Below are 55,212 nucleotides of genomic sequence, written 5' to 3'. Positions count from 1 at the left end.
ACACCGAATACGAGTTCGCGCCCGACGCCGACATCACCCTCAACTTCGCCAAGAGTTTCGAAGGGGGCGTGCGCTTCGACAGCGCGGATTACCTGTGGGACAAACAGGGCAGCATCTTCGACCGCGCCGTGCCCGGACTCGCGTTCTCCAAGAGCGACCCCAAGGTCGGGCGGCACGCCAAGTTCGTCGAGGAGTCCCGCGCCAACCCCGGCGCCACCTGGCCCGCGAAGGCGGACAAGAAACTACTCGGCGGCTCCCCCGCCCATGCCGACTCCCTGCACCGCGTGGCTCGCGCCAAGGGCCATGACATCGTGCTCGACCGCAACCGAGACACTTCGGAAGCCGCCTGCAAGGCCGCGGGGATGCCAGCACCGCTGCCCGACGAACCGTCACCAGTCGACTGCGACGAATACGCCTACGCCTCCACCTACGAAGGGGCCGGGGACTGGCTGGACCCGGGCAAGCACACGAACGACTTCGCGGTCCGATGGGTCAACCACGACCACAACACCGAAGCTGGCAGACGACTGTACTCCTGGTATCAGACGCATCGGATCCTGGACGTGGAACTGCTGGTTCCCGAGCGCCACGACGCCCTGGACCCGCACGACCAGGAACGTTTCTTCATCCCGATTACTCCGTAGAGCGGCTGAGCGGTCCTGAGGACCGGATAGCCTGCGGGTGCGCCCGGCGAACACACCGGACGCACCCGCCTTTCGCCCATCAACCAGATGCCTGGCGCACGCAGGAGGCTGGCCCGAGTGACCGAACCGGTGACACAAGCGTGGCAGCGGATCACCGCGGTGCTGCGAGAACATGCACCAGCCACCGCGCACGCGATCCACCCCGCAGGCCCGGCCGACAACATCCGGGAGCTTGAACGCATTGTGGGCCGCCGCCTGCCCGCCGACCTGCTGACGTGGTGGAGCGTCACGGACGGTGTCGACGACCGGCGCGACTATCGTGCCGGGTCGCTGATACCGACCCATTTCATGCCGCTCTCGGTGACACGCGCCCGAGAGGAATACGCGGGCAATGCGGAGTACCCAGACCCCGGCTGCTGCACCGCGTACGGCGAACATCGCAAACCAGCAGGCGAGCCCGCATTCCCTTACTGCACCGCCCTCGTCCCGGTCTGCCGCTCCATCGACGGCGGCCTGCTTTGCGTCGACCTCCGCCCCGGCCAGGACCACGGCTGCGTCATGACCTGGTACGCCAGCGAAGGGGCCTACGCTGTCGAATGGGACGACGTCACAGCCATGCTCGCCTACGTCGCCGAACGCCTCGACGACCACGCAGCCGGACGCGTGCCCGACCGACCCGAAAGCCGCGTCGTCATCGACAACGACGGGGCACTGAACTGGGGCATGGCCGCGAACTAGCGCGACGGAACACAGAACTCGCCCTGCCGCGGGACTTGTCCGCGGGCCGGACGAGCCGCCGAGTGCCGCAGCACCGCGCAGATGCGCCTGACGTTCCAGTTTGCGGCGGCGGCAATGGTCCGGTGAATGAGTTCGGGCAGAAGCTGCACTGGCCCGGCCCGCGTTGAGCAGCAAGGGGCCATGTCACCCGAAACAGAGAACAAGAGGCCCATACGCGCGGCGGTTGCTGCCGACGCCGTGTGCTTTTCCATATCCGGCTCGCCGACCCGGTCGCACCATCCGGCGTCGAGGGCTCGAAGCGCGGCCGGATCGGTACCGCTGGAGCCAGCCGAGCCCGAGGACACCGAACGGAGGGAACCCCGAGTTTCGCTGAACCCCGTCAGCTCCAGCCCGCCGGGTTCGAACCCGTCTCGTAGTCGACAGGGCTGACGTGCTCCCATTCTTTTCCTGTCGAACTCTCGTAGGCGTGTTGCGCGACGTAGAGCAGGAATTCCGCCTCAGGCCCGCCGACCCCGGTGTACGAACGGAATTTCTCCGGGTCTTCGAGAACGGACCGGTAGGCCTGCTCCCCCGCCAGCACCACCGCTCCCCGGTAGTACAGGAAGGAATCGCTGGAGAGAGGCAAACCGGTGGCGGCGGACGGCACCGCGGCAAGCTCTGACCGGTCCAGGTCGTAGAGACGCTGGGCGAGGATGTCCTCGAACTGCTTGATCTCCGCTTCCCCGCGCCTGCCGAGTTCCGCTTCCAGGGGAGCGAAAGCGGCCTGATCCGTCGCCGGAGGGTCCCGCCGCACCAAGGAGACGAGTGCCCAGAACTCGTGGTCGTTCATCAGGGCCTGTTCCTTCCGGGTGAGTCGATGGTGTCGCCGAGACAACCGATACCGCCCAGTTCTTCGATCGATGCGGCTTCGGCTCGCGCACGGCCCTTCCGGCGGGAAAGCCGCGCGCGCCAACGGGTTCCTCGGCAACGGCCAGTCCGACCGGGTCGGGAAGTCGGGGCAGAGACCCGGGGCTCCAGACCAGGTCACTGGCAGACACCCGCCTCGCCGAATGCCCGCTCGTCCATGACATTCCTTCCGCCTGAGGATCTGCATGCGACTGCCGCCTCCGGGAACCCCTGAATTCGATCAATACTGGATCTCGTCCAGCCATTCAAAACCACCAGAGCTGGCACGCAGTTGCGTGAGCCCTTGCTTCAGGCAGCCGTCGAGACTGGCTGCCTCGGCACGGATGAATCCCTGCCCGTCGAGCCCCGGGCCCGACATCACCAACGTCCACGGCTTACCACCCTCCGCCATCCTCTCGTCGTCCACTTTGAGGATTGCGGTGATGCCTGAGCGGCCCAGCTTCTCCATAAGCTGCTCGATATTCGTCACATTCACTCCCGTCGACAGTCTTTCCAGGCTGCCGATTTATCGTTGATGGCATACCGCTTATTTCTTAACACCGAGCACTACGACGACTTCAGCTGGTTCCGCGGGATCGTCGCCGTAGACGGACACCGTGTTCAAGTCGCGTTCCACGGGCAATTCCAGACGGATCACGCCGCGGTGCAACAGTTCGAGCCCCTGCGGAATGGCGGGCTCTTCGACGCACGCGACAGCAACCGGTCCGCTGGCCGACTGACGAACGGACACGTGCAACGAATCCTTGCCGGCATGCACATTCTCGCGAGCTGGATCCCAGCCCGCGTGGTCGTCGACGCTGTCCGGGGAAGAAACCACCAGCAGGCCGAAGGAAAACCGGGCCGCTCCGCCTCCGTAGTAGAGGTCACCGTGGCTGTCGAAGTCCGAAAAGCCCGCCACTGTCAGTACTACTCCCGGCCTGGTCCTGGACACGGCTGCTCTGGTGGGGAGAGCAGGCTCAGGCATGAGGATAGCGTCCCGGGGAATTTTCGCCATTAGTTCACGACGTCCACCGGCGTCGTTTTTCGTTACCCCTTTGTGCGCACCGACACAAATCGTCCTGCCGGTCACCGGAGCTCGCGGAGGTGTCTTACGCTCCTTTCCGCTGATCAAGAATCAAGGAGGACACGGGTGCGCTCCCGTATTCAGGCCGCACGCCGTGGGGGCGTCGCCGGTCTTGTCGTCGCGATCGTCGCGATGCTCATGGCAATAGTCTCTCCCGCACAGGCGTCCATTCTCTGCGACCGGCATCCGGAGCTGGCGGCGTGCAAGGCCGCCGATCGGGCCAAAGCGGCGCTCGTGGCGGGCAAGGCGGTCGCCCGCACCCAGCTCGGCGCTCTGGTGTTCGGGCACGTGCGCCAGGGCATCGCAGAGGTCGCCGGTCACGCGCTCAAGGAAGCCGCCCGGACCTTGGACGAGGTCGGGGAAGCGATCGACGCCGGAGACGTCTCCCGGGCGAACCAGGCGCTCGACCGGTTCCGCGAGGACTCGCTGCAGCCCTTGCGCGACACCGTCGTCGCGACGTCGGTCGTGGTGAAGTCTCTGCCCGAACTGGCTGCGATCGCCAAGTCGGCCATAGCGCAGTTCAACGCGCTCCCGGATCTGGACATCCACATCGACGTCGCCGCGCTGGAAGCCAACAACCGCGGGCTGGCGGCCACCGCGGCCGGCATCGCGCAGGCGGCGGCCCAGCTGGACGACAGCGCCGCCCGGATCCGCGTCGCCATGGCGCAGGCCGACCGGGATTTCGCCGGGGCCAAACGCGATCTGACCGCGGCGAACACGATCCTCGCCGAGGCCAACCGGACCCTGGACAAGTTCACGGCCACCCCGTGGATGCCGGTGGGCGGGTTGTCGCTGAAGGGCATCACCTTCGATTTCGACGAGGCCTTCGGCCACCCGACCCATTCGGGCTCGCTCAATCCGGACGTCAAGGCGGTCCTGTCGGCCGTGACGGACTTCCTTCCCGGGATCGGCAGCGTCAAGAGCGCGGTCGAGGCGATCGTCGGGAAGGACGCGTTCACCCAGCAGGAACTCGACGGTTTCGAACGCGCCCTCTACGGCATGGCCGCGGTCCCGGTCGGCGGCGGCGCCCTCAAGAAGCTCCTCGCCGTCGAACGAGCGGCGAAGGTTTCCCGCGCGATCGAGCTCGCGGCGAAGAACGGGGCCAAAAACTGGCGCGTTTCGTTCGACGCACTGCCCCAGGGCAAGAACAGCGGCGTGAAAATCGTGTCGAACGCCACCGAGCTGCGGACGCTGTTCGACCATTGGACCGCGGGCGCACGGAGGCTCCCCTCACGCGGAGACAAGATCCCCGACGTGTACGACCTCGGCGAAGGCGTCACTATTCAGTGGCGGAACATGTCCAGATCAGGCGGCGAAACCATCGACTTCGACACGCCGCTCAAAGAAAAGCTCAAGGTGCACGTTGATGGATGAGTCAGGTTCGCCAGCGCCGAACGATGTCGAGCGGGTCGTCGCCGAGACCATCGCGGACGGTCTCGACGACTGGGTTCCGCTGGATTGGCTGATCACCAACGCCGCACAGGTGGTTCCCGAAGACAGCGACCGCTTCACCGGATTCTTCGCCTCCGTGCTCGACTGCCTGCTCCGCGAAGAACTGATGGTCGTGGGCGAGATCGGCAACACCGGATTCGAACCATGGCCCCCCGCCGCCGTCGAAGACACCGTGGACCGCGTCGTCCGCGACTGCCAAGCAGTCGGCTGGCGACCCCGGCTGGGCCTGTACTGGCTCGCCAACACGCCGGAAGGGGACCGCCGGGCGCGGTGAACCTCGGCGCTAACTCCGGCGGAGCCGGGCCAGGGTGTGTTCGACGTTGCGGCGCGTCGCCTGTACGGCGGCGTCCGGATCGCCGGCTTCGATGGCGGCTACCAGGTCGTGGTGCGCGTGGTTCGGGTCCCCTTCGGTGTCCAGGGTGGTGACGCTGGTGGCCACGGCGCGCATGGCGTCGAGGAAAGAGTCGAATACGTCGAGCAGCACCGGATTGTGTGCCGCGGCGACGACCGCGCGGTGGAGGGCGATGTCGGCGTCCAGCAGTTCGGGCAGCGAGCCGGCGCGGTCGCGGGCGGCCAGTGCTGTGCGGAGCGCCTTGAGGTCGGCGGCGGTGCGGCGGGTCGCGGCCAGGCCGCCCGCCTCGACCTCCAGTGCGACGCGGACCTCGTATACGTCGATCACCTCGGCCCTGCGCAGCCTGCGGTCCAAATCGGACAGTGGGGTCGCGGAGGCGACGTAGGTGCCCGAGCCTTGCTGCGAGTACAGCTGGCCTGCGGAGATCAGGGCGCGGACGGCCTCTCTCGCGGTGGACCGTCCGACCCCGAGCAGGCGGCTCAGTTCGATCTCGTTGGGCAGCTTGGCCCCGACCGGCCACTCGCCCTCGCCGATCAGCCGGCGCAGTTCCGTCGTCGCCGCGTCGACCAGTGACGTTCGGTGTACTGCCCGGACCGTCATGTCGTGTTCCTCTCCCTGCCGGGCAATCCGGCCCGTCGCGCGGCGAGGCCCGGGTGATCCGCCGATCACCCGGGCAACATATCAGGTCACCAGCTCCTCAGAAGACTTTTCGCATGGCTGAACAGGCAGGACGCGGTCGCGCAAGCGGGTGCCGAACAGCACGGCGACGCCGTAGACCACGAGCACCGCGCCGAGCGTGAACCGCAGGCCCTCGGCGTCGGCCAGCCAGCCGAACAGCGGCGAACTCAGCCCGCCGACCGACATCGCCAGGCCGAGGGTCAGCCCGCTGGCGGTGCCGGGACGAGTGGGCAGGTAGTCCTGAGCGAGCGTCACCTGGTTGGCGAACGGCAGGAACATGGCCAGGCCGAACAGCACGGCGCTGAGTTCCAGGACGAGCCGGCCCGGGCTGAGCACGATGCCCGCCAGCGCCGGAATGCCCAGCAGGTAGCCGGTTCTGATCGGCATCAGGCGGCCCATCCGGTCGCCCAGCCAGCCGCCGAGCAAGGTGCCCGCGGCGCCGGCGAGCGTGAACGAGGTCAGGGTGACCGCGGCAGCCGCGGTCGAGGCGTGCAGTTCGCGAATCGCGTACAGCGAAAGCATCGAACTCACTGTCACGTAAGGGATCGACCAGCCGACAGTCGCCGCGACAAGTCTGCCGAAGGCTCGCCAGTCGTCCGGAACGTCTGCGGTGTGCTCGGTGGCCGCGCTTCCGCTGCTGACCAAAACAGGGGCATTGCGGCGGTTAAGCAACCACAGCAACGCCATGACCAAGGCAGGGACTGCCAGCAGGTAGGTCCCGGAAAGGCCGAGCGAGCCGACTACCGCGGTGACGAGCGCGGGGGCGAGCGAACTGCCCAAGGTGCCGCCCACCGAGAACAGGCTCATCGCCTGCTGCGACCTGCCACCGGCCGCGCGGGCTTGATTGGTGGCGGGCGGATGGTAGGCGGCGACGCCGATTCCCGCTACGGCAACGCAGATCCACGTGAGAAGGTAGCTGTCCGCGAAGCCCGCGGCGGCAAGGCCGGCGGCGGCCACGAGGAAACCCATGGGTGCCAGCCAGTTGCGGTGGGACCGGTCGACGATCATGCCGAACACCGGCTGTACGACACTGGACAAACCCGTTGCGGCCAAGGCGATTCCGGACACCGCCGCGTAACTGTAGTGCCGCTCGCTCATCATGAACGGCAGCAACGCGGGCACCGCGCCCTGGTACAGATCGTTGACGACATGGGTCCCGGTCAGGAATCCCAGTTGAGCTTTTCTCATCGCTGCGCCCGCTCCAGTTGTGCCGCAACGGAAATGAGCGTCGTCTCAGCGCCGTAGCGTCCGGTGAGCAGCACGCCCGCGGGCAGCCCGCCGGGTGTCCGGAGCGCCGGGACGGTCAGCGACGGCTGGCCGGTGATGTTCGCCAGCGGGGTGAGCGGATGAAACTCCAGCATGTTCTCGAAGGTCCGCTCGGGATCCGCGTCGGCAAGGCCGCCCACCAGCGGTGGCAGGGCGGCCGTGGCGGAGCTGAGGACCACGTCGAACCGGTCGTAGCGGGTGGCGATCCGCCGGGCGGCGGCCTGCATCGACACCAGCGCGGACATGAAGGTCACGGCGTCATAGCCACGGGCTTTTTCCCGCAGCCAGCGGGTCAGCGGCAGCAGGTCCTGCTCCCGCTCGGCGGGAACCGGCACCGAGGCGGCGAGCAGCGACCACACGACGGCGAACTCCTCGCGGTAGTCGTCCGGACCGGTCGGTGCGGCGTCCGCCACGTCGTGCCCCAGATCCGCGAGCAGCGCGGCGGTGTCTTCGCACGCCCGCCGGCACCACGGGTCGTCGCTCGCCGGTCCGCGAAGCACGCCGATCCGCAGCCGGCCGGGGTCGCGCTCGGCGCTGTTCGCGAAGTGTCCGTCGGGCACCGGAGGCAACTGGTGAGTGTCGCCGGGGCGCGCGGCGCTCATGGCGTCCAGCAGCAGTGCCGCGTCAGCGACCGTGCGGGCGATCGGACCCGCGGTGGCCAGCCCGGCCGAGTCCGGGCCGGGAGCGGGACTCACCCGGCCCCTGGTCGGTTTGATCCCCACCAGTCCGCAGCACGCGGCGGGGATCCGCACCGAGCCGCCGCCGTCGCTGCCGTGCGCCGCGGGGGCCAGTCCCGCCGCGACCGAAGCGGCGGCCCCGCCGCTGGACCCGCCCGCGGTGCGCGCGAGGTCGTGCGGATTGCGGGCCGCGCCGAACACTGTCTCGGTGCAGGAAGAGCACCCGAACTCGGCCGCGTTGGTCTTGCCCAGCACCACCATGCCCGCCTGGCGCAACTGCGTCACGACCGCCGCGTCCACCTCGGCCACCCGATCCGCGAAGACCTTCGAACCCGCGGTGTAGCGCAGCCCCTTCACCGGCCACGTGTCCTTCACCGAGACCGGCACCCCGCACAGCGCGGGCAGATCGCGCGTGCCGGACAAGACCAGCGCCTCGGCCTCGCGTGCGGCCGCGAGCGCCCCTTCGCGGTCCACCGCGAGGTAGGCGCCCACTTTTTCGTTGTCGCGATCGATCCGGCCCAGGTACTCCTCGGCGAGCTCCACCGGGGAAACGTCGCGGGCCCGCACCGCTGCCGCCAGCTCGGCCAGCGTCAGATCCGTCATCTCAACTCCTCATGTCATCTGAGGACTTGCACGGTAGCCGAGCGCTCGAAGTTAGGCAATCCTTACTTCTGTGGCGCGACCGATTAAGTTCTCGGGGCTCGCCCGTCTGTACGAGTGCGATCGACGCACAGGAGGCTGGCATGACCCGGAAACTGATCTACGGCATGAACCTGACGCTCGACGGCCGCATCGCCGCGGCCAGGGACGACATCGGCTGGAGCGGGCCGCCGAGCGAGGAGCTGTTCCGGTGGTGGCTCGATCAGGAGCTCGCGAACAGCATGTCGCTCTACGGGCGCAAGCTGTGGGAAGCGATGAGTTCCTACTGGCCGACCGGCGACCAGCAGCCGGGCGCCACGCCTGCGGAGGTCGAGTTCGCGCGGAACTGGCGGGATACCCCGAAGGTGGTGTTCTCGTCGACGATCGACAAGGTCGGCTGGAACACCCGGCTGTACGCCGGTGACGCGGTCGCCGAGATCGCCCGGTTCAAGGACGAGGACGGCGGGCCGCTGAGCATCGGCGGCGCGACGCTCGCCGGGGCGGCCGTGCGGGCCGGGTTGGTCGACGAGTACGCGGTGGTCACCCATCCGGTCCTGGTGGGCGGGGGTACGCCGTTCTTCAGCGCGCTGGACAGCTGGGTGAACCTGAATCTGGTGGAGACCCGGACGTTTCCCGGCGGCGTGGTGCTGGCCCGATACGAGACCAGGCGGTGAGCACGGCGGTTCACAGTGCCGCGGGCAGCCCCAGCCATGGTTTGCCGGCGACCTCGAACCCGGTGAGCTCGGCGATCTTCCCGCCGGCGATGTGCAGGACTGCGAGGTTCAGCAGCCGGTACGCCGGGTCCCCGGGAGTGCGGAGGTAGAGCGCGGCGGCGGGCATGCGGTTGACCGTCGTGGCGATGCAGCGCCAGTCGTCGCAGCCGGGTTGGAAGAGGCCGCCGGAGACCCAGCCGTCGACCGAGTCCTTGGCCGTCGTGATCACGGTGCCGGGGTCGGGCAGCATCGCGAAGCGCAGGTCGTCGCGGAGGAGGGACGTCAGCCGGTCGAGGTCGTTGCGTTCGTGGGCGTCGATGTACGACTTCACCACGTCACGCTCGACTTGCGACAGTTCGTGGGTGGCGGGGCTGCGCCAGTCGAGGCGGCGGTCGGGCAGCTGTTCGCGCATCGTCACGCGTGCCCGTTGCAGCGCGCTGGTCACCGAGGCGACGGTCAGCTCAAGGGCGTCAGCGGCCTTTGCCGCCGGCCAGCCGAGGACGTCGCGCAGGACGAGCACTGCTCGTTGCCGCGGCGGCAGGTGCTGGACGGCGACAATGAACGCCAGTTCGATCGTCTCCCTCGCGACCGCCGATTCCTGCGGGTCCTCGGGGAGCATCCGATCGGGGTAGGGCTGCAGATACGGCAGCTCAGCGGCGGGAAGCTCGGACGGCACGGGGGTGCGGTCGTTGCGCTTGTCCAGGAAGTCGAGGCAGGCGTTGGTCGCGATGCGGTAGAGCCAGGTTCGCGGCGCGGCGTGGCCTTTGAACGACTCCCGTTTGCGCCACGCGCGCAGGAACGTCTCCTGCGTCAGATCCTGGGCGTCTTCGTAGTTCGCGAGCATTCGGTAGCAGTGGACCTGCAGCTCACGCCGATGGCGCTCGGTGACGAGCGCGAACTGCGCCGGGTCCCCTGCCCGGACTGCCTCGGCGAACGCGGCTTCGTCGGCGTCCGGCGGTCCAGCGTCGGTCATGGTCGTCGATCCTCCCATCGGCGGCGGGGGTGCTGCCGGAATTGACGACCGGCGGAGGATTTCTGATCGGTCCGTGAAGGGCCCCTTGAGGGACTTGGCTTCCCGCAAGGGGCCCTGCACAGCCGATGCGCGGGATCAGTCGGTGGCGAGAGCCTTGGTGGCCGGGCCGATCCCCGCCCAGCCGCCGGACTGGGCGCTCCAGCGGTAGATGCCGCCGCCGTTGACCCCGTAGACGCCGTCGGCGTTGGCCGCGAACGAGTCGCCCGAACCGCCGATCCGGGACCAGCCGTTGGCGGTCAGCAGGTTGACGTCCTTGGTGGACGGTTCGATGCCGAGCAGTGTGTGCGCGCCCGCGTACAGCGCGCTCTGCGCCTTGCCGACGCTCGCCCAAGCGCTGCCGGTGCCGGTCCAGTGGTAGACACCGCCGCCGTTGGCCCCGTAGATGCCGTCGTCGTTGATCGCGAAACCGTCGCCGGAGGAGCCGATCTTGACCCAGGTCCCGGGTGCGGTCATCAGGTAGAGGTCGCCGGTGCCGGGCACGGTCCGGGCGAGCAGGTGGCCCGCGGCGTAGAACCTGGTCCCGGCGGGTCCGACCGTTTCCCAGCCGGTGCCGGTGCCGGTCCAGCGCAGGACGCCGCCGCCGTTGTAGCCGTAGACGCCGTCGGCGTTGACCACGAACCCGTCGCCGGGGCCGCCGATCTTCGTCCACTGGCCGGGGGTCCCGGTGTAGCGGTAGACGTCGTGGGTGTCGGCGCGAGTCGCGACCAGCGCGCTTTCGCCTGCGTAGACCCGATCGAACCCGGTGCCCAGCGTCGTCCAGGCGCTGCCGGTGCCGGAGTAGCCCAGAACGGCGCCGTTGGCGTCGATCCGGTACAGGCCGTGGTGTCCCGCGACGGTGTGCGCCGTGACCCAATCGCCGAGGTCGTCCACCCGGGCGGCGCTCACCGCGGGGTTGGTGGCGGTCTCGCCGAGGCAGTTGCGCTGATACGAACCGGTGACCACGCCGGTGATCCGGCCGTCGGCAGTGAACACCGGCCCTCCGGCGTCACCGCGGCACACGCCGCTCGTGCCGGTCGCTTCGAGGGCCAGCCCGTGGTCCGGCGCGCCGGCCGCGATGCTCAGCGAAGCCGACTGCGGGGTGTCCGGGATCCACTCGGTCGCCGTGCGGCCGAACCCGGCCACCGTCACCTGCCCGCTCGACGGCGGCGGCGTGGCAGCGAGATTCCCCAATGCGGCCCCGAGAACCGGCGCGACCAGCCGCAGCAGCACGACGTCGCGGTCGGTCCGCGGCGCCACCCGGTCCACGGCGATCTGGCGGGCCGGCTTCCCGGTCTCGGTCACCGCGGCGGTTACGGCGACGGCCGGCGGCGCGCCGTCGACCAGCCCGTCTCCGGCGTGCGCCCCGGTCTTGCCGGTCAGGCACGACGCGGTCGTCAACACCCATTGCGAGGAAACCAGCGTTCCCGTGCAGGCGTGGCCGCCGCTGGTCGAGTCGCCCCCGATCGCGAGCCGGACCAGCGCGGACGCCGCCGCCCCCGTCACCGGCGCGCCCCCGGCCACCGCGCTCGCCGGCGACGCGGCGGCCAGCAGCCCCGCGGCGGTCACCCCGGCGACACAGCCGGCCAAGCGCGTGGCTTTCCGGTTGAATCCCATGAAGAAACCCTTTCGTTCAGTACGCCCAAGCCGTCCTGACTGGCAGGCTCAACGGGGTTGACGATGAATTCAGCGGGCGTGGTCCGGAGATATCCGTCGAATGGGCCGCCGCCGTGCTCGCCCGCATTTCCGCGGTCCCGGTCATCGGGACAGCGAATGCCTCGGCCGGCGCCCGTCGAATTCGACGAGTCCACGACGATGAATCCACGGCGGCACGAGAACCCGTCCCCCCTTTTGCCGCATGCCCCTCCCCCGTTTGCCGACGCACCCGATCCGCTGAGCGCGCCGCAAATACCATCGCGCCCACCGGGCCGTCATTACCGCGGCATGCGGTGACGTACACCACATTCCACCGGCTCCGCGCATCCGGTTAAGATGCGCCGCTCCGCCGCCGCCCAGGCAGCCAAGAATTGCCAGTTATTTCGCTGCGGTTTTTCCCGGGTTTCGCATTTCCGCGCGAAGGCGGCCTCAAGCGGCGCCGTTCTCCGAACCTCCGCCGAACTTGGCCCACACCTTGCTCGCGGTATCCGCGACCGTCTCCCCGACCTCGGTGAAGACCTTCGTCAGCGGATCGGCCGAGGCCGTCCAGGAATCCTTGTACGACTTCGCCGCGGACTTCAGGTCGTCCTTCCAGTCCGTGGCCGGCGCGTCGTCGTCGCGGCGCGGGTAATCGCCGGTGAGGATTGCCCGGTATTCCTCCGACGCTGCCCATTTCTGCAGTTGCGTCGCCCGGACCACGGCGAACGGGTGGGTTTCCGTCTCGACGTACTTCAGCTTCAGCAGGCTGTCGCGGATGTCTTCGCCCGATTCGTATTCCGCGCCCTGCTCGAGGAAGGACGGGATGTCGATGCGGGACGGGTCGACGCCGCCGGCGAGCTGGATCTGCGCCCGCAGCGCGGCGGTCGGATCCTGGCCGCAGAGCAGACCCGCGCGGTCGCAGGACAGTTCGGCCTTGCGGTACCACTCGCTCAGCGCCGCGATGATCGCCCGGATGCCGAGCGCGCTGACCGGGGTCCAGGACATCGACATCTGGAGGGTGATCAGGCGCATCATGATCGTGCGGTAGACCGCGTGCCCGGACAGCACGTGCCCCATTTCGTGGCCGATGGCGAAGCGCAGCGATTCGTGGCTCATCTGGTCGACGAGCGCGGTGCTGATCCGGATGAACGGCTCGTCCATGCCGAGCGCGGACGCTTGCAGCCGCGGATCCTGGTAGACGAACAGGTTCGGCACGGCGGGAAGATCGAGCGTCTCGGCGCATTCGTGGCGCAGCCGGTCGAGTTCCGGATACTGCCGCGGTCCGACGCGGATTGACGACGCCAGCGCCATGAGCCGTTCGCCGCGCTCGTTGTAGAAGCCGGAAACGGCCTTGATCACCTGGGCGAATCCGGGCACCGCGCGCAGAGTGGCGAGCGCGCCGCGGTCCACCGGATGTTCGTAGGCCCTCGGGCTGATTCCCGGAAAACGCACGGCGGCCCGGCGCGCAGGTTCGATTTCTTCAGTCATCTCTCCCCCAATAGAAGTCGGTGGCAGCAGCCTACTCAAGGACGATCACCGGACGGTTCCGCGGGACTGGGTCCACCGGTTTTGTTGCCCATTAACGGAATCGCGGCGGATCAAGCAAGCGAAAACCCTGTTGTCCAGACCACTACGCGAGTACGGCGCGCACCACGGCACGGGGTGGGCGGATCGGCCGATCGGAGCATGCATTCGCCGAGGTTTTCGCGCGCGGGGAGTTCCGGGCATTGCTCGCCGTTTCCGCGGCCGGAGTGACGTTCGCGCCGCATCCGGTCAGCGGGCCGTTGCGGCCGGGGCACGCGGAACGGCATCCGCGCCGAGCGGCGATGATCGCGGCCGACGTCGTGCGATCGGCACGGCCGCCTCGCGGGCGACGCCGTTCTGAAATCGGTCGCTGGCGCCATCGGCGGCCGCCCCCGAGTTCAGTCCGCTGCCGCTCACCATTGACGACGCTCTCCACCGGGCGAAAACGGCGGCCGCGACCGCACCGTCCGGGCAGCGGCGCTCGACCCCGGCGAGATCCGGCAGCGCGCTGCCCGTCCGGCGGGATCGGCTGGATTGGATACGATTGGCCACGACTGCGGGGGAGGCAGCGTGGCGCACGGACCTGAAGAGCCCATCCCGGGCGTGGACCTCGACCGGCCCAGCGTGGCGCGGGTTTACGACTGGTATCTCGGCGGCACGGCCAACTGGGCGATCGACCGCGAGTTCGGCAAGATGGTCCTGTCCGCCTTCCCGGCCGGGATGTACTGCGCTCGAGCCAACCGCGCGTTCCTGCACCGCGCGGTGCGGCACCTCGTGCGACTGGGCGTGCGCCAGTTCGTCGACATCGGTTCCGGCGTCCCCACGATGGGCAACGTGCACCAGATCGCCGACGAGGTCGCGCCGGATTCCCGCGTCGTCTACATCGACCGCGAACCCGTCGCGGTCGCGCATTCCCGCATCCTGCTGGAGCGCCACGGGGATCCCGGACGCCACGCGGTGATCCAGGGCGATCTTCGCGAACCGGACGAACTGTGGCAGGCCGTCGCGGACACCGGCGTCATCGATCTCGACCAGCCGCTGGCCCTGCTGGTCACCGCGGTCCTGCACATCCAGCAGCCCGGCCCGGACGGGCGCGACCTCGGGCCGGAGGCCATCGCGCGGTACCGGGAGATGCTGCCCTCGGGCTCGTATCTGGTGCTGTCGCAGATCACCCACGAAGGGCTGCCAGAGGACATCGCCCGGCAACTGCACACGGTGATCCAGTTGTACGACACCAATGTCAGCAAGCACGTGCTGCGCTCGAACGCGGAAATCCGCGCGCTGTTCGGCGATTTCGAGTTGCTGGACCCGGGCGTCACGTGGACCGCCGCCTGGCATCCCGAGGAAAGCGGACTCACCACACCAGTTGTCGACTTCGCGGATCCGAGCGAGGCAGCGATGCTGGCCGGGGTCGCACGCAAGCCGTGAACGAAGAAGCTGTTGTGGTGCAACGGGAATGTGATCACCGGCCTTCCCAGCTCGAGCACACGCGGCCTTGGCCGGATACCCGGCCGTCTCGGGGCTACACGTCCTCGGCGCGAGAAATTCTGTAGCCTGGGCCACCGGAGCGCGATTATCCACAGTGGACGATTGTCCTCGACGTCGCTCACAAGGGTGACCTCCTCGGTGATTCCCCGGGAAGCACGTCGGCGCGCTCGTCCTTGCGCACCACCGGATTTGATCTCGGCGGCGTGCGCGGCCGACCTGCCGAAGTGTTCGTCCTACGAGGACACAGTCGAGCGCATCGAGTGACCGATTCCTTGCCCGCTAACGAATCCGAGGGTGGTTGCCTACCCCTGAGTCGCGGTGTACACACGGCCAGGTGTCGGGATTACCAAGGTCGGCGCCGGTCACCGCGGCGCCCTGCCGGTGCGGCTGATTCCTGTGCCGCATCGGCCCGCGTGGGCTACTGCTGGTTCCGTCCCGAAGAGCACTCCGCAGCACCGGTGGGTCGTGCGGCTGCTCGTCGCGATCGGGCTGCTGGCGGGGAGCTGGCTGATCGGCGCCCTCGTCGGCGGAGACACCGCGGCGGCCGATCCGCTGGGCGGGCAGTGTCCGGCATCCGTGCCGCGGGCGGGCGGGCTCTGCCGGCTGGCTGCTGCCGCCTCGCCGGAGCACCTGACGACCAGCGTTCGCCAGGCTGCCAAGGGGGCCGACGCAGGGCGTCCGGCGAGCAAGAAGGACAGTGCTGCTCCGACCGGCCCGATGCCGGACGTCGTGCGTGCTGGCAAGCGGGCGTTGGACACGGTGACCCAGACAAAGCCGATCCACCGGACGATCCACGCGGTGACCACCCGCAGAACGCCCGTGCAATCGATCACGGCGCCGCTCACGAGCACCGCGCGGCGGGTGACCGACGAACTGCCTGGTCTCCTTGGCGCCGCACAGTCGATCAGCAACGAGGTGCTCCCCGTTCCCCTCGCGACCACCGATCGGCCTCTCGGCGCGGACACCGCGCGATCAGTCACCGCTCCCCCGATCAGCAGGAGCCACCATCCGCCCCCGAAGGTCGCTCCGACCCGCGCTGATCGGCCCATCGAGGCCCGCTGCGGCAAAGCGGTCGCCGCGCCAGTACCGGCACCCCGCCCGCACAAGTCCGGTGCAACCAACTGGACCACCGACGCGCCCCAAGAGCTTCCCTCGCCGGCCACGGCGTCCTCGTGCACCCCGTTGGCTCCGGTCGGCGACGGCACGTTGAGCCAGGCTGGCGCCGGCGCGGTCATCGCGTTGGCCGTGTACGCCGGACGCGTGGTGCCCCGTACTTCCGGCGGACCGCCGCGTGCGCGGTGGTGGCGGAGCCAGCGATCGATGGCGGACCTGCCGACTGTTTTCCCTGACTGACCAGGACCGAATCCCCTCGCGCGCCGCGACCGGGCGGTGCGCGGCACCCCTTGGCTCACCGTGTCCTCCCCGAGCGGCGCGGAGCCTCCGACCGACGAGGAAAGGTCCTGTCCCCATGGAGTGGAACTTGCGGCTGGCCGCGGCCCGACGCGGCATCTGGACCGCCACCGACCTGCGCACCCGCCTGGCCGCGCACGGACTGGCCGTGTCCGCCGGGAAGATGTCCAAGTGGTGGTCCGGGCGACCGGCCAGCGTCAAACTCGGCGACCTGGACGCGCTGTGCGCGGTGCTGGGCTGTCCGGTCGACGAACTGCTGATTCCCGAGCAAACGAGCCGTCCGCGGCTGACGCCGGTGCCCGCGCCCGCGCGGCGCGCCCGCTGACGGCCTCGTTTTTCATGAATCGTGAAACGCCGCGCTAGAGACCTTTTCAGGAATCCCGAAACCTGGTCCGGCGCACTGAAAAACACCACCGCATTCCCCCAGATTTTCCTTACCTGGCAAGACAATCTGGTGTTTGCTTCCCCGGCGCGAAGGATGTTACAAAGGAGTCGCCGCATTCGCGGGATCCGGGAAAAACACAACCGAGCGTCTTCGTGCGACGGAGAGCTCTTTTCCGGGATTGATCGAAAGAAGGATCGAGAACGAAAAAGGAGCATCATGGATTCGGTGAAGTTTGAGGAACTGGACGCGCTGGCCGCCGAGGTGCTGCCGGAGCGCGCGGTGCTGGGCATCGTGTCCACTCCGTTCAACAACGCCGGCGGCGGCGCGAACGGCTCCGCCTCCAGCAGCTCGGCGGCCGCGTCGGGCGGCAACACGGTCGTCTACGACGGCGGCAACCACGGCGCGACGGCGCTGTCGGCCTGCCAGTCCTCGCACTCCGAGGGCACTCCCGGCCTGACCGGGACGCTCGGGCTGGGCTCCAACAACCCCGGCGAGACGATGAGCTGCACCCCGGCGGCCGTCTCCAGCTACTGAGCGCGGTGACCGCACCCGCCCGGGCGGGTGCAGGGACGCCGACGGGGCGGGGCCTGCCGTTTTCCGGCCCTGCCCCGTGCGGCGGAAACCCCAGACGACAGCGGAGAGAAGGCGACTACCGTGCACCAAGCCAAGCCCACCGCGGGTTCCGCTCCGGCGGACGCGCGTTACGCGGAGCTGGACGAGCTGGCCGGGGAGGTGCTGCCGGCCCGCACCGCGCTCTCCGCGGTCACCGGCAGCCCCGCCGCTCCGACGGCCGGCCCGGGCCGCTACGCCGTGCCCGACGGACACGGCGGAACCGTCTACTACGCCTGCCAGACCACCCACAGCGAGGGCAGCGGCGGAGTGGTCGGCGCGCTGGGACTCGGCCAGCCGCCGTCGACGACCACCACCTGCATGCCCGCCGCGGTCGAGAGCCACTGATCCGGCCGGACGCGGTGATGCCGGGGGCCGCGATCCGGCTCTGCCGCGGCTCGGGTGTCTTTCCGCGGCTGCCGAAGTGCGCTGACCGCCGGATTCCGGTCACACCGTGAGCAGTGGCCTGGTCCGGATCTACCGCCGCAGCACCAAACAGCGGGGGCACCGCCGATTGACTCGGGCCCGGGCGGCCATCCACGACCGCCGAACGACTCGGACCCCACCCGCGATCGCCGACCGCCACCGACGAGACCGCCGCCTTCCGGACGACACCGGCCCGCGGCGTGCCAGGGCCCCCGTCGAAGAAACCGCCGCCGGGGCGCGCCCGGCCGTACTCAGCCCCGGAGAGGACCAGCATGTGCCCGCATCCCGGACTTCCCGCCGCCACCGCGGACAACGTCGACGCGCCTGCCGCGCCGGGCGGCGAAAGCGGGGCGGTCGCGAGGATCGGGGAAGCCGGGCCGGTCGGGTTGCTGCCGGACACCGAGCCCGTCGGGGAATTCCGCGGCAGCGGGTACCGCGAACCGCCGCTTCTCGTCGCGCGCACCGACGGGCAGCTCGTCCGGCTGCCCGCGCTGCTGTACCTGATCGTCCGGCTGCTGGTCGCCCAAGAAGCTTTCGTTCCCGAGGAACAAGAAGAGACCGAAAACCGCGACGACGCCGCGACGTTGGCGAAGGTCGCGGCGGCCGCGAGCGAGGAGTCCGGGCTGCGGCTGGAAGCCGAGCACGTCGCGTACCTGCTGGACCGCAAGCTCGCCCCGCTCGGACTGACCACCTGCGCCGACGGCACCGTGCCGGAATTGGCCCGGCACAACCCTTTCCTGGCCTTGCGGGTGCGCGTCCAGGTGCTCGCCCCGGCGGCCACGTGGGTCGTCGGCGGGATGCTGGGGTGGTTGTTCTTCCCGGTCGTGATCGCGCTCCTGCTGGCCGCCGCTGGCGTCGCGGAGTGGTGGCTGCTCGCCGGGCACAGCGTGTCCGATGCGATGAGCAGCACCCTCGCCGACCCGGTCGGCGTGCTGACAGTGCTCGGGCTCGCGGTCGCGTCGACCGGGTTCCACGAATGCGGGCACGCCGCCGCCTGCCGTTATTCCGGTGCCGTCCCGGGCGGGATGGGCGCCGGGATTTACCTGGTGTGGCCCGCTTTCTACACCGACATCACCGACACGTACCGGCTCAACCGCGCCGGGCGGCTGCGCACCGATCTGGGCGGCGTGTACTTCAACGCGATCTTCGCGCTCGCCCTCGCCGCCGCCTACTTCAGCACGGGCTGGGCGCCGCTGCTCGTGGCGGTGCTGTCGGTGAACCTGGAGATCGTGCAGCAACTCCTGCCGACGCTGCGCTTCGACGGCTACTACCTCATGGCGGACCTCGTCGGCGTGCCGGACCTGTACCGCTACATCGGCCCGATCCTCTCCCATTACCTCCTGCGCCGCCCGCGCGACGCGCGTCTGGACGCGTTGAAGCGCTGGCCGCAGACCGCTGTCACGACGTGGGTGCTGCTGATCGTGCCCGCTCTCGCGCTGGAGCTGGGCTATGTCGCCTGGCAGGTCCCGGGGCTGGTGCGCACGGACGTCCAGGCGGTGTCCGGCCTGATTTCGCACGCCGCGGCCGATCCGCATCCCGTGCTGGGCGCGATCTCGGCGGCCGTGCAGATCTTGCTGCTGGCGCTGCCGATCGCCGGGATCGCCGCGATCGCCTGGCAACTCGGCCGTGCTCTGTGGCGACTCGCCCGGCTGCGCCTTCCCGGCCTGGTCCGCAAGATCACCGACGGACCGGAACCGGCCCGGGCCCGGCGGCGCCGGCTGGCTTTCGGCGCTCTTGCCGCGGCGTTGGCGATTCCCGTCGGCGGAGGGGTCGGCTGGGCGTTGGGCGTTCTGCCCGGCAGCCGGCCCGCGGAACCGGCGGCCGCCAGCCCGGCGCCCGCGCAACCGGAACAGCGCCCGAGCACCTCCTCGTCCGCACTGTCGCCTTCTTCCCCTTCCCCGGCGCCCGCTCCGTCGGACGCGGTGGCAGCGCAGGAAACCGCCCAGGAACCGACGCCGCGGGCCGAAACCCGCCGCCCGGCCAGGCACAGCACCCCGCGGTCCCGCACGCAGCGTCCGGCCGGACCGACTGGACCGGCCGGATCGACCGGGCATCGCGACACCGGCGCGCCCGCACCGCGGCCCGGACCGAACGGCGGCGGCCCGCCGGCCGGGCAACCGCCCGCCGAGAGCGGACCGCCGCCGTTGTCCCCGACCCAGAGCCCGTCCTGCCCGCTGCTGGGCGTCTCGATGAATTGCTGAGGAGTTGGTTGCCATGCCCGTACCGCGCACGATCCGCCGGACCTCGATCACCGTCGCGACAGCCCTCGCCGGCGGGGTGCTGGCCGCGGGGACCGCCAATGCGGACCCGTCGCTGTCGAATCCGCTGAACCGCTCTGCTTCCGCGACGGCCACGAGTTCCGACGGAGCCGCCCACGCGGTGGCGCGCTGCCCGTCCGGCTACCACGTCTCCTCGGGCGGCTACGCGGTTTCCAGCTACGGACCGGCCGTCTACACGAACCGGCCCGCCGACGACGGCGCGGGCTGGGAGGTATACGCGAGCGGACACACCGAGAAACCGTTCCAGCTCAAGGCTTACGCACGCTGCACGCTGGTCTGATCCCCATCCGTCGAATGAAGGTGAGTTGTCATGTCCGATGCCGTCCGCTGGTGCCGAATCGCGACGGTCGCCGCCGGTGCGGCGCTGGCCTTCGCCGCCATGACCGCGACAGCCAGCGCGACGCAGGTGTGTCCGATGTCCGTCCCGGCCGATCAGGGAATCCACGGCTGCGGCCCGATCCACCGCGACCCGCCGGCCCCGGCCCAGCCTGGTTCGCCGGAACAGCTGGCCCAGCTCCTGCCGACGGTGAGCGTGCCCGCCCAGCCCGCGGACGGCACGCGGGCCGAGCCGGGGCCAGGCGGTCCGGCGCGGTGATCCCTCCGCGCTTTACGGATGCAGTTCCGCCCGCAGCAGCATGGCGTTGCGCAGAATCCCGTCCGGCGGGGCGGTCGTGCCGCCGTCCGTGGTCACGTAGAAGGCTCGGCCTTCCTGGCCGGGAACCCAGGCGGCACTGGACGGCCCGACCAGGCGTTCGTCGAACGGCTCGCCCGCGACGTGCCGGACTTCGCTGCCGTGCCGCGGAATGAGCGGCACTCGGTCGAGCGTGTTGGCGCGATGCCTTGTCACGTAAGCGAACCCGGCCTCGTCGTCGAGGGCGAAGTCGTCGGCGTTGTCGATCGCGGCGACGAATTCCGCGGCACCGGCCGGGTCGAGCGTCTCGGGATCGACCGGCACGCGCATGAAGACTTTCTGCGCGGTGGACGTGTAGTAGAGGTATCCGGTCCGCGCGCTGTACCGGACGCCGTTGACGCCTGGCTGCCGCGGCGGGGCGATCTCGGCGTCCGGGTCGTCGGCCATGGTGTCGTGGGCCAGCCAGATCCGGGCCCGCGCACCGCGGGCGTCGGCGTCGAGGTCGACGCGCCAGATCAGCCCGGCGAAGCAGTCGGCGACGGCCAGTACTCCGCGGCCGAGCAGGCAGCTGCCGTTGAGTGCGCGCACGCGGTCGTCGAAGGTGAAGATGATCTCCGGGGCGACCGGTTCGCCCGGCGTCCAGCCGGTGAGGTCCAGCCGGGCCAGATGCGATTCGTGCGTCGTGTACCCCTCGGTCAGGCTGAGCACGAAGACGTCCGGCCGGACCTCGGCGATCCCCGTCACGGGATGGTCGAAGCGGTGCACGAGAACGGGGCGCCGCGGCTCCGGCACGATCCACAGCTCCTGTTGCAGGAGGACGGTGACCAGCACCGACCCGTCGGAGCGGACGGCGAGGTTTTCCGGGAAGTACTTCTCCGGGAAGGCCGCGACCGGGGTCAGCGTGAGGTCCGGGACGGGGGTCATCGGCATGGCGGGTTCTCCTGACACTAAAAGAGGACGGACATCCGCTTTTCTTTTACGCTAGGCTTCCCTCCCGACGGGTGTCAAGGCGAGGAGCGGACGTTGCCGAGGGTGAGCCAGCAGTACAAGGACGACCAGCGGGGCGAAATCCTGGCGGCCGCGCGCCGCTGTTTCCTCCGCGACGGCTTCCACCGCACGTCGATGCAGGACGTCTTCACCGAGGCGGGCAAGTCCGCGGGCGCGGTCTACCGGTACTTCCCGAAGAAGGACGACATGATCGTCGCGGTCGCCGCGCAGAACCTCGACGACGTCACCGGCGTGCTGCGCACAGCCCTCGCTCGCGGCAGCGGCGAGCACGGCGTCGGCGAGGTGATGGCGGAACTGCTGGAGGCCGTCACCGACCTGCACCGCGACCGGGAACTGGCGAGCATGGCCGTGCTGGTCTGGTCGGAAGCCCAGCGCAACCCGGACCTCGCCGAACGCCTCACCGCCGCATCGGCCGAGATGAGCGCCGAGGTGGCCGGCCTCGTGCGCAGCCGCCAGGAGGCCGGGACCTGGACCGGCGCACCTGCCGAGGCTCTCGCGCAGGCGATTGTGGCGCTCCTGCCCGGGTTTCTCTTCAACCTGGCGCTGTCCGGGCCGGACGGCGTGACCGGGTTCCCCGACGCGGTCCGCACGCTTTTGCCGCGGTGAACCCCGCTTAACACCCGGCGCACCGGGTATCCCCTCCGGACTGAACTGGGGACAGACTGGGGAGACCGTGCGACAACGCGCCATTACGGCCAGGCTGCTCACCGCGCACGGCATCACCGGCCTCGGCGACGGTTTGTGGTTCACCGTGTGGGCTGTCTACCTCACCCGGATCAGGGGCTTCCCGGCCGCGGAAATGGGCGTCGGCATGGGATTGGGCAGCGGGATCGGGCTGCTCGCCGTCCTGCCGATGGGTGTTCTCGCCGACCGGGCCGGGCCGCGGATCCTGCTCGTCGCGCTGTCCGCCGCGCGAGCGACCGCGGTCGTGGGGTTCGTCTGGGTGGACAGCCTGTGGTCGCTGATCCTCGCGTCGGCTGTTTCCGCTGGTGCGCAGAGCGCCGCCGGCGGAGTCCGGGTAACCCTTGTCTGCAAACTGACAGCGCAGGAATCGCGGCTGCGGGTTCTCGCGCAGTCGAGAGTCGTCCAGCACATCTCCTACGCGCTCGGCGGCCTCGCGGGTGGCGCGGTGCTGACGGTCGGCACTGCGACGCCGTTCTTCGCTGCGTTGCTGGTGACTGCGGCCGCGTACTTGGCCGCGGCCGGTTTGACGTCTCGGGTTCCGCACGTTCCGCCGGTCCCGCAGGCGCGTCAGCACGTCGCCACCCGGGCGGTGCGCGACTGGCCGTTCCTCGCCGTCATGCTCGCCACCGCGCCCCTGACGTTGTGCTGGGCGATGCTCTCGACCGGGCTTCCGGTGTGGGTTTTCCAGGCGACGGCCGCCCCTCCGTGGACTTCGGCGTTCGCCGTCGTGGTCAGTTCGCTTGCGATCGCATTGTTGCAGGTGCGCTTCACTGAGGGTGCGAAGCGGGTGGTCAACGCGGTGCGCGCGGCGCGCTGGGCGGGGATTTTCCTGGCACTCGCGTGCTTGCTGTACGCGACGGGTGCGTGGCCGCGCAGCACGCTCCTGGCCTTCGCGGTGCTCGCCGCCGGAGTCGTGGCCATGTTCGTCGGGGAGCTTTTCTTCGTGTCGTGCCGGTGGGGGTTGTCGCTGCGGTTGATGGCGCGGGACGCGGAAGGGCAATACCAGGGCGTTGTCGCGACGACCGAATCCGCCGTCAGCGCGGTCGGCCCGGCGGTCGTCACCGGGCTGCTGGCCGGTGCGGGAGCCGGTGGCTGGCTGATTCTCGCGGGGATCGTTCTCGTGCCGGTGCTTCCGGTGCCCGCGCTGGTGCGCCGGGCGTTGCGCACGCGTCAGCGGGCCGGGTTTGCGTCTGTCGCGGAGAGCGAGTGAGATGCTCTGATGCTCATCCCGTCCGAAGTCGCCCCGGTCGCCTGGCGCAACGGCGCAGGCACCACCCGCGAACTCGCCGCCGACGCCGATCCGTCCCGGTGGCGGATCAGCGTCGCGGACCTGCTCGAGGACGCGCCGTTCTCGTCTTTCCCGGGAATCGACCGGCTTTTCACCGCTCTCGGGCCGCTCCGGCTGACCGTCAACGGGACCCCGACGGACCTCGGGCGCGGCGACCAGATCCGGTTCGCCGGGGAGGACACCGTGAGCGTCGCCCTGGATCAGCCGACCCGCGCCCTCAACGTGATGACCCGGCGCGGGCTGTACCGGGCGGAGGTCGTCCTTCGCTCCCCCGCGGAGAGCGGCACGGACGGAGCGGTCGCGACGATCGACCTCGGCGGGCAAATCGCCGACGTTTTCCTCACGACGCTGGCATGATGCAGCGATGACCAGCACCGCCCGGCGCATGTTCGAGCTCCTTGAGCCGATCTGCCTCGTCACCTTCTTCGCCGACGAATGCAACGAGGAACTGGCCGCACTCGGCCACCGCACCTACTGGGACGGGTACTTCGCCAGCCGGGCCGCGCCGCTGGGCCGGGTGCCGGCGGAGGTCGTCCACGCAGCGTTCTACAACTTCGCCGACGGTGAGGCCGCGCGGCACATCCCGAGCGCGTGGGAGACGATCCCGCCCGAGGCGTCCGTCGCGGCGCGGGAACGAGGCAGCGCCGCTTCGGTGCGCCGGATCCTCGGCGACGAACTGGCCAGCTCGCCGGGACTGGTGCGCGCCGCCGATCTGACCGCCAAGGCCGCGACGAGCGCCCCCGTCGAGGGCCGGATGATGTACGCCGGGATGCGCACCCTGCCGGTGCCGAGCGATCCCGTTGCCCGGCTGTGGCATTCCGCGACCATGCTGCGCGAGCATCGCGGGGACGGGCACATCGCCGCGCTGGTCGGCGCGCGGATCGGCGGGGCGGAAGCGCATATCCTCTCCGCGCTGGAGATGGGAATCCACCCGCCGGAGTCGTTCGGGCGCGTGCATCACCTGCCGAAGAAGCGGTTGGCCGCGATCATGAACGGCCTGCGCGAACGAGGTCTCGTCGACGCCGAGGGCCGGTTCACCGAGGCGGGCCGTGCGGTGAAGCAGCGCATCGAGAGCATGACCGACGAGCTCGCCGCTGCGCCGTATGAAGCTCTGTCGGCGGCCGAACTCGACGAGCTGATCGCCGTGCTGGAACCGATCACGGCGAAGCTGGTGGCCGCCGGATCGCGGTGACGTAACAAGCCCGGCCCTCGCCGCGACTTCGGGTAACCCGAGTCACGACGAGGTGCCTCATGTCCATCGCCAAAGCCTTCGCCACCACCACCGCTGCCGCTGAACCCACCAGCGGCAACCTCGGCGACGCCGCACCGGCGGGCACGAAGAACGTCAGCGATTTCGTCACCGTCCAATCGCTGACCAACTTCGCCGCCATGACCGGTGCGGTTTCCGCGGCGTGGGGCGGCGCGCAGCGTCTGTGGAATCCCTTGCACGGCCAATGGTTCCCGTTCACCCTCTGTGCCCTGTTCGGCCTCGTCTCGCTGCTCGCGTCCCGGCCCGGCGAGAAAGCGCTCGACGCCGACGGCACCCCGTTGCCCAATCAGGCCGCGCCGTTCGTCCGCTGGCTCCAGCCGTCGTTTATCGCGCTGGTCAACGTCTTCGTGCTCTACGGGGCCGTCGTCGGAGCAGTCACCGCGATCAAGTGACCTCAGTCGTGCCGCGCGGCGAGGCGGACGGCGTCCGTCGCAGCGACCTCCTTGGGCGTCCGGCGTTGCGCGCCCACCCCGAGGAATCCGCCCTCCTGGTTCACCTCGGCGACGACGGTGGCGATCTCCACCAGGAACTCGCGGAAGTCCGGCAGCTCCGCCGGCGCGGCGCTCGCGACGATCGACGCGGCCGAGCGGATGGTCTTTTCCGCGTACGGCAGGTATTCGGAGTATTTGACGCCCGGCCGCAGGCCCGTGTCGAAGGCCGACGAGGCGGCGACCTCGCGGATGAACCGCCGCGGGTGCGCGACGCTCGCTTCCCGCAAGGTCTTCACCAGCGCGAACATTTCGTCCGAATCGACCCCGCCGACCGAAAGCCCGACCAGGATCCCGGACGCCATCATCGCGCGTTGCAGGGTCGCCCAGTCCTCGGCCGTGAAGTCCTCCTCGCCTTTCGCCGCGAGCCGCTTTCCGCGACCCAGCATCCCGGCGCGGTCCGGGAGGGGTCCACGGCACCCGTGCCCGACTGTCCACTGAGGACTTTCAATGACCGGAGCGCGGCAACGAGGACAGCGATACGGAAAAGAAGCCGTTTTCCGGGCCAATTCGTCCAGCACGGCGACAACGCGGTCTCCCGGTGCGGCGTTTTCGCATTCGGCGCGCTGCCGAGGGACGGCGTTTCCTCCGGCCCGGAATCGCCTGCCCGGCAGGCAGCGCTCCGCTGCCCGGGCGCACGTCTCCCGCAATGACGCGGGAACGCTCAGTGTGCACGATCTCGAGTTCGATTGCGCCATGAGCCACGACGCGGGGGGACCCTCGGCACCGTGCAGTCCGGCTCGATCGTCCGGCAGCACTTCCCCGACGGCGAAGTGCCGGCCCGGGTGGGCCGCAGGCCCGATCCGGTGCGGCTGATCGGCGACCGGCCGGTTTCCCCGGCGGCCGCGCGGCGTGCCATCGCGTACCTGCGCGAGGGCGGCTGCGCCGATCCGGAACTGAGCCAGCAGCCGCTGCTCGTCCCGGCCGCGTCGCACCTGCTGGCGACCAGCGTGTGACCGCGCTGAACTCCCGGGTCGTGCTCGAACAGGCCAAGGGGATTCTCGCCGCGCACCTGAGCATCGAGGCGGGAGAGGCGTTCTAACGGCTGCGCACGCACGCCCCGCACGCAACGGATGAAGCTCAGCGAGGTCGCGGACCGGATCGTCCGGGGAGCGTCCCCGTCCGGGCTGTCCTCGATCGCCTGAGCCCCTATTTCCGATTCATGCCCGCTCGGCAATGCTTTAGCCTCGTCCGGTGGACCGGGGAGGCTACGCGATGGCGCTGGAGTTCCGGGTGCTGGGCGAGGTCGGCGCGACCGCGGGCGGCGAGGTGCTGGCGGTCGGGCACGCGCGGCAGCGGCTCGTGCTGGCCGCTCTGCTGCTCGACGCCGGCCGGGTCGTTCCGGCCGATCAGCTCGTGAGCAGGGTGTGGGGCGAGCATCCGCCGTCCCGCGTCGCGAACGCGCTGCAGACCTACGTCGCGCGCCTCCGCCGGGTCCTGCAGCCGCACGGCGGCGGCATCGAACGGCGGTCCGGCGGATACGTCATCCCGCTGCCCAGGCCGGACGCGCTCGATCTGCACCAGTTCGCCGACCTGGTCAGCCAGGCCCGCGCGACCGCCGACGACGCCGAGGCCGCGCGGTTGTACGAGCGGGCCCTCGACCGGTGGCAGGGCGACGCCTTGCTCGGGCTCGATTCGGCGTGGGCCGACAACGTCCGGCATTCCCTCACCCGCCAGCGCACCGCCGCCGAACTCGACTACGCCGACCGGCAGTTGCGCCGAGGACAGCACGGTGCCGTCCTCAGTCTCCTGGCCCGGCGCGCGGACGAATACCCGCTGGACGAACGCATCGCTGCCGCCCTCATGCGCGCCCTGCACCACAGCGGCCGCACGGACGAAGCCCTCGCCCGCTATCAGCGAACCCGCACGATGCTTCTCGACGAACTCGGTGCTGACCCGTCCCCGCACCTGCGCGCGGTGCACGAGGAAATCCTTGCCGCCCAAACCCCTACGCCCGCGCCGTTGCGGGCGTGGGCCGCGCCCGTCCCCCAGCAGCTTCCGTCCCCGCCGCCTCGGTTCGCCGGCCGCGAAGACGAACTGCGCCACCTCGACACCCTCGCCGGACAACACCCCACCGTCCCCGTCACCGTCCTGCACGGCGGGGGCGGAATGGGCAAAACCGCACTCGCGCTGCACTGGGCCCATCGGCAATCGACCGCGTTCCCGGACGGCCGCCTCTACGCCGACCTGCGCGGCTTCAGCCCGGACGGAGACCCGACCGCGCCTGATGTCGCGCTACGCGGTTTTCTGCACGCACTCGGCGTCACCGGCACTGCCATCCCCGCCGACCCCGACGCGCAGACCGCGCTCTACCGCACGCTTCTCGCCGGGAAACGCGTCCTCGTCGTCCTCGACAATGCCCGCGACACCAGCCAGATCACGCCGCTGCTGCCGGGCGAGCCGAGTTGCGCCGTCGTCGTGACCAGCCGCAACCGCATGACCAGCCTGACGACAACGCACGGCGCCACACCGCTCGCGGTCCGGCCGCTGCCCGCGTCACACGCCCGAAGCGTCCTGCTCGCCCGGCTCGGCCCGGATTATCTCGATGCCGACCCCGACGCTGCCGAACAACTCGTCACCCGTTGCGCCGGCTCTCCCCTGGCGCTGGGAATCCTGGCCGCCCGCGCCGCCGAACACCCCGGCTTCCCGTTGGCCGCGCTGGCCGCCGAACTCACCGACGTGAGCGCGCTCGACGACGGCGACGCCAGTGTCGCCGCGGTCCTGTCGTGGTCCCTGCGCGCGCTCCCGGCGCAGCACGCCGAGGTATTCGAATTGCTCGGCCTCGCACCCGGACCCGACATCAGCGTCCGCGCGGCCGCCAACCTCACCGGGTTGTCCCCCAACGCGGTCGCGGCGATTCTTCTTGCCCTGGAACGAGTTTCCCTCGTGGAGCAGGACTCGCCCGGCCGCTACCGGATGCACGACCTGGTCCGCCTTTTCGCGAGGACCCACACCGGCCTTCCCGCCGAGGCGCGCACCGCCGCGCTGGTCCGCGTCATCGGCTACTACACTGGCACCGCGCTGGCCGGAAACCGTGTCCTGCATCCGCACGGAGTTCTCCCGCAGGGCATCGACACCGGACACGACCATCCCTATCCGCATCCGCCGGCGAGCACCGGCGAAGCCCTCGACTGGTTCGACGCGGACCACGACTGCCTTCTCGACGCCCAGCGCGTCGCCTCCGCGCAAGCGTGGCACCAACCCGCGTGGCAGATCGCCTTGGCCTTGACCGCGTACCACTACCGGCGCGGATTCCTGCACGACGACCTCGCGGTCTGGCCCCTCGCCGTGCAGGCAGCCGACGCGCTCGGAACTCCGGAAACCCGCGTCCTCGCCCACCGCCGCTACGGACTGGCCTGCGCCCGCGGAGCTCGGCACGACGACGCCCTCGCCCACCTCGCCGAAGCCCTGGACCTGGCCGGCCGGGGCGAGGACCGGCGCGTCCGGGCGATCATCGAACACGACCTCGCCCAAACCTGGGAACTGCACGGCGACCAGCGCGCCGCGCTCGAGCACGCCCAGCGCTCGCTGGCGCTGTTCCGCCCGCTCGGAAACCCGGTGTGGGAAGCACAGGCCCAGAACGGCGTCGGCTGGTATCTCACCCTCCTCGGCCGGCACGAGCAGGCCCGGCCGCATTGCGAGCGCGCGCTCCGGCTTTACCGGGCAGCGAACCATCCGGCGGTAGCCGACGTCCTCGACAGCCTCGCGCACATCGCCCACCACACCGGCCGCCACGCCGACGCCATCGAGCATTACCGCGAAGCGCTCGCGCTGTACCGGGAATCCGGCAACACCTACCTCGAAGCCGACACCCTCGAACATCTCGGCCACACCCACCGCGAAACGGGCGACTCCGGCAAGGCCCGCGCGGCGTGGCAGCTGGCGCTCGACCTGTTCCGCGCCCAAGGCCGGTTCGCGGAGGTCAACGCGGTGGAAACGGCACTGGCCCGGCTCGATTCCGGGAGGACGTCCGCGTCGCGGTGAACCGCGCAGTCCAGCAGGCGGTTGTTCTAGCGGTCGCGCCGCAGCAATGCGCGTCCGGTGAGTTTCCGGTCCGCGGCAAGCAAATACGCGACCGGCGACTTCGTCACCTGCTGCCGACGAGCCTTCGCCTTCCCCGCCAGATAGGGCACGAGCGTCACGGCGACCGCCGCCCCCGCTACCGCCAACTGCCCGCCCGCGGCGGCGACACTGCCGAGCACTGTGCCCGCAGCAACGTTGAGGTCGATCTTCTGCACCAGCGTTCCCGCGGAAGCCTCGATGCCCATTCCGCGCAACGCTTTGCGGAGTTCGTCCAGCTGCGGCCGCGTCCGGGTTTCGTACAGCGCGCGCAGATGCGCTGCCGCCACTTCCAGATTCTCCACTGCGGCGACGGCTTGCAGTTCCGGGCCGAGGCTCGCGACGTGCGCCTGGAACGCGGCGAGTCCGGCCCGGTGCGTTTCCCGGAACCTGATGAGCTTTTCCACCGGCACCCGGTCCACATGGGACGGTTCGAGCACCGTCTCGAGCGCGATCTGCAGGTAGGCGCCGGAGACGTTTTCCACCGCCGGAAGCGGAACGTGCTCGTCGAACACCAGCGACACCAGCCGGTCGAGCGCACCGGTCGCGTGGTGCATGCGCGGGTCGTCGGTGACCGGTGACAGCGCTTCGCGCCTGCTCATCGCGTCGGCCAGCACGGCGAGGTAGATCGAGGCCAGTTTCGGGTCGAGGCCGACCCATGGCCCGTCCATCGGCACCGCGAGGCCGATGCCGAGAAGCCCGTCCCGCAGGGTGCTGGTCATCTTCGCGCCGGGGCCGTCGACCGGGACCGCAGTCAGCACCTCGACCGGTGGCGGCCCCGTCACCACGTGCTGGGTGATCGGCGGCGCGTACCCGCGCCAGCCCGGCCCTCTCAGGTCTCCGTGGAACGTTCGCGGCTCGTCCAGCCCGAACCGGTCCAGCAGGCGGCCGGGATCCACGTCGAAGATCTCGCCGAACGACTCGGCGACGACGTCCAGGACAGCGGCGCTCGGCGCGGTCTCCACGAGGAAGTCGGTCTCGGCGCGAAGACGGCGGACGAGGTCCCCGTCCCGGTCTTCCGCCCCGGGCGGGCGCATCCGGGCCAGACGATCCCAGGTCAGCAGCGCGAGCTTGAGCCAGTTGTCGTTCTGGACGTGCGTCCACGGGTAGTACAGGGCGAGCGACGGCATGCTGCTCCTTCACCTGGCTCCGGCGTTCCGGCAAGCTGGACCCGTGCCCATGGAATCAGCGATCGACAACCCCGCCAAGGCTCAGTTCGAGTACTTCGTCAACGAGCACCGCGACGCGCTTCAGCACTGCCTCGACGGGCTCACCGAGGAGCAGGCCCGCCGGTCGCTCGTGCCGTCGAAGACCACGTTGCTCGGGCTGGTCAAACACGTGACCTTCGTGGAGAAGGTCTGGTTCGACGAAGCCGTCACCGGTCGTTCCCGGGCCGAGATCGGGATCCCGGAGACGCCCGACGAATCGTTCGACCTCGCCGAGGACGACACCATCGCGTCGATCCAGCAGGAGCACCGCGAGGCGTGCGAAGCCGCGCGTCAGGCGACCGCGCCGCTCGAACTGACCGACGTCCTGCCCGGCAACCGGCGCGGCCCGTTGCCGCTGCGCTTCGTCTACCTGCACGTTCTGCGGGAACTCGCGCAGCATTGCGGGCACGCGGACATCCTCCGCGAGCAGATCCTCGCGGAGGACGGCGCGCCGGCTACTTCTTGACCGGATACGCCTTGGGCGAGCCGTCCTTGTCGACGCCTGCCGCGGCGTACTTGCTGACCCAGTCCGGCACGAAACCCACCTCGGTGGACAGGTCCTTGCCGGTCTTGGCGTCGAGCACGATCGGCTGCCTTCCGTTGGTGTAGCCGTACAGCGCGCCGTGCCAGGCGACGGTCAGGCCGCCCGGCGCGACGCGGTTCGCGGCCTGGTCCGGCAGGCTCCACAGTTTGGTCCCGGCCTTCGCGTCGTACGCGGTCAGCACGCCGGAGTCGGTGCAGGCGAGCACCGACTGCTCGTCGTACAGGCAGTCGCCGTACGAGTCGGGGCCCAGGTTCCGGGTGCCTTCCACGGAGAACTTCTCCGCGCCTGTCGCCGGGTCGAGGAACTTCAGGAAGGCGTGGCCGCTGCTGTACTCGTTGGCCTTCAGGACCACCATCGCGGGATCGGCGGGCAGGATCTCGACCGCGCTGGACTTCGCGGCGCCGACCCACTTCTGCTGGCCGGTGGCGAGGTCGAGCGCGGTCGCCTGGACCATGGACGAATTCTCGGCCACGTTGGAGTCGACGCCGACCACGACGTCGCCGTTCAGGCTGCCCGCGTCGTAGTCCTTGCGCTCCCACAGCTGTTTCCCGGTCGCCGGGTCCAGTGCGACGGTGAGGTTGCCCTCCGACTGCGCGAAGCTCGCGACCACAGCCTTGTCGGTGACCGCGACGACGTGCGTGACCGAACGGTCGCCGCTGATCCCGTACTGGTCGTCGGCGATCTTGGTGTTCGTCTGCCAGGCCTTGGCCCCGGTTTCGGGATTCACCGCGATGACGGCGAGCGCGAGGTAGCCGGGCGTGGTGCCCTGCTCGGGCATCCGCAGCGGGACGGCCCCGACGGCGAGTTTGCCGGTGACGAGCGGCGGGCGCGGCCCGCTCTGCTCGACGAACGGGCCCTTGTGCGCGTTCGGGTCGGCGGCCGGGCCCTCGATCTTGGTGGTGAACTTCTCGCGGCCGGTGAGGACGTCGACCGCGCTCAGCGATTCGGGGGCGATGATGTAGCCGGTGCGGTCGCGCAGCGTCATGAACTTCGACGTCACCGAGCCGCCCATGTTGGCCTGCAGCGCCGTGCTGGGCAGCGCGACGCCTTTGCTCGTGTCGAACGCCATCGGCGGGTCCGCGGTGACCGCTTCCGGTTCGGCGGAGGAGGCGGGCGCCTGCCCGGCCGGTCCGGCCTGGTCGGTGGGCAGGGTCGGGGCGGCCCCGCCGCCGCACGCGGCCGTGGCCGCCAGCACCCCCAGACAGGCCGCAGTGATCAACATTCGCCGCATCGGTGTCCCCATTCTCCCGAATCACTGCTCCATTCGGAGTCGTCCGGGAACTTAGCCGACAGAACGGCCGTCTGTGCGCGAGATTGCGCAAATGCGGCGAAAAAGGTGTCACGCGTCCGCGCGGCTACCCGGACGGGTGAAACACGCCCACCCGTCCGCGTTCGGTCCGGCTGCGCATGCCTGCCATGACCTTCCGTCCGCGGATCCTTCCGGCAGCGCTGTGCGACGAGCTCGGCAGATGGCGGCCGACGCCCGCACCGGAACCGTGCCCGACTGGCATTCCCCGACCTTTGCCGCGGCCTGGCCAATCCGGCTCCCGCCCGGCGCCGAATCCCTGTCGATCAGTCCACTGTGAACGGAGAACTGCCGTGAAGACCCTTCGCCTCGCCGGTATCGGCGCAGCTGCCGCCCTCGCCCTCACCGCGTGCGGCAGCAGCACCGACGACAACGCTTCGGGCAGTTCCTCGCCGGCGATGCCGTCCTCGGCGCCGATGTCCAGCAGCAGCGGCTCCGGCGTCACCACCAACGACCAGGTCTTCGGCCCTGCCTGTTCCCAGCTCCCGCAGGGCAGCGCGCCGGGTTCGCTCGACTCGATGGGCCCGCAGCCGGTCGCGTCCGCCGCCTCGACGAACCCGCTGCTCACGAAGCTGGTCGCGGCGGTCAAGGCCACCAACCTGGTCGACACGCTCAACAGCCAGCAGGCCATCACCGTCTTCGCCCCGGCCGATCCGGCGTTCGACGCGCTCGGCGACGCGAAGTTCAAGGAGCTCGCGGCCAACCCGAACCAGCTCGCCCCGATCCTGCAGTACCACGTCGTCGGCAAGCGCTACGACGCCAAGGGCCTCGAACAGGCCGGCGCCGTCACCTCGCTGAATACCGCGGGCGGTCCGCTGAAGATCGAGGGTTCCGGCGAGAACATGACCGTCAACGGCGCGAAGATCCTGTGCGGGAACATCCCGACCAAGAACGCGACCGTTTTCGTCATCGACAAGGTGCTCACCCCCGGCGCCAACAAGAACTGAAGCCACCGGGCCCGGCGCGCCTCCCCAGCGCCGGGCCCGGTTTCCGCTCTCTTCTCAGCTGAGCGACGAAGCGACGTGCAGATCGACGTTCTTGGTCTCCGGGGCCATGAACGCGCTCACGATCGCGCCCAGTGCGGCGATCCCGGCGGCGATGTACATCGTGGCCGACAGCCCGAGATTGGCGAGCGACCACGGCGTCGCGAACGTGCCGACCGCCGCGCCGATCCGGCTGATCCCGGTGCACAGCCCCACCGCGGACGCGCGGACCTCGGTCGGGAACAGCTCGTTCGGGTAGATCCATTCCAGAATGGACGGTCCGCCGTTGAACACCGCGTACACCGCGAACGCGAGCGCGATCAGCCACAGCGCGGCGCCCGGTTGCAGGCCGAGGTAGAACAGTCCGGCCGCGGAGATCGCGAAGCCCCAGATCAGGACGGGACGACGGCCGAGCCGGTCCACCAGCAGCAGCGCGGCGATGTTTCCGACGAAGAAGAAGAAATTGATCAGGCCGTACCCGAGGTGCGACAGGTTGCCGCCGCCGAGGTTGAACAGTTCGAGGATCTGCGGCCCGAAGGCGTAGATCGCGAACAGCGGGACGACCGTGCACGTCCAGAAAATCGAAATGAACACGACCCGCTTGAGATACCCGCCGCGCCACAACGCGGACATCGGGGTCTTCGTTTCGGCTTCCGGGAGATCGTCCAGCGTCGCGTGCTCGCCGATCGTCGCGCGCAGCACCTCCAGCGCTTCGGCGTCGCGGCCCTTGCTGTGCAGCCAGCGCGGCGATTCCGGGATGCTGGTGCGGGCGATCACGATCAGCAGCGCGGGCACCGCCGACGACAGCAGCATCCATTTCCAGCCCTGGTCCACGTTCAGCAGGAAGAACCCGACGAACGCGGCGACCGTCGCGCCGACGAACCACATCGCGTTCAGCCCGCCGACCAGCCGCGCCCGCCACGCCTTCGGCGCGAATTCGGTGACCAGCGCGGTCGCGATGGGATAGTCCGCGCCCACCGCGACGCCGATCAGCAGCCGCAGCACGAACAATTGCGCGGCGTCGGCGACGAAGAACTGCAGCACCGAGCACACGATGATCGCGATCAGGTCGATCGTGTACATCAGTTTCCGGCCGATGCGGTCGGTGAGCGGGCCGAACACCGCTCCCCCGATGAACACGCCGACGAGCGCGGACGCGCCGATCAGGCCGGACCACAGCGAGTCCATCTGCCACTGCGGGCCGATCTGCACCAGCGCGATGCCGATGATGCTGAGGATGTAGCCGTCCAGGAACGGGCCGCCGGACGAATACAACGCGAGCTTGCGATGAAACCCGTTGAGGCGGGCCGAATCCAGGGTTGCGCGAACAACAGAGCCGGCTGTGTCCGATGCGCGGTCAGTCTTCATGTCGGTTGGTCTCCTCGCTGCCGACCGCCGCCACGGCGTCGATCTCGATGCGTTTCGTCCCCCGGAACCCGGCGACCTGGACCGTGGTCCGCGGCGGCAGGTCGATGCCGGCGAAACGGTCGAGGTAAGCCTGGTGGTAGGCGTCGAACTCGCCGAGGTCGGCGAGGAACACCGTCAGTTTGAGCAGCGTGCGCAGGCTCCCTCCCGCGGCCCGCAAGGTGTCCTCGAGGTTGTCGAGAGCCACCCGCACCTGCTCGTCGATCGCTTCCGGGACGCTGCCGTCCCGCCGTGCCGGGACCTGCCCGCACGCCCAGATCACTCCGCCGAACACGGCGGCTCCGGCGTAGGGACGAGGTCCGTGCGGATGCGCCACCAGTTCGCGCGAGTTCATCGGCCCTCCCGGTGGTCCGGAATCAGGAACCCGCGCGCGATCGAATACGCGAGAGTCCACAGTGGAGTTTCTACGGACACGCCATGGGTGACCGCTTCGCGATGCCGCTGTTTCCGTTCCGCCGCAGTGGAAATCACCTGACCGTCCGGAACCTCGGACAGCGGACGGATCACCAATCCCGCGACCGGCGGGCGCGGTTCAGCGATGGCGGGCAGCCTCAGCAGGTCCCCGTCAGGCGTGCCGACCGTCCTTTCGCCACCGTCGGAAAGGGACAGTATCCGGCCAGACCGTTCCGCGATGTCCACCGCAGCCCAATCCAGCACCGGACTGCCGGCCATTCCCGGCACGACCAACGTGCCCACCACGGCGGCCGTTTCGCACGCAGGCACGAATGCCTGCAGCGGACCGCGCGAAGCCGGGTCGTGCGCCACGGCGTAGCCGTCGCAATGTTCCAGCCGGAGGCCGACCCGTCCGGCCGGGATCCGGGTCGTCTCGGCGGCCAAGGCGTCGAGCCCGGCGCCCTCGTGGACTTCGGCGGTCGCGATGACTTCGGCCAGGTATTCCGCCTCGCCGCTGCTCAGTCCCGAGGCCCGCAAGGCACGCAGGGAGACCTCGTGGATTTCCCGCACGGACACCCGGGTCCGCACCGTTTCGGCCGCCGAGACGCGCTCGGCCCTCGCCGCGGTCATTGCCCGGCCCCGGGGAACACCGTGTCGAACAGCCGGAGCCAGTTGCCGCCCAGCACCTGCGCCACGACGGTTTCGTCCAGGCCCGCTTCCAGCAATCCTTCGGTGAGGACCGGGAAATCGGCCGGTCCGCCGAACCAGGTGGGCCACACCGGCCACTGCGGTTCCACCGGGACCGCGGACGCGGGCCGCCACCGGCCGTTGCGCAGCCAGGCGACGTAGTCCTGCGACCAGTTCCGCGTGCAGTCGCTGCCGAGCGCGACGTGGTCCGGTCCGATCCGCTCGACCAGTCCCGCGACCATCTCGCAGAACTGCCGCCGGGTCGTCTTCTCGCCGCCGATCACGTTGGGGTACAAGCAACAGCCGAGCACTCCGCCGCGCGCGGCGAGGGCGTCGACGACGTCGTCCGGCTTGTTGCGCGGCGAATCCGCGAAGGACAGCGGGTTCGCGTGCGTGATCGCGACCGGTCCGGCCGAGGCGTCGATCGCGTCGCGGCTCGTGCGGTTGCCGACGTGCGACAGATCGACCAGCATTCCGACGCGGTTCATCTCCGCGACGATGAACCGGCCGTACGCGGTGAGCCCGGAATCGTGCTCGTCGTAGCAGGCCCCGCCGACGAGGTTCTGGATGTTGTAGGTCAGCTGTGCGATCCGCACGCCGAGCCGGCGGAAGACCTCGACCATCCGGTAGTCGTCGCCGAACGGCGAGGTGTTCTGGAAGCCGAGCAGCACGGCGAGCCTGCCGTCGCGCTTCGCCTGCCGGATGTCGTCGGCGTTCTCGGCGAGGACGACCAGATCGGCGTTGTCCCGCGCGAGTTCGTACCAGTCCGCGACCGCGCGCAGCGTTTCCTGCGGGCCTTCCCAGACCGCGCACGTCGCGTTCACGCCGGTGACGCCGCCCGCTTTCAGTTCCTCCAGGACTTTGCGGTCCCAGTTGTTGATCTGCAGTCCGTCGACGACAGTGAGGTCGCCGTGCTCCAGGGGGTCCACTCAGGACTCCTTTCCGGGCTTGCGGGTGAACAGCCAGTCGTCGTCCGCTCCGGACTGGACGTCGTGCGCCCGGGGCGCGCCGGAGAACAGCGTGACGCGCAACCAGTCGGTCGACTGCGGGCTGTAGTTCTCCATGCCGTAGAGGGCGAGCTGGAATCGCTGCAGGTGCAGCGGAAGGAAATCGTCGGCGAGCAGGTTCGCGCGGACCTCGCCGTAGCGGAGCCCGGCGACGGACTGCACGCGCGCGACGATGCCGCGGTGCCACGGGAATTCGAGCAGGAACTCGGCCACCGAACGGCCCGCGCCGGCGGCCGCCAGATCGTGCCGGAGGGCGTGCACGGCGCGGGCGATGCCGATCGGGTGCTCCATCGATTCGCCCGGGTCCTGACCGCGGTTGCCGCGCCGGGGTTCCTCGTTGTCCTCCGCGGAGAACCAGAACCTCGCCTGTTCACCGGGGTCGGTGAAGTCGAACTCGCGGGTCCAGTCGTAGCGGCGGGCAAGCAGGTCGCGCAGCTGACCGCAGGTCTGGGCGAGGTCGACTCGCCGGCGCTGGTCGCACGTCAGCAGGCGTTCGATCTCCGCGTCGAGCGAGTCGTCCAGTTCGACCAGGACGGTGTGCAGCACGGCTCGGGCCTCGGCGCCGAACTCCGCGGCTCGGCCGTCGAGGTCCCGCCACCGGAAACCGCCCGCCGGGAATTCGCTGAGCAGCGAAGCGATTCCGTCGAGTCGTCCGGCCAGTTCGGGACCGGTCAGGTACGGCGCGGTCGCCAGGGTGTCCCGTTCGCGGAAGTACCGGCGCGCGCGATCGAGCAGTTCGCTCGCCCGCCGGACCGAACCGGCGTCCGCCTCGGCGTCGAGGGCATGGGCCAGCGGGAGTTCCCGAGCCGAGCACCAGGCGTCGAGGATGTGCGGATGGTTCACCACGAACGGGACCATGCCGAGCCCGGTCGCGTTGCCGAGGCCGAGGTACCGCCGCCAATCGCCGGAAAGCTGTGCCGCGGACGGGTTTCGGCGAGCGGCGCAATGCTCGACCAGGTCGTAGCTGAACTCGCGCAGCAGCCACGCGGCCAGCATCTGCGCACGGTAGGGCACCTGCAACGGCGGGATTCCGGCCAGCCGGTCGAAGTCGGCGAGACCGAACTTTCCGTTGCTGTAGAAGGCTGTGCTGCGCAGGATGTAGCAGGCGTCGCCCATCGTGGCGCAATCTGGCTCTTCACCGGCAGCCAGTTGCGCCACCACGTAGTCGAAGAACCGCTCGCTGCGGTTCGCCCGAGTCCACACCAGCGTCGCAGCGTCTGCGCGGCCAGCCTCCTGCCGTGGTACTTCACGACGCAGCTCTGCCATCCGAGTGTCCGGAACTGGGCCTTCCACCAAGGCAGCGGTGACATCCCAGCGTTTCGCGATCACGCGGTCGGTGCGCTCGTTTTCCCGCAGTACGGTGGAAAACACCGCGAAGTGCAGCAGCGTGCCATCCGCGTCGATCCGGTAGACGGCCTCGCCGTGGCCGCTGTCGTCGAACTCCCACCGGGTGCGAGACACTGCCCAGCGTTCCCGCGCCGCCTGGCGGAGGAACGACCGCGCGAAGCTGTGCCGGGTGTAGCGGGAAGCGCCCAGCTCCGCCGGGGCGAGCGCGGTGTCCGCGGGCCGGGTCACGATTGTTCCCGGGGCGCGGACGTCCGCAGGTACGCGGTTTTGGTCCAGGTGAAGAACTCCGCGGCGGATTCCCCGTTCTGCTCGCGCGGCGCGGGGAACGACGAATCCTTGAGACCGCCGAACGGCGCGTGCACCTCGGACCCGGTGTTCGGCGCGTTGACCTTCACGATGCCCGCGTCCAGGTCGCGCAGGCACTGCCGCACCGCGCGCTCGTCGTCGGTGAACACCGCCGCGGTGAGCCCGAACCGGGTGCCGTTCGCGAGCCGGATCGCCTCGTCCAGGTCGGCGGCGCGCAGCACGGTGGCGACCGGGCCGAACACCTCCTCCTGGCTGATCGTCAGCTCGGGCGTCCCGGCCAGCAGCGTCGGCGCGACGAACGCACCGCCCTCCGGGCAGTCCGCGCGGGCCAGCACAGTCGCTCCCTCGTCGACCGCCTGCTGGATCGCGCCCTCGACCTCCTCCGCCGCCCGAGCGGACACCAACGGTCCGATCTCGACTCCCGGCGCCGTCCCGGCTCCGACGACGAGGCCCTTGACCCGGGCGGACAGCTCGGCGACCAGGCGGTCGCCGGCGTCGCCGACCGCGATGATCCGGCGAGCGGCCGTGCACTTCTGCCCGGTCCCGCTCATCGACGCGGTGACCAGCGCGGCGGCGGCCTGGGCCGGGTCGGCGTCGGGCAGGACGATCGCCGCGCTGTGCCCGCCGAGTTCGAGCTGCACCTTCGCGCCGCGCGGCACGACAGCGGCCTGGATCGCGCGGCCGACCGGCACCGATCCGGTGAACGTGACACCGGACAGCTCCGGCCGTTCCACCAGCTCGGCGCCCAGCGATCCGGGCGCGAGCAGCAGGTTGAGCACGCCGTCCGGAACCCCGGCCTCGATCAGGATCTCGGCGAACGCCACCGCCAGCGCGACCGTGTCGCTCGCCGGCTTCCACACCACGGAGTTGCCCCACAGCAGCGCGGGCGCGAGCTTCCACGCCGGGATCTGCACCGGGAAGTTCCACGGCGTGATCACGCCGACGACACCCAGCGGACGGCGCACGGTCCGCACCACCTCGTCCGGGTTGCCGGACGGGTAGAGCACGCCGTCGGCGCTGCGCGCCCGGCCCGCGTGGTAGTGCAGCGTCTCGACCGAGGCGGCCACCTCGCCGCGCGACTCCGCCAGCGTCTTGCCCTGTTCCCGGGTCATCAACGCGGCCACCGATTCGGCGCGCTGGGCCAGCAGTTCCGCGGCCCGCCGCAGCACGAGGCCGCGCGCGATGACGCCCTGGCGATCCCATTCCGGCTGCGCCGCCACCGCCGCGCGCACCGCCTCGTCCAGCAGTTCCGGCCCGGCCGTCCGGTACTCGGCCACGATCTGCGCGGGATCCGCCGGGTCGGTACTCCGCGCGACCGGTCCGTCGCCGGGAACCCACCGTCCCGCTACGAAGTGCTGCAACGACAATGCGTGATCCACGGGTGCTCCTCGACGTTCGCGACGGTGCTTGTCGTCCATGACGCTAAGTCGCGCGGAACACAGAGTGAAGTATCTATTGCCTACGCGCTGATAAGGAACCATTATCAGCGGCGTGGAACTCCGCCAGCTTCGCTACTTCGTCGCGGTCGCCGAGGAACGCAGCTTCCGCCGCGCCGCCGAACGGCTGCACCTCGCTCAGCCCGCGCTCAGCCAGCAGATCGCGAAGCTGGAGAAGGAACTGTCCGTGCGGCTGCTCCTGCGGACGACCCGAAGCGTCGAGCTGACCGAACCAGGTCGCGTGCTGCTGACCGAGGGCCGCCGCGTGCTCGCGGGCAGCCAGCACGCCCTCACCGCGGTCGCGCACGCCGCACGCGGCGAACTCGGGCTGCTGCGGATCGGGTTCGTCAGCTCGGCCGCGCTGGAAATCGTGCCCGCCACCGTGCTGGAAATGCGGCGGCAATGGCCGGATGTCCGATTCGAACTGACCGAATCGACCACCGACGCGCAGATCGCCGCGCTCGGCGACGGTCAGCTCGACGTCGGCATCGCCCGCGAGGTCGGCGATGCGCCCGGACTCACCGTGCACCCGCTGGGCCGGGAACGGCTGATCGTGGCCGTGTCCGAGACGCATCCGTTGGCGGACAAGGAAACCGTCGAGATGGCGGAGCTGGCCGACGAGCCGTTCCTCGCCTTCCCGCGGACGCGCGTCTCGCGGTTGCACGACCACATCGAGACGCTGTGCCTGCGGTCCGGATTCCGGATGCGCGTGGTCCAGGAGGCGGTCCAGTTCCCGACCATGCTCGGCCTTGTCGCCGCCGACACCGGCATCGCCATCGTGCCGAACGCCTTGCGCGCCTTGCAGTTGCCCGGACTTCGCTATCTCGCCCTCGCCGATGCGGGCGCGGTCTCGACCGTCTCGGCGATCTCGCGCACCGACCACGAGAACAACCCGGTGGTCGACCGTTTCCTCAGCGTCGCGCGTGCCGGATGATGGCGCGGTGGACTTCGAACCGCACCGCGGCGAACTGACCGCTTACTGCTACCGGATGGCCGGCTCGTTCCACGAGGCCGAGGATCTGGTGCAGGAAACGCTGCTGCGCGCGTGGAAAGCCCGCGACCGGTACGACCCGGCCCGCGCTTCGGTCCGGACCTGGCTGTACCGGATCGCGACGAACGTCTGCCTGACCGCTTTGGAGGGCCGGGCCCGGCGTCCGTTGCCGTCCGGTCTCGGCGCCGCCAGCGACGATCCCGGCGCGCCGCTGCGACCGGCGACGGACATCCCGTGGCTGCAACCCTTCCCGGACGCCCGCTGCGACGCCGACACCCGCGCCGGACTGCGGCTGGCGTGGGTCGCCGCGACCCAGGTCCTCCCCGCACGGCAACGGGCGGTCGTCGTGCTCCGGTCGGTGCTCGAGTTCAGCGCGGCCGAGGTCGCCACCCACCTGGAGACGACCGTTCCGGCGGTCAACAGCGCGCTGCAACGAGCCCGCGCCGCACTCGCCGGCGCGGGCGGGATGGACGAGATCGCCGAACCGGACGACGCGGAAACCCAGGCCGTGATCGACCGGTACGCACGAGCCTTCGAGGCCGCCGACGTCGAGGCGCTCGTCCGGCTGCTCACCGACGACGCGATCCTGGAAATGCCGCCGGTGCCGCTCTGGTTCCGCGGCAGCGAGGACTACGGCCGGTTCATGCATCGGGTCTTCGAGATGCGCGGAGCCGGCTGGAGCGTCCGCGGCCTCGCCGCCAACGGGCAGCCCGCGCTCGCCGCCTACACCCCCGACCGGCAGTTGCACACCCTGCAAGTCTTCACCGTGGCCGGCGGGCGGATTTCGCACAACGTCGTGTTCGCCGATCCGCGCGTTTTCAAGGCGTTCGACCTGCCGCCGAAGATTTTTTGACTTTCGCCGATGAGTTCGCTCGGCGCCGCCGGTAAGTACTGGCGACACCGATTGAAGGGAACTCCGCCATGAGCGTCATCGTCATCGCCTTCACCACCCTCGACGGCATCTCGTCCGATCCGGACGGCTCGTCGGCCGCCCCGGACGGCGGCTGGGCGTTCCGGCACGGCCCGGAGTCCGTGGCGGGCGACAAATTCCGCCTGGGCGCCACGCTGGACGACGGGGTCCTGCTGCTCGGCCGCAAGACCTGGGAGCTGTTCTCCGGTCTGTGGCCGCACCGCGACGACCCGTTCTCGCGGCGGATGAACGCCGTACCCAAGCTGGTCGCCACCAGCACCCTCGCCGACACCAGCGCGTGGCAGAACTCGTCGGTTCTGGAGGGCGACCTGGTCGACGCGGTGAAACGGGAAGGGCGCGACGTCGTCGTCACCGGCAGCCTGAGCGTCGTGCACACGCTGATGGCAGCGGACCTGGTCGACGAATACCGGCTGCTGACCTTCCCCACCGTCCTGGGCCGCGGCACCCGCCTGTTCCCGGACGGCACCCGGCTCGCGCATCTGGAATGCACGTCGGCTGAACGCGTTGGCGCGGCGACGCTTTCGCGGTACGTGCGCGAAAATTCGGTGGATGGTTCCGGGCGCTAGGCCGTAGCGTCGGGGGCCATGTTGCTGGTTGTCTCGGGCGCGTCCTGCGTCGGCAAAACCACCGCTCGCTTGCACGCGCGGCATCTGCTCGGCGAAACGTACGAGACCGCCGAACTGAGCACGCTCGGCCCGATCCCGGCCGCGCCGACCGTCGCGTGGCGGCAGGAGCGAGTGGAAGTCGCGGTGCGACGCGCGATCGCGCTCGAAGCCGAGGACAGGCACCTGCTGCTGGCCGGCGATCCGATACCGGTCGGCGAAGCACTGGCGGCGCCGAGCGCGGACCGGATCGACATCGCCGGTTGCCTGCTCGACCTCAGCGACGAGGCCCACCTGGCTCGGCTCGCCCGCCGCGGCGAGCCGAGCCCCGCGAATCAAGCATTCGCGGCGTGGCTGCGTGCGCACGCGCACGACCCGGGTCATCTTCCGGAAGCTGTCACGACGGACGCCTGGCCGGAAATGCGCTGGGACCGCTGGGTCGGGCGCACCCCGGGCCCGGAGTGGGCGACAACGGTGATCGACACGTCTTCGCTCGGCCCGGCAGAGGCGGGCGAGGCAGTCGCGGACTGGTGCCGCCGCGCCGTGGCAGGCATCGCTCCGGTCTTCCGCGCGGGCTGGTTCGCCCGCTGACCGTCCGTGCGGGGAACCCTCATCGACCCTGCTTCCCTCACGGACCGGCGAACCGGCCCATCGGTCAGTCGGCGTAGCCGTGTTGGTGTGCGTAGTGCACCGCCTGCGCCCGGGTCCCGCAGCCGGTCTTCGCGAAGATCCGGTTCACATGCGTCTTCACCGTCGCCTCGCTGACCTGCAGTTCCCGCGCGATCTCCCGGTTCCCCCGGCCCGCCGCGACCAGCTTCAGCACGTCCACCTCCCGCGCCGTCAGCCCGTCCTGCGGCGGCGCGGCCGGACGCCGGGCCGCGGCCAGCAAAGTCCGCTGCACCGACAGGTCCATCACGGTCTGCCCAGCCGCCGCCGCGTGGATCGCGCGGCCGATCTCGTCGCCGTTCGCCGCCTTGGTCACGTAGCCGACCGCGCCCGCGTCCAGGGCGCGCACGATCGACGCGCTGTCCGCATAGGTCGTCAGCACGACGACCCGCGTGCCCGGCAGGTCCGCGACGATCCGCCGGGTCGCCGCCGCCCCGTCGCAGCGCGGCAGATCCAGGTCCATCAGCACCACATCGGGCTGCAGCCGCAAGGTCTCCTCGATCGCCGCGGCTCCGTCGCCCGCCTGTCCGACGACCTCGATGCCGGGCAGCAACCCGACCAGCAGCACCAGACCCTCCCGCACCGCGGGCTGGTCCTCGGCCACGAGCACGCGCACGGTCGTCATGCCGGGATCCTCGCCGACAATCGCCAGCCCGCGCCGTCCGGGCCCGCGGTCACCTCGCCGCCGACCAGTTCCGCACGCTCGCGCAGACCGGTCAAGCCGTACCCGGCGCCGGGCAAACCGCTGCCGGAACCCGTCCGGTTGACGACCGTCATCGTCACCGCGTCGTCCAGATAGGACAGTTCGACCGACACCGGCGCGCCCGCCGCGTGTTTGCGCGCATTGGACAGTCCTTCTTGGACAGTGCGGTACAGCAGCAGGGTGACGTCCGCGGGGAGTTCGCGCGGCTCGCCGGTCACCTGGATCGACGCGTTGTCCGGCAGCGAGCCGAACAACTCCGGCAACGCCATCGGATCGCCGCGCAACGCGTGCACCGCCCGCCGCGTCTCGATCAGGCCCTCCTGCGCCAACTGCCCGGCCTTCCGCACGCACGCGGCGAGTTTCTCGTCCGGCGACGGCAACTCGGCCACCAACCGTGCCGCCGCCTGCAAGTGCAGCGACAGCGCCGAAAGCGAATGCGCCTGGATGTCGTGGACCTCCCTGGCCAGCCGCGCGCGTTCCTCCAGCGTCGCGCCCCTGGCGACGGCTTCCTGGGTGAGCCGCGTCTGGTCCAGCAGGTCGCGGGCGTGGCGCGCCTGCACCCGGTACTGCCGCCGGTTGAGCCCGAGCAGCACCACGACCGACACCGCGAGCGCGTTTCCCGCCACGAGCCCGCCCGGCTGCCCGGCGAGGTATCCGCCGGCGGTTGCCGCGACCCCCACGGCCACAGCCACGGTGATGATCTCCGCCGGGGTGATCGCCGCCAGCGAGGACAACACGAGCAAGGACAGGCAGACCAGCGACGGTCCGGTGAGGCTCGGGTCCGCGACCGCCACGACCGCGCCGAACAGCGCGGCCAGCGAGAGCAGCACGCCCGCCGCCCGCGGCCAGCGGAGGTCCAGCGCCCCGAACGCCAGGCCGCTCGCGGCGGAAGCGGCCAGCGGCACCCGCTCCCACTCCGCCGCGGGCTGCGCGGTGACGAGAATCGCGACGAAGGCCGCCGGCGTCAGCAGCCGCATCAGGACCAGCGGCAGCCGAGTCATCGCATTCCCTCCCCTTGGGCGTCTTCGCTGCTCAGCGTAGTCAGGCCCGCACCGGCTGCCCGTCACGGACGGGTTCGAGCCGCCGGGATCGCCACAGCACCCCGCCCGCCCGCACCGCGACCATCGCCAGCGCCATCAACACGAAGAACAAGCCCACCCCGTCCTCGTCCAGATGCGTGCTGACCAGGAATTCGCCGACCTGCACCGCGAACGAGCGCACGTTCTCCACCGCCCACACGAACACCAGCCGCCCGACCAGCACGGCGAGCCAGATCAGCAGGTACGGCCAGCCAGCCCAGGTCTGCACGCGCCCGGTGCCCGGACTGCGCTCCACCCGGGTGGTCGCGATCAGCCCCGCCCCGGCGATCGCCCCGACGACGGCCCCGGCCAGGCCGGCCACCAGGTTCGGCGCGGTGAGCGAGATGCCGCCGGTGAAGTACAGGACCCCGATGACGGTGCACGAAACGAACGGCATGATGCCCATGACCAGGTTGTGCCGATGGCGGCCCACCTGGGTGAAAAGAACGAGAGCGAGCAGGATCCCGCCCATGACGAGAGCGTCGGTCATCACGGCCTTCTTCTGGATTCAGGCGGGCCGGAACACCCGCCCCCTCGACGCTAGGGAGCGGACCCCAGCGAATCGTCCAACCATCGACCGATTCCGGGTGGACGTGACGTACACCCGGAATACCGGGACCGGCGCGGCTCCGCCGGTACACTGTGGAGCGTCAGCGGCCGAAGACGGCTGGGCGCGATCAAAAGCCGTGGAGCCGGACGAACGATGATTCCCGCATTGCTGGTCCTGTCGACCGCGGTTCTGCTGCGCGCGCTCGCGGCCAAACAGCTCGACCGGTGGAACATCGCCGCGCCCGTGCTGATGGTGCTGTGCGGGGTCGCGACCGCGTCGTTCGCGAATCCGGGAAAACTGCTCGACCTCTTCGACACGGAAATCGCCCAGCACGTCGCCGAACTCATTCTCGCGATGCTGCTTTTCGTCGACGCCACCGAGGTCCGCGGCGGACGGCTGTGGGGACACGCGCCCAGCCTCGTCGCGCGGGTGCTGTTCCTCGCGCTGCCGCTGAGCCTCGGGCTGGCCATGCTGGCGGGCTGGGCGTTCTTCCCGGAACTGTCGTGGCCGTTGCTGCTGATCGTCGCGTGCATCGTGATCCCGAGCGATTTCGCCGCCGCCGAACGCGTCGTGCGGGACAAAACCCTGACACCGCAAGTGCGCAGCGTGCTGAACGTCGAAAGCGGCTACAACGACGGATTGGTCTCGCCGCTGTTCCTGTTCGCGCTCATCCTCGCGCGCAGCGACAACACCGCGAATACCGCCGGGAAAGCACTCGCGACCGCCTTGCCGTTCGCGATCAAAGCCATTGTCGCCGGTGCTGTCATCGGCACGGCGATCGGTTTGCTGCTGTTCCTCGCCGTCCGCGCCGGCTGGACATCCGGGCAAGGACGGCGCATCGCCCTCCTCACGACTCCACTGCTGACTTATGCGGCGACAGTCGCCATTGACGGCAACGGATTCGTCGCCTGTTTCGTCTCCGGGATCGCCTTCCGCTACGTCTACCGCGCTTTCGCCGCACGGCACCTCCGCACCGCGCACAGCCCCGCCCGGGAGCATTTCGCCCGCCCCTCGGAAGACCTGCGACTGCTCGAAGAGGTCACCGGAATCCTGACGATGGCGATGTGGTTCGTCGTCGGCGGGGCGGCGGTCGTCATGGTGTCCTTCGGCGTGCCGTGGCAGCCGATCGTGTTCTGCCTGCTCGCGCTGACCGTCCTGCGGATCATCCCGGTGATGCTGTCGCTGACCCGAACCCGGATGTCGCGCCGGGACCGGTTCCTCGTCGGCGCGCTCGGCCCGCGCGGCACGACGTCGGTCGTGTTCGGCCTGCTCGCGATCAACGGCCTCACCGGAGCGGAAAGCGACCTTGTCTTGACCCTGACGGTGGTCTGCGTCCTCGGCAGCGTGGCCCTGCACGGACTCGGCTCGACACCGCTCATCACCCGCCTGATGACGCCTCGAACGCACCGTCCGTCCGCATAGCGTGCACGCATAGTAGCCAGCGTTTTTCGGGCCATCACCGGACTTTCCCTGGTTTTTCTCCCCCGCGCGGGTGGCCTCCGGACAGTGCCCGTAACATTCCGTGACCGCCGGCAGAGTAAGGGTCAAGCGCGACGCACCACGTCGCAGTTCCGCGCAGAGGACCCCGCTCATGTCCGCACCCACGCTCGCCGAACCCCAAGCCGGACGGCACCGTTCCGGCAGCGTGCGCGTCGTCGCCGTCATTCCCGCGCACGACGAAGAAGCCCAGATCGCGCATACCGTCGCCGCGCTGCGCGGGCAGGACCGGACCGTTGACGAGGTCTTCGTCGTCACCGACAACTGCACCGACAACACCGCCACAGCGGCTTCGTCCGCCGGAGCCCGAGTCCGACCGTCCGCAAACAACACGCACAAGAAGGCCGGCGCCCTCAACCAACTGCTCGCCTGGCTGCTGCCACGGCTGGACGAGGACGACGTAATCCTCGTCCAAGACGCGGACTCCGCTTTGGACCCGCACTTCGTCAGCACCGCACTGCACCACCTCGACCACGGATACGGCGGCGTAGGCGGAGTCTTCCGCGGCGGCCCAGGCGGCGGTTTCGTCGGCCACCTGCAGCGCAACGAATACGCCCGCTACGCCCGCGACGTGCACCGGCTCCACGGAAAATGCCTGGTACTGACCGGAACCGCGGCGATGTTCCGCGTCCGTACCCTCCGCGAAGTCTCCGCCGCGCGGCTCGCCGAACGCCTGCCCGCGGGCGACGGTCACGGCGGGATCTACGACACCACCGTGCTCACCGAGGACAACGAACTCACTTTCGCCCTGCTGCACCTCGGCCACCGGGTGATCTCACCCAGTGCCTGCACACTGGAAACCGAGGTCATGACGAGCTGGAGTGCACTGTGGACACAGCGCCAGCGGTGGAAGCGCGGCGCGGTCGAGAACTGTGTCCAATACGGACTGACCCGCGTCACGTGGCGGTACTGGGGCAGGCAGCTGATGACCATCGCGGGCGTACTGGTCAGCGGCATCTACCTGACCGCCCTCGCGATCGCCCTCTGCCACGGCGGCCTGCACCTCAACCCGTGGTGGCTCGGCATCTCGGCGATTTTCGTGGTGGAGCGAGCCGTGACCGTGCGCTACCGCGGCTGGCGCCAGATGCTGCTCGCCACGTCGATGTACGAGCTGGTGCTCGACTATTTCCTGCAAGCCTGCCATCTCAAGGCATACGCGGACGCACTCCTGCGCACCCGCAAGAACTGGTGAACACCCGCACCCGGAAGAGAGAACCCCATGTACCAGAAAATCGGCGCGGCCTCGGCCGCGGGAGTGACCGGCGGACTGGCGTTCACCGGAGTGAACGTCCTGTGGCTGCTGCTGGCGGGATTCGCTTTGCTGGCAGCGGGAACGGCCATGCTGCGGATTTTGCCGAGGGTGCGGAAGCAGGAGCTGTAGCGGCGCTGTCCTGAGCGCTCTCGCAGCATCGGAGGCGCGGATGCCGAGCGAAATCGACCTGCGCCCCCGACGGCCGCGGACAGCGACTTCTGTTTCCAGGTGCACCGGGCCGCGTTGGGCGAGCATGTCGCCGCGATCTGGGGCTGGGACGACGAAATCCAGCGTGGGTACCACGACCGTGCCTTCGTCCCCGGCCGATGGCGGGTGATCACGGCCGACGGAGCGGACGCCGGTCTGCTCGTGGTCGAGTACCGGTCGGCTGAGGTCTGTCTCGGCCGGATCGAACTCGACCCGCGGTACCAAAGCCGCGGAATCGGCGGGCGGCTGATCCGCTGGCTGATCGGCGTCGCGGCGGAACGGGGACAGCCGCTCGTGCTCGAGGTGCTCATGGTCAACACCCGAGCGCACGCGTTCTGCTTGCGCCACGGTTTCCGCGAAACCGGCCGACACGGAAGGAAAATCCTCCTGGCCCGAACCCCAGGCCAGGAGGATTGACGTCAGCCCGCGTCAGTCACCGTCCCCGTGACGTCCACATCCGGTCCGGACTCCTTCGGCTCGCCCGTCAGATGCAGCAGCACCTGCTTCGCCGGATCCGCACCGTCGTGCCGCACGGTCGGGATCGTCAGCTCGCCGCTGGTCTTTCCCGCCGGAATCCGCACCACCACCGTCAGCCGGGCCCCTGACAACGGCTGCTTCTTTTCCGGATCGACGCCGTGCTCGATCAGCCACTCCGGATCGACATCGGACGTCATCAGTTCCGGACCGTTCTTCGGCGGCCGCACCTCCCCGAGCACACTGAGGTCCGCATCGGCCGCTGTGGACAGCCGGACCGGCCACGTCAGCGCGGTGCCCTCGACCGCTGTCACGTCTGACTTCCCGACGCTGATCTTCGGGGCCGGGTCGTCGTTCTCGACGTTCAGCGAGCCCTGCGCCGACCCGACCACCGTGCCGCGGGTGGCCTTCACGTCGGCCAGGATCCGGTACGGCCAGCTCCACCGGGTGTTCCCGACGACCGTCGCGGGCAGGTCGAGCGTGTGCTGGCCCGGCGCGAGCGTGACCGCCTGGTACGTCCACTTCACCGGCATCGGCGAGACCGTCTCCGGCCGGAAGACGCGCAGCGAACCGCCGCCGTCGCCGGTCACCGTGACCGGGATCTGGTACGTCTTCGACCCGGAATCGCCTTCCTTGACCGTCAGGGCGCCGAGATCGACCCGCGTCAGCGGAGCCGGGGCCGGATCAGGCAGGCCGGGCCGCCACGCGTACACGTCCAGCAGCCACGCTTCGCTGCCCGAGGTCCGCGGCGTCAGCTCCAGGCTCGCCACCTCCTGGTGCGGCGGCAGCGGGACCCGGACTTCCTGTCCCCAGAACGACCTCGTCCGTTCGGTCCCGGCCAGGCCGGCCACCGTGAACGAGCCCAGTTTCGTGCGCACGCCCCGGGAATCGGCGACCGCGACGTCGAACGAGGCGGCCGGGGCGTTCTCCGGCGCGATGACCCGCATCGCCAGCGCCCGCGCGCCGCCGGAGGAAACCGGGCGGGGCAACTGGATCTGCGCCGGAGCACCCGCCGAGCGCACATGCACCGCGGTGCGGGTCGGGTCGGGCGCGTCTTCCAGCCCGACGAAATGCGGCGATTTGGAGGCGCCCGAGCTGACGAGGCACCGCTGATCCGGGCCGACCTGCTGGCAGACGTCCGCGCTGCCGGCGACCTTGGTCGACGAATCCGGGACCAGCACTGGCGTCCGCGCGCCGCCGAGGGCGTGCGACAGCACGCGGGCCGGATCGGCGGACGGGGCGCGCACGCCGGAACCGTCCAGCAGCGGCTCCATGCGCAGATCGTGCTTCTGGAACAGCTGCGCCGCCGCGGCGACATAGGTGGCGCCGACCGCCCGCTGCTGCGCGTCCGTCAGCCGCGCGGGCACGCCGGGCGAGCAGTTCGGATCCGGCTCGCGGGAGGAGAAATCGTCATTTGCCGGGGCCACCGCGACGCCCGGAGTCCATTCGGCATTGAAGTAATTGTGGTTCGCGCCCGAGACATAAAGCGCGCTGTGCAAGGCCGTGTCCCGGCTGACGCCGCGCGCCCCGTCGATGTATTGCTGCCCTTGGAGGTCCGAGACGTCGCCGTCGCACGAAGGCAGGAAGGTGACCGACGGGACGTCCGGCACCGGGTTGAGCCCGAACACGGTCGGCGCGATGAGCACGTCGCCGCGGATCTTCCAGCGGACCGGCCCGGAGAACCCGGTGTCGCCCGGCGGCGGGTACAAACTGTCCGTCGCCGCGCGGTTCACGCCCTCGCCGCCGCGGGAATGCCCGACCAGCAAGACATTCGACAGGTCCGCGGCCGGAGCGTCCCGGACTATCTGCGGGGCGGTCGCGCGGGCGCTGCCGGACCAGTCCGCCCAGTGCGCGAGGTGCAGCCGGACCAGCGACGACCGGGCCTGCGCGCCGCCGTCCTCCGCCGCGTGGTCGAGCGCGTTGATCGCGTTGGCCGAAATGGACACTGTCAGGAATCCCTGCGACGCCAGCAGTTCCTGGGTCTGCAGGTAGCCGCGGTAGCTCGGGATCGGCAGCATCCCGGTCTTGCACGGCCAGGCCGTCGAGTAGTCGCGCGGATCAGCCGGGTTGTAACACGGCTGATGCCGGCCGTGCAGGAACACCACCAGCGGCCGGTTGCCCGGCGCGTGCTTCGGCGCGACGACCACGCCCTGCATCTCGATCGGCCCGTCCAGTCCCGGCAGCCGCACCGGGTCGAGCGAGTACTCGCCCTTGACCGTCGAGAACTGCCCGGGTTTACCGGGATCCACCGCATTAGCGGGCAACTCCGGCAGCGGCGCCGCAGCCGGTTGCTTCGCCGTCGCGCGAGGCGGCTCGGTCAGCGAACGGCCGCCGACGCGCGCCTCCAGCCCGCGCAGATCGCGGATCCCGCCGGCCGGCAGCGAGAACGTCCGCAGATCAGCCCGTGGCTGGGCACGGCCGAGCAGCTTGCCGCCGGACCAGAACTCCACCGCACCGTCGCCGAACAGCGGTTTCGGCGCGGTCCAGACCAGCCGGCCGTCGGCGACCCGCCACTCCGGCGGCGACGCCGGGCCGGCCGGACTCGCCGCCGCGGGCTGCGCCAGCGTGACCGCCATGACCGCGGCCGCCGCGATGGGGACAAATTTGCGCAGAAGGACCTTCACTGGGTGCTCCCTCCCCGATGATCTTTCTTTTCTACCGGGAAAGCAGCCCGCCGTGCCAGAACGGCGTCCGGGAGTTCAGGCCCGGTTCTCCGCCAGCGACCCGGTGCGCAGACCGGCCACCACGATCTCGCCGAACGCGTCGCCGATCTGCCGGGGCGTCATCTCGCCGCGCGGATCGAGCCAGGTGTGCGCCCACGCGGCCACGCCGATCACCGCGAACGCCAGCACCCGCGCCGTCGCGACCGGTTTGAACGCACCGCTTTCGATTCCGCGCTCGACCACCTGCGTGACCAGGGCTTCGAACTCGTCGCGCTTGCGCTCGATCGAGGCGAACGTCGTGCTGGAAAGGAACCGGCGCTCCTGCTGGAAAATCGAGATCTCGGCCCGGTAGATGCCGATCGGCTCGACCAGCACCTCGGTCATCACCCTGCGGAGCACCCGCTCCGGCGCGCCGCCCTCGGCGAGCACCTCGCGGATCCGCCGCAGCTGGAAATCCATGAACTGGTCGTGGATTTCGTGCAGCACGTCCTCTTTGGTCTCGAAGTGGTAGTAGAACGCGCCTTTGGTGAGCTTCGCGGTGTCGACGATTTTCTGCACCGAAGTGGCGTGGAACCCGTCCTTTTCGAACAGCTTGAGCGCGGCCTCGACGAGGGCCCGCCGGGTGGCGTCCGGATCGCGCGGCGCCCTGGCCCTGCCGTCGCGTTTGCCCGTGGACGGCGGGACAGCGGGCATCGAAGTGCTCCTCACTGGCCGGGCGGCCGCGGCTACGGAGCCCAGAAGGTAACAAACACTCGCCCCTGGACGACGCGGAATCGGCAAGTCGGCCGCTTCGCACCAGGGCAGAACTGCCGGCAGCGCGCGCCCGCAGCAACCGGCTGGCACGAACGGAGCAACGATCCCGGCTTGTCAGGGACCGGAAAGACAGTGCGCGGATGGCGGCTCTCCCGCGGTTCTCCGTGCCGCACACCGCCGGCCTGGAGCAGTTCCGGGCCGCCAACACCGGCGCGCCGGCCACCCTCGCCGCGTCGGGCGTCAAGGAAACCGGCCTGGCCGCGGTCGCCGACGAGGTGCTGGCCGAGCCCTGCGCCAGCCCTCGTCCAGTGCACCGCCGCGACCTGGAAACCTTGCTGCACCAAGCTTTCAGGCCCGCATAGCCGTCTCAGCCCATTCCTCGAAGGAGGTCAGCGGAATCCCGAGCTCCCGCGCGAACTCGGGCCGCGCCGGTTGTCCGAGTTCGTTCAGCATCTTGTGCGAAAAGCCCATCGGCGGCATGCCCGCGGCAAGCGCCTCCTCGACGGTCATGTCCGGCACCGGCAACGGCACGCCCAGCACGCGCGACAGAATCGGCGCGATCTCCGCCATCGACCGGTAGTCGCTCGCCAGTTCCAGTTCGACCCGGTGGAACCGCTCCGGCTCCGCGATCGCCGCCGCGGCCGCCCGGCCGATGTCGCGCGTCGCGGCCAGCGACAGCCGGGTTTCCGGACGCAGGATCGTCACCAGCCCGCCCTCGATGCCGCGCGGGAACACGTACTGCGTGGCCGGCAGGAAGTTCTCCATGAAGAACCCCGGCTTGAGCAACGTCCACCGCGGGAATTCCGCCGCCCGGAGCCGATCCTGGATCGCCGCCTTGGCCTCCATCGACGGAGCCAGGAACGCCCAGCGCTCCTCGGCCAGTTCCGGCGACCCCGCCCCGCTCACCGAGGTATGCACGAACTGCGGCACGCCCGCGTCTTTCGCCGCCTCGATGAGGTTCACCGCCTGGGTCACCTCCCCGGCGAAATCCGGCTCCGGCCCGCTCATGTCCGGCATCTGCACGCTGAACACCGCCCGCGCGCCCTTCACCGCCCGAGCCAGCCCGTTCTTCTCCAGCAAATCCCCGGCGACGAGCTCGGCACCCGCCGCCTCGACCGCCTTCGCCCGGTCCGACGCCGGATCCCGGACCAGCGCCCGGACGGGAACGCCTGCCGCCAGCAGTTCGCGCGCCGTCGCGCCGCCCTGCCGTCCCGTCGCGCCGACCACCAGTACCGGTGCTTCCTCATCCATGATTCTCCCTGGGAACGATAAGTGGCGGGGCCCGCCGTTTCGTGTCCGCTACGATACGGCGGGGCCCGCCACTTAGCAAACCCGGAGGTCACGCCATGCCCGGCCAGCAGCGCGCGGACGCGCGACGCAACTACGCACGGATCCTCGAAGTGGCCGAGGCGGAGGTCGCCGCGCACGGCGCGAACGCGTCGCTGGAACAGATCGCGCGCACCGCCGGAGTCGGCTCCGCGACCGTGCGACGGCACTTCCCCACGCGGCACGCCCTGCTCGAAGCCGTTTCGCGGGAACGGATCGCGCTGCTGGCCGCGCGCGCCCAGGAACTAGCCGGCGAAGCCGACAGCCGCGCCGCGCTCCTGGAATGGCTGGACGACGTGGTCAGCTACTGCGTAACCGCGCGCGGTCTCGCGGCGGCTCTGGCGTACGACGTGCCGGATCCGGCGCACGGCAACTCCTGCTCGACAACCCTGGAGGAATCCGCGGCGCCGCTAGTGGCCCGAGCCGCTCGCGACGGGGCCGTTTCGCCGGAGGTGACGGTCGGCGACCTGATCGCGTTGATCGTCGGCGTCACCCTGACGACCGAACGCCATCCGGAACCAGCCGCCGAAGCCAGTCGGCTGTTCCGGATCGCGGTGGCGGGAATCAGCCCACAGCGCTGATCGCCGCGGCAAGCCGGTCGGCGACCGTGCGCGGCTCGCGCCCGAGAAGTTCGGCCAGCAAGGTACTGGATTCGGCGAAATAACCGGCCCGGGCGGCCTGGTACCAGCTCAGCATCAGCCGGGCCGCCTGCTCCGGCCAGCCGGTCGCGACCTGGTCGGCAACCCACTGTTCGTCATCGACGACAAGCCGTTTGACGCTCCGGCCCGTGAGACTCGAAGCGATCTCGGCAAGATCGTCGAAAGCGACCGCGGCCGGAGCGGCGAGCGCGACGGGACCGTCGACCGCCCGGGCGCCGGCCAGGACGACCGCAGTGGCCTCGGCGATGTCGGCACGGTCGGTGTACGGAACGGGCCCGTCTTCCGGCTGCGCGATCTCGCCGGTCCGCTGCCACGGGCCGAGCACCTGGTCAAGCGAGCCGTAAGCACCGTTGCGCAGTGCGGTCCAAGCAACCCCGGAGCCGGCGAGAATCGCCTCGGTGGCGAGATGGAAATCCGACGGCCGGTACGGGTTGCCCGGAGCAGCGCCGTGCTGGCTCGTGTAGACGATCCGCCGGACGCCGGCCGCGACAGCCGCGTCGATCGCGCTGCGGTGCAGGCTGACCAGGTCGGCAGCCGGGTCGTTCCCGGAGATCAGCAGGACCTGCTCGGCGCCGGCGAAGGAGTCGCGCAGCGCGGCCGGATCCTCGTAGGAACCGCGCCGCACGCGCACGCCGAGGTCGGCGAAATGCCGCGCCTTGGCGGTATCGCGGACGCTGACGCCGATCTGGCCGGCCGGCAGGCGCTGGAGGAGGTGCTCGACGACGGCGCCGCCCAGCCCTCCGGTCGCGCCGGTGACAACGATCATCTCTTCCCTGCCCGAGTCATAAGTTGACCCCACTGGTCAACTTCTCCTCCGCTCGACTTTAGGTAAGCTGACCAAGCTAGTCAACTTAGGTCGCGGGACGACGGCGAGAGGAGCACGGTGTCTCCGGAAT

The 55,212-nt window shown here is 70.1% G+C and carries 60 protein-coding genes (2 of these 60 only partly in view); 34 read left to right on the top strand and 26 right to left on the bottom strand.

The annotated features are described in order from the left end of the window. Both H4281_RS29030 and H4281_RS29025 read left to right on the top strand, forming a co-directional pair. Positions 1–644: the end of a hypothetical protein gene (locus H4281_RS29030; RefSeq protein ID WP_182894081.1), read on the top strand. It extends 853 nt beyond the left edge of the window; the window shows 644 of its 1,497 coding nt (coding positions 854–1,497); the start codon falls outside the window, past its left edge; it ends in the stop codon at positions 642–644. Positions 645–761: 117 nt separating this feature from the next. Next, complete coding sequence (locus tag H4281_RS29025; RefSeq protein WP_312872196.1) at positions 762–1,382, top strand: SMI1/KNR4 family protein; 621 nt, start codon at positions 762–764, stop codon at positions 1,380–1,382. A gap of 379 nt (positions 1,383–1,761) precedes the next feature. Here H4281_RS29025 and H4281_RS29020 read toward each other — a convergent pair whose 3' ends face one another. The 3 genes from H4281_RS29020 to H4281_RS29010 all read right to left on the bottom strand — a co-directional run bounded on the left by H4281_RS29020 (position 1,762) and on the right by H4281_RS29010 (position 3,186). Continuing rightward, positions 1,762–2,211, bottom strand: coding sequence for a DUF4240 domain-containing protein (locus H4281_RS29020; protein ID WP_182894079.1), 450 nt, complete (start codon positions 2,209–2,211; stop codon positions 1,762–1,764). 297 nt (positions 2,212–2,508) lie between these two features. Next, positions 2,509–2,757, bottom strand: coding sequence for a hypothetical protein (locus H4281_RS29015; RefSeq protein WP_237600754.1), 249 nt, complete (start codon positions 2,755–2,757; stop codon positions 2,509–2,511). A gap of 57 nt (positions 2,758–2,814) precedes the next feature. After that, positions 2,815–3,186, bottom strand: coding sequence for a hypothetical protein (locus H4281_RS29010; protein WP_182894078.1), 372 nt, complete (start codon positions 3,184–3,186; stop codon positions 2,815–2,817). Positions 3,187–3,417: 231 nt separating this feature from the next. On the opposite strand from H4281_RS29010, the gene H4281_RS46615 reads away from it, so the two are divergent. Both H4281_RS46615 and H4281_RS29000 read left to right on the top strand, forming a co-directional pair. Next, positions 3,418–4,725 carry a pre-toxin TG domain-containing protein gene (locus H4281_RS46615; RefSeq protein WP_182894077.1) on the top strand — a complete coding sequence of 436 codons (1,308 nt, stop codon included), beginning with the start codon at positions 3,418–3,420 and terminating at the stop codon, positions 4,723–4,725. Then, a complete protein-coding gene (locus H4281_RS29000; RefSeq protein ID WP_182894076.1) occupies positions 4,718–5,077 on the top strand; it encodes a hypothetical protein in 360 nt (119 codons plus the stop codon). The genes H4281_RS46615 and H4281_RS29000 overlap by 8 nt, the downstream gene beginning before the upstream one ends. A 9-nt stretch (positions 5,078–5,086) precedes the next feature. On the opposite strand, the gene H4281_RS28995 is transcribed toward H4281_RS29000, so the two are convergent. The 3 genes from H4281_RS28995 to H4281_RS28985 form a co-directional block, all read right to left on the bottom strand. Then, a complete protein-coding gene (locus tag H4281_RS28995; protein WP_182894075.1) occupies positions 5,087–5,755 on the bottom strand; it encodes a FadR/GntR family transcriptional regulator in 669 nt (222 codons plus the stop codon). An 81-nt stretch (positions 5,756–5,836) separates the two neighbouring features. Continuing rightward, positions 5,837–7,021 (bottom strand): MFS transporter, encoded by a 1,185-nt coding sequence (locus H4281_RS28990; protein WP_182894074.1) that lies wholly within the window; start codon positions 7,019–7,021, stop codon positions 5,837–5,839. Beyond that, positions 7,018–8,379, bottom strand: coding sequence for an amidase (locus tag H4281_RS28985; protein WP_182894073.1), 1,362 nt, complete (start codon positions 8,377–8,379; stop codon positions 7,018–7,020). Before H4281_RS28985 ends, H4281_RS28990 begins: the two co-directional genes overlap by 4 nt. Before the next feature lie 140 nt (positions 8,380–8,519). Between H4281_RS28985 and H4281_RS28980 the strand changes: the two genes are divergently transcribed. Continuing rightward, positions 8,520–9,089, top strand: a complete 570-nt coding sequence (locus H4281_RS28980; RefSeq protein WP_182894072.1) for a dihydrofolate reductase family protein — start codon at positions 8,520–8,522, stop codon at positions 9,087–9,089. Between the two features lie 10 nt (positions 9,090–9,099). Here the strand turns inward: H4281_RS28980 and H4281_RS28975 are convergent, their stop codons facing one another. The 3 genes from H4281_RS28975 to H4281_RS28965 form a co-directional block, all read right to left on the bottom strand. Continuing rightward, positions 9,100–10,101 carry an RNA polymerase subunit sigma-70 gene (locus H4281_RS28975; protein ID WP_182894071.1) on the bottom strand — a complete coding sequence of 334 codons (1,002 nt, stop codon included), beginning with the start codon at positions 10,099–10,101 and terminating at the stop codon, positions 9,100–9,102. 135 nt (positions 10,102–10,236) lie between these two features. Then, on the bottom strand, positions 10,237–11,754 hold the full coding sequence (locus H4281_RS28970) for a S1 family peptidase (protein ID WP_182894070.1): 1,518 nt from the start codon (positions 11,752–11,754) through the stop codon (positions 10,237–10,239). A 468-nt stretch (positions 11,755–12,222) separates the two neighbouring features. Further along, the gene (locus H4281_RS28965; protein WP_182894069.1) at positions 12,223–13,260 is read right to left on the bottom strand and encodes a M48 family metallopeptidase; all 1,038 of its coding nucleotides are present in this window, start codon (positions 13,258–13,260) and stop codon (positions 12,223–12,225) included. A gap of 639 nt (positions 13,261–13,899) precedes the next feature. On the opposite strand from H4281_RS28965, the gene H4281_RS28960 reads away from it, so the two are divergent. The 8 genes from H4281_RS28960 to H4281_RS28925 all read left to right on the top strand — a co-directional run bounded on the left by H4281_RS28960 (position 13,900) and on the right by H4281_RS28925 (position 20,488). After that, positions 13,900–14,724 carry an SAM-dependent methyltransferase gene (locus H4281_RS28960; protein ID WP_182894334.1) on the top strand — a complete coding sequence of 275 codons (825 nt, stop codon included), beginning with the start codon at positions 13,900–13,902 and terminating at the stop codon, positions 14,722–14,724. Positions 14,725–15,165: 441 nt separating this feature from the next. Further along, positions 15,166–16,137, top strand: a complete 972-nt coding sequence (locus H4281_RS28955; RefSeq protein WP_182894068.1) for a hypothetical protein — start codon at positions 15,166–15,168, stop codon at positions 16,135–16,137. Positions 16,138–16,252: 115 nt separating this feature from the next. Then, on the top strand, positions 16,253–16,519 hold the full coding sequence (locus H4281_RS28950) for a helix-turn-helix domain-containing protein (protein WP_182894067.1): 267 nt from the start codon (positions 16,253–16,255) through the stop codon (positions 16,517–16,519). A 276-nt stretch (positions 16,520–16,795) separates the two neighbouring features. After that, entirely contained in the window at positions 16,796–17,113 is a 318-nt protein-coding gene (locus H4281_RS28945; protein WP_037370484.1) for a hypothetical protein, read from the top strand. A gap of 120 nt (positions 17,114–17,233) precedes the next feature. Beyond that, the gene (locus tag H4281_RS28940) at positions 17,234–17,536 is read left to right on the top strand and encodes a hypothetical protein (RefSeq protein ID WP_182894066.1); all 303 of its coding nucleotides are present in this window, start codon (positions 17,234–17,236) and stop codon (positions 17,534–17,536) included. 350 nt (positions 17,537–17,886) lie between these two features. After that, complete coding sequence (locus H4281_RS28935) at positions 17,887–19,815, top strand: hypothetical protein (protein ID WP_182894065.1); 1,929 nt, start codon at positions 17,887–17,889, stop codon at positions 19,813–19,815. Between the two features lie 13 nt (positions 19,816–19,828). Next, entirely contained in the window at positions 19,829–20,173 is a 345-nt protein-coding gene (locus tag H4281_RS28930; RefSeq protein WP_182894064.1) for a hypothetical protein, read from the top strand. A 30-nt stretch (positions 20,174–20,203) separates the two neighbouring features. Beyond that, a complete protein-coding gene (locus tag H4281_RS28925) occupies positions 20,204–20,488 on the top strand; it encodes a hypothetical protein (RefSeq protein WP_182894063.1) in 285 nt (94 codons plus the stop codon). A 12-nt stretch (positions 20,489–20,500) separates the two neighbouring features. Here the strand turns inward: H4281_RS28925 and H4281_RS28920 are convergent, their stop codons facing one another. Beyond that, positions 20,501–21,454 (bottom strand): hypothetical protein, encoded by a 954-nt coding sequence (locus H4281_RS28920; RefSeq protein WP_182894062.1) that lies wholly within the window; start codon positions 21,452–21,454, stop codon positions 20,501–20,503. 102 nt (positions 21,455–21,556) lie between these two features. Here H4281_RS28920 and H4281_RS28915 point away from each other — a divergent pair, with 102 nt between their 5' ends. The 5 genes from H4281_RS28915 to H4281_RS28895 all read left to right on the top strand — a co-directional run bounded on the left by H4281_RS28915 (position 21,557) and on the right by H4281_RS28895 (position 25,166). Beyond that, the gene (locus H4281_RS28915) at positions 21,557–22,138 is read left to right on the top strand and encodes a TetR/AcrR family transcriptional regulator (protein WP_237600930.1); all 582 of its coding nucleotides are present in this window, start codon (positions 21,557–21,559) and stop codon (positions 22,136–22,138) included. 67 nt (positions 22,139–22,205) lie between these two features. Further along, the gene (locus H4281_RS28910; RefSeq protein ID WP_182894060.1) at positions 22,206–23,426 is read left to right on the top strand and encodes an MFS transporter; all 1,221 of its coding nucleotides are present in this window, start codon (positions 22,206–22,208) and stop codon (positions 23,424–23,426) included. Between the two features lie 9 nt (positions 23,427–23,435). Continuing rightward, complete coding sequence (locus tag H4281_RS28905) at positions 23,436–23,861, top strand: HutD/Ves family protein (RefSeq protein ID WP_182894059.1); 426 nt, start codon at positions 23,436–23,438, stop codon at positions 23,859–23,861. Positions 23,862–23,868: 7 nt separating this feature from the next. Beyond that, positions 23,869–24,696 carry an SCO6745 family protein gene (locus H4281_RS28900; RefSeq protein ID WP_182894058.1) on the top strand — a complete coding sequence of 276 codons (828 nt, stop codon included), beginning with the start codon at positions 23,869–23,871 and terminating at the stop codon, positions 24,694–24,696. Between the two features lie 59 nt (positions 24,697–24,755). Further along, a complete protein-coding gene (locus H4281_RS28895; protein ID WP_182894057.1) occupies positions 24,756–25,166 on the top strand; it encodes a hypothetical protein in 411 nt (136 codons plus the stop codon). A 2-nt stretch (positions 25,167–25,168) separates the two neighbouring features. Here the strand turns inward: H4281_RS28895 and H4281_RS28890 are convergent, their stop codons facing one another. Then, complete coding sequence (locus tag H4281_RS28890) at positions 25,169–25,651, bottom strand: hypothetical protein (RefSeq protein WP_182894056.1); 483 nt, start codon at positions 25,649–25,651, stop codon at positions 25,169–25,171. A 339-nt stretch (positions 25,652–25,990) separates the two neighbouring features. Between H4281_RS28890 and H4281_RS28885 the strand changes: the two genes are divergently transcribed. The 3 genes from H4281_RS28885 to H4281_RS28875 all read left to right on the top strand — a co-directional run bounded on the left by H4281_RS28885 (position 25,991) and on the right by H4281_RS28875 (position 29,246). Next, positions 25,991–26,218 carry a hypothetical protein gene (locus tag H4281_RS28885; RefSeq protein ID WP_182894055.1) on the top strand — a complete coding sequence of 76 codons (228 nt, stop codon included), beginning with the start codon at positions 25,991–25,993 and terminating at the stop codon, positions 26,216–26,218. Next, positions 26,215–26,304: an ANTAR domain-containing protein gene (locus tag H4281_RS28880; RefSeq protein ID WP_182894054.1), complete on the top strand. Its 90-nt coding sequence runs from the start codon at positions 26,215–26,217 to the stop codon at positions 26,302–26,304. The genes H4281_RS28885 and H4281_RS28880 overlap by 4 nt, the downstream gene beginning before the upstream one ends. A gap of 152 nt (positions 26,305–26,456) precedes the next feature. Further along, the gene (locus H4281_RS28875; RefSeq protein ID WP_312872195.1) at positions 26,457–29,246 is read left to right on the top strand and encodes an AfsR/SARP family transcriptional regulator; all 2,790 of its coding nucleotides are present in this window, start codon (positions 26,457–26,459) and stop codon (positions 29,244–29,246) included. Between the two features lie 26 nt (positions 29,247–29,272). Here the strand turns inward: H4281_RS28875 and H4281_RS28870 are convergent, their stop codons facing one another. After that, the gene (locus tag H4281_RS28870; RefSeq protein WP_182894053.1) at positions 29,273–30,451 is read right to left on the bottom strand and encodes a DUF6236 family protein; all 1,179 of its coding nucleotides are present in this window, start codon (positions 30,449–30,451) and stop codon (positions 29,273–29,275) included. A 49-nt stretch (positions 30,452–30,500) separates the two neighbouring features. Here H4281_RS28870 and H4281_RS28865 point away from each other — a divergent pair, with 49 nt between their 5' ends. Continuing rightward, positions 30,501–30,995: a DinB family protein gene (locus tag H4281_RS28865; protein ID WP_182894332.1), complete on the top strand. Its 495-nt coding sequence runs from the start codon at positions 30,501–30,503 to the stop codon at positions 30,993–30,995. On the opposite strand, the gene H4281_RS28860 is transcribed toward H4281_RS28865, so the two are convergent. Further along, entirely contained in the window at positions 30,985–32,295 is a 1,311-nt protein-coding gene (locus H4281_RS28860) for an outer membrane protein assembly factor BamB family protein (RefSeq protein ID WP_182894052.1), read from the bottom strand. The genes H4281_RS28865 and H4281_RS28860 overlap by 11 nt on opposite strands. Before the next feature lie 377 nt (positions 32,296–32,672). On the opposite strand from H4281_RS28860, the gene H4281_RS28855 reads away from it, so the two are divergent. Next, complete coding sequence (locus H4281_RS28855) at positions 32,673–33,326, top strand: fasciclin domain-containing protein (RefSeq protein WP_182894051.1); 654 nt, start codon at positions 32,673–32,675, stop codon at positions 33,324–33,326. A gap of 54 nt (positions 33,327–33,380) precedes the next feature. On the opposite strand, the gene H4281_RS28850 is transcribed toward H4281_RS28855, so the two are convergent. From H4281_RS28850 to H4281_RS28825, 6 genes are read right to left on the bottom strand one after another with little or no spacing between them, the layout of a single operon-like run. Beyond that, positions 33,381–34,730, bottom strand: coding sequence for an MFS transporter (locus H4281_RS28850; protein ID WP_182894050.1), 1,350 nt, complete (start codon positions 34,728–34,730; stop codon positions 33,381–33,383). Beyond that, the gene (locus H4281_RS28845) at positions 34,720–35,121 is read right to left on the bottom strand and encodes a RidA family protein (protein ID WP_182894049.1); all 402 of its coding nucleotides are present in this window, start codon (positions 35,119–35,121) and stop codon (positions 34,720–34,722) included. The genes H4281_RS28850 and H4281_RS28845 overlap by 11 nt, the downstream gene beginning before the upstream one ends. Further along, entirely contained in the window at positions 35,118–35,810 is a 693-nt protein-coding gene (locus H4281_RS28840; RefSeq protein ID WP_182894048.1) for a hypothetical protein, read from the bottom strand. The genes H4281_RS28845 and H4281_RS28840 overlap by 4 nt, the downstream gene beginning before the upstream one ends. Further along, the gene (locus H4281_RS28835; RefSeq protein ID WP_182894047.1) at positions 35,807–36,796 is read right to left on the bottom strand and encodes a membrane dipeptidase; all 990 of its coding nucleotides are present in this window, start codon (positions 36,794–36,796) and stop codon (positions 35,807–35,809) included. Before H4281_RS28835 ends, H4281_RS28840 begins: the two co-directional genes overlap by 4 nt. Further along, positions 36,797–38,449: a hypothetical protein gene (locus H4281_RS28830; protein WP_182894046.1), complete on the bottom strand. Its 1,653-nt coding sequence runs from the start codon at positions 38,447–38,449 to the stop codon at positions 36,797–36,799. Further along, complete coding sequence (locus H4281_RS28825; RefSeq protein ID WP_312872194.1) at positions 38,446–39,906, bottom strand: aldehyde dehydrogenase family protein; 1,461 nt, start codon at positions 39,904–39,906, stop codon at positions 38,446–38,448. The genes H4281_RS28830 and H4281_RS28825 overlap by 4 nt, the downstream gene beginning before the upstream one ends. A 112-nt stretch (positions 39,907–40,018) precedes the next feature. Between H4281_RS28825 and H4281_RS28820 the strand changes: the two genes are divergently transcribed. From H4281_RS28820 to H4281_RS28805, 4 genes are all read left to right on the top strand, one after another. Beyond that, a complete protein-coding gene (locus tag H4281_RS28820) occupies positions 40,019–40,897 on the top strand; it encodes a LysR family transcriptional regulator (protein WP_182894044.1) in 879 nt (292 codons plus the stop codon). Between the two features lie 7 nt (positions 40,898–40,904). Next, entirely contained in the window at positions 40,905–41,807 is a 903-nt protein-coding gene (locus H4281_RS28815; RefSeq protein ID WP_312872193.1) for an RNA polymerase subunit sigma-70, read from the top strand. 68 nt (positions 41,808–41,875) lie between these two features. Continuing rightward, the gene (locus H4281_RS28810) at positions 41,876–42,451 is read left to right on the top strand and encodes a dihydrofolate reductase family protein (protein WP_182894042.1); all 576 of its coding nucleotides are present in this window, start codon (positions 41,876–41,878) and stop codon (positions 42,449–42,451) included. An 18-nt stretch (positions 42,452–42,469) separates the two neighbouring features. After that, complete coding sequence (locus H4281_RS28805) at positions 42,470–43,078, top strand: hypothetical protein (protein WP_182894041.1); 609 nt, start codon at positions 42,470–42,472, stop codon at positions 43,076–43,078. A 64-nt stretch (positions 43,079–43,142) separates the two neighbouring features. Here the strand turns inward: H4281_RS28805 and H4281_RS28800 are convergent, their stop codons facing one another. Genes H4281_RS28800 through H4281_RS28790 form a run of 3 tightly spaced genes read right to left on the bottom strand, consistent with a single transcriptional unit; the run spans position 43,143 to position 45,425 of the window. Next, complete coding sequence (locus H4281_RS28800) at positions 43,143–43,778, bottom strand: response regulator transcription factor (protein ID WP_182894040.1); 636 nt, start codon at positions 43,776–43,778, stop codon at positions 43,143–43,145. Further along, entirely contained in the window at positions 43,775–44,857 is a 1,083-nt protein-coding gene (locus H4281_RS28795) for a sensor histidine kinase (RefSeq protein ID WP_182894039.1), read from the bottom strand. The genes H4281_RS28800 and H4281_RS28795 overlap by 4 nt, the downstream gene beginning before the upstream one ends. A 40-nt stretch (positions 44,858–44,897) precedes the next feature. Further along, complete coding sequence (locus tag H4281_RS28790) at positions 44,898–45,425, bottom strand: DUF1453 domain-containing protein (protein WP_182894038.1); 528 nt, start codon at positions 45,423–45,425, stop codon at positions 44,898–44,900. 213 nt (positions 45,426–45,638) lie between these two features. On the opposite strand from H4281_RS28790, the gene H4281_RS28785 reads away from it, so the two are divergent. The 4 genes from H4281_RS28785 to H4281_RS28770 all read left to right on the top strand — a co-directional run bounded on the left by H4281_RS28785 (position 45,639) and on the right by H4281_RS28770 (position 48,858). Continuing rightward, the gene (locus H4281_RS28785; protein ID WP_182894037.1) at positions 45,639–46,907 is read left to right on the top strand and encodes a cation:proton antiporter domain-containing protein; all 1,269 of its coding nucleotides are present in this window, start codon (positions 45,639–45,641) and stop codon (positions 46,905–46,907) included. A gap of 169 nt (positions 46,908–47,076) precedes the next feature. Further along, a complete protein-coding gene (locus H4281_RS28780) occupies positions 47,077–48,174 on the top strand; it encodes a glycosyltransferase family 2 protein (RefSeq protein WP_182894036.1) in 1,098 nt (365 codons plus the stop codon). A 27-nt stretch (positions 48,175–48,201) separates the two neighbouring features. Beyond that, the gene (locus H4281_RS28775; RefSeq protein ID WP_182894035.1) at positions 48,202–48,363 is read left to right on the top strand and encodes a hypothetical protein; all 162 of its coding nucleotides are present in this window, start codon (positions 48,202–48,204) and stop codon (positions 48,361–48,363) included. 99 nt (positions 48,364–48,462) lie between these two features. After that, positions 48,463–48,858, top strand: a complete 396-nt coding sequence (locus H4281_RS28770) for a GNAT family N-acetyltransferase (protein WP_312872192.1) — start codon at positions 48,463–48,465, stop codon at positions 48,856–48,858. A 2-nt stretch (positions 48,859–48,860) separates the two neighbouring features. Here the strand turns inward: H4281_RS28770 and H4281_RS28765 are convergent, their stop codons facing one another. Together H4281_RS28765 and H4281_RS28760 are read right to left on the bottom strand one after the other, a co-directional pair. Continuing rightward, positions 48,861–51,539, bottom strand: a complete 2,679-nt coding sequence (locus H4281_RS28765; RefSeq protein WP_237600773.1) for an alpha/beta hydrolase — start codon at positions 51,537–51,539, stop codon at positions 48,861–48,863. Between the two features lie 75 nt (positions 51,540–51,614). Further along, positions 51,615–52,271, bottom strand: coding sequence for a TetR/AcrR family transcriptional regulator (locus H4281_RS28760; protein ID WP_220507994.1), 657 nt, complete (start codon positions 52,269–52,271; stop codon positions 51,615–51,617). Between the two features lie 200 nt (positions 52,272–52,471). Between H4281_RS28760 and H4281_RS28755 the strand changes: the two genes are divergently transcribed. Next, the gene (locus tag H4281_RS28755; protein WP_182894033.1) at positions 52,472–52,693 is read left to right on the top strand and encodes a dehydroquinate synthase/iron-containing alcohol dehydrogenase family protein; all 222 of its coding nucleotides are present in this window, start codon (positions 52,472–52,474) and stop codon (positions 52,691–52,693) included. On the opposite strand, the gene H4281_RS28750 is transcribed toward H4281_RS28755, so the two are convergent. Next, entirely contained in the window at positions 52,680–53,582 is a 903-nt protein-coding gene (locus tag H4281_RS28750) for an NmrA/HSCARG family protein (protein ID WP_182894032.1), read from the bottom strand. The genes H4281_RS28755 and H4281_RS28750 overlap by 14 nt on opposite strands. A gap of 95 nt (positions 53,583–53,677) precedes the next feature. On the opposite strand from H4281_RS28750, the gene H4281_RS28745 reads away from it, so the two are divergent. Continuing rightward, on the top strand, positions 53,678–54,238 hold the full coding sequence (locus H4281_RS28745; RefSeq protein ID WP_182894031.1) for a TetR/AcrR family transcriptional regulator: 561 nt from the start codon (positions 53,678–53,680) through the stop codon (positions 54,236–54,238). On the opposite strand, the gene H4281_RS28740 is transcribed toward H4281_RS28745, so the two are convergent. Then, the gene (locus H4281_RS28740) at positions 54,222–55,082 is read right to left on the bottom strand and encodes an NmrA family NAD(P)-binding protein (RefSeq protein ID WP_182894030.1); all 861 of its coding nucleotides are present in this window, start codon (positions 55,080–55,082) and stop codon (positions 54,222–54,224) included. The two genes, H4281_RS28745 and H4281_RS28740, sit on opposite strands and share 17 nt — an antisense overlap. A gap of 117 nt (positions 55,083–55,199) precedes the next feature. On the opposite strand from H4281_RS28740, the gene H4281_RS28735 reads away from it, so the two are divergent. After that, on the top strand, positions 55,200–55,212 hold the 5' portion of the coding sequence (locus H4281_RS28735; protein WP_182894029.1) for a TetR/AcrR family transcriptional regulator. The gene runs 560 nt beyond the window's last position; only the first 13 of its 573 coding nucleotides appear in the window; the start codon lies at positions 55,200–55,202; the stop codon falls past the right edge of the window.

It is taken from the genome of Amycolatopsis dendrobii, assembly GCF_014145675.1.
GTDB classification, from domain to species: Bacteria; Actinomycetota; Actinomycetes; order Mycobacteriales; family Pseudonocardiaceae; genus Amycolatopsis; species Amycolatopsis dendrobii.
The sequence above is the reverse complement of the archived record's forward strand: the minus strand, read 5'-3'. Positions and strand labels throughout refer to the sequence as shown.

Coding starts and splice junctions, on each gene's coding strand:
- H4281_RS29020 (WP_182894079.1), bottom strand. CDS start 2,211: ATGAACGACCACGAGTTCTGGGCACTCGTCTCCTTGGTGCGGCGGGAC.
- H4281_RS29000 (WP_182894076.1), top strand. CDS start 4,718: ATGGATGAGTCAGGTTCGCCAGCGCCGAACGATGTCGAGCGGGTCGTC.
- H4281_RS28995 (WP_182894075.1), bottom strand. CDS start 5,755: ATGACGGTCCGGGCAGTACACCGAACGTCACTGGTCGACGCGGCGACG.
- H4281_RS28990 (WP_182894074.1), bottom strand. CDS start 7,021: ATGAGAAAAGCTCAACTGGGATTCCTGACCGGGACCCATGTCGTCAAC.
- H4281_RS28985 (WP_182894073.1), bottom strand. CDS start 8,379: ATGACGGATCTGACGCTGGCCGAGCTGGCGGCAGCGGTGCGGGCCCGC.
- H4281_RS28980 (WP_182894072.1), top strand. CDS start 8,520: ATGACCCGGAAACTGATCTACGGCATGAACCTGACGCTCGACGGCCGC.
- H4281_RS28975 (WP_182894071.1), bottom strand. CDS start 10,101: ATGACCGACGCTGGACCGCCGGACGCCGACGAAGCCGCGTTCGCCGAG.
- H4281_RS28970 (WP_182894070.1), bottom strand. CDS start 11,754: ATGGGATTCAACCGGAAAGCCACGCGCTTGGCCGGCTGTGTCGCCGGG.
- H4281_RS28965 (WP_182894069.1), bottom strand. CDS start 13,260: ATGACTGAAGAAATCGAACCTGCGCGCCGGGCCGCCGTGCGTTTTCCG.
- H4281_RS28950 (WP_182894067.1), top strand. CDS start 16,253: ATGGAGTGGAACTTGCGGCTGGCCGCGGCCCGACGCGGCATCTGGACC.
- H4281_RS28945 (WP_037370484.1), top strand. CDS start 16,796: ATGGATTCGGTGAAGTTTGAGGAACTGGACGCGCTGGCCGCCGAGGTG.
- H4281_RS28935 (WP_182894065.1), top strand. CDS start 17,887: ATGTGCCCGCATCCCGGACTTCCCGCCGCCACCGCGGACAACGTCGAC.
- H4281_RS28930 (WP_182894064.1), top strand. CDS start 19,829: ATGCCCGTACCGCGCACGATCCGCCGGACCTCGATCACCGTCGCGACA.
- H4281_RS28925 (WP_182894063.1), top strand. CDS start 20,204: ATGTCCGATGCCGTCCGCTGGTGCCGAATCGCGACGGTCGCCGCCGGT.
- H4281_RS28920 (WP_182894062.1), bottom strand. CDS start 21,454: ATGCCGATGACCCCCGTCCCGGACCTCACGCTGACCCCGGTCGCGGCC.
- H4281_RS28905 (WP_182894059.1), top strand. CDS start 23,436: ATGCTCATCCCGTCCGAAGTCGCCCCGGTCGCCTGGCGCAACGGCGCA.
- H4281_RS28900 (WP_182894058.1), top strand. CDS start 23,869: ATGACCAGCACCGCCCGGCGCATGTTCGAGCTCCTTGAGCCGATCTGC.
- H4281_RS28895 (WP_182894057.1), top strand. CDS start 24,756: ATGTCCATCGCCAAAGCCTTCGCCACCACCACCGCTGCCGCTGAACCC.
- H4281_RS28890 (WP_182894056.1), bottom strand. CDS start 25,651: ATGCTGGGTCGCGGAAAGCGGCTCGCGGCGAAAGGCGAGGAGGACTTC.
- H4281_RS28870 (WP_182894053.1), bottom strand. CDS start 30,451: ATGCCGTCGCTCGCCCTGTACTACCCGTGGACGCACGTCCAGAACGAC.
- H4281_RS28865 (WP_182894332.1), top strand. CDS start 30,501: ATGGAATCAGCGATCGACAACCCCGCCAAGGCTCAGTTCGAGTACTTC.
- H4281_RS28860 (WP_182894052.1), bottom strand. CDS start 32,295: ATGTTGATCACTGCGGCCTGTCTGGGGGTGCTGGCGGCCACGGCCGCG.
- H4281_RS28850 (WP_182894050.1), bottom strand. CDS start 34,730: ATGAAGACTGACCGCGCATCGGACACAGCCGGCTCTGTTGTTCGCGCA.
- H4281_RS28845 (WP_182894049.1), bottom strand. CDS start 35,121: ATGAACTCGCGCGAACTGGTGGCGCATCCGCACGGACCTCGTCCCTAC.
- H4281_RS28840 (WP_182894048.1), bottom strand. CDS start 35,810: ATGACCGCGGCGAGGGCCGAGCGCGTCTCGGCGGCCGAAACGGTGCGG.
- H4281_RS28810 (WP_182894042.1), top strand. CDS start 41,876: ATGAGCGTCATCGTCATCGCCTTCACCACCCTCGACGGCATCTCGTCC.
- H4281_RS28805 (WP_182894041.1), top strand. CDS start 42,470: ATGTTGCTGGTTGTCTCGGGCGCGTCCTGCGTCGGCAAAACCACCGCT.
- H4281_RS28800 (WP_182894040.1), bottom strand. CDS start 43,778: ATGACGACCGTGCGCGTGCTCGTGGCCGAGGACCAGCCCGCGGTGCGG.
- H4281_RS28795 (WP_182894039.1), bottom strand. CDS start 44,857: ATGACTCGGCTGCCGCTGGTCCTGATGCGGCTGCTGACGCCGGCGGCC.
- H4281_RS28790 (WP_182894038.1), bottom strand. CDS start 45,425: ATGACCGACGCTCTCGTCATGGGCGGGATCCTGCTCGCTCTCGTTCTT.
- H4281_RS28785 (WP_182894037.1), top strand. CDS start 45,639: ATGATTCCCGCATTGCTGGTCCTGTCGACCGCGGTTCTGCTGCGCGCG.
- H4281_RS28780 (WP_182894036.1), top strand. CDS start 47,077: ATGTCCGCACCCACGCTCGCCGAACCCCAAGCCGGACGGCACCGTTCC.
- H4281_RS28775 (WP_182894035.1), top strand. CDS start 48,202: ATGTACCAGAAAATCGGCGCGGCCTCGGCCGCGGGAGTGACCGGCGGA.
- H4281_RS28760 (WP_220507994.1), bottom strand. CDS start 52,271: ATGCCCGCTGTCCCGCCGTCCACGGGCAAACGCGACGGCAGGGCCAGG.
- H4281_RS28755 (WP_182894033.1), top strand. CDS start 52,472: ATGGCGGCTCTCCCGCGGTTCTCCGTGCCGCACACCGCCGGCCTGGAG.
- H4281_RS28750 (WP_182894032.1), bottom strand. CDS start 53,582: ATGGATGAGGAAGCACCGGTACTGGTGGTCGGCGCGACGGGACGGCAG.
- H4281_RS28745 (WP_182894031.1), top strand. CDS start 53,678: ATGCCCGGCCAGCAGCGCGCGGACGCGCGACGCAACTACGCACGGATC.
- H4281_RS28740 (WP_182894030.1), bottom strand. CDS start 55,082: ATGATCGTTGTCACCGGCGCGACCGGAGGGCTGGGCGGCGCCGTCGTC.